General features: G+C 63.1%; 45 protein-coding genes (1 of these 45 running past the window's edge). 24 read left to right on the top strand and 21 right to left on the bottom strand.

Going from position 1 to position 57,671, the window contains the following annotated elements:
- The first annotated feature begins 63 nt into the window (after window positions 1–63).
- From pqqF to REH59_RS01780, 7 genes are all read left to right on the top strand, one after another.
- The gene (gene pqqF / locus REH59_RS01810) at window positions 64–2,364 is read left to right on the top strand and encodes a pyrroloquinoline quinone biosynthesis protein PqqF (RefSeq protein ID WP_014860208.1); all 2,301 of its coding nucleotides are present in this window, start codon (window positions 64–66) and stop codon (window positions 2,362–2,364) included.
- A 159-nt stretch (window positions 2,365–2,523) separates the two neighbouring features.
- Window positions 2,524–2,595 carry a pyrroloquinoline quinone precursor peptide PqqA gene (gene pqqA, locus REH59_RS01805; protein WP_003243383.1) on the top strand — a complete coding sequence of 24 codons (72 nt, stop codon included), beginning with the start codon at window positions 2,524–2,526 and terminating at the stop codon, window positions 2,593–2,595.
- 78 nt (window positions 2,596–2,673) lie between these two features.
- Window positions 2,674–3,585 carry a pyrroloquinoline quinone biosynthesis protein PqqB gene (gene pqqB / locus REH59_RS01800; RefSeq protein WP_003255590.1) on the top strand — a complete coding sequence of 304 codons (912 nt, stop codon included), beginning with the start codon at window positions 2,674–2,676 and terminating at the stop codon, window positions 3,583–3,585.
- A 162-nt stretch (window positions 3,586–3,747) separates the two neighbouring features.
- Entirely contained in the window at window positions 3,748–4,503 is a 756-nt protein-coding gene (pqqC, locus tag REH59_RS01795; RefSeq protein ID WP_003255592.1) for a pyrroloquinoline-quinone synthase PqqC, read from the top strand.
- The gene (gene pqqD, locus REH59_RS01790) at window positions 4,500–4,775 is read left to right on the top strand and encodes a pyrroloquinoline quinone biosynthesis peptide chaperone PqqD (RefSeq protein WP_003255595.1); all 276 of its coding nucleotides are present in this window, start codon (window positions 4,500–4,502) and stop codon (window positions 4,773–4,775) included. Before pqqC ends, pqqD begins: the two co-directional genes overlap by 4 nt.
- Window positions 4,747–5,907: a pyrroloquinoline quinone biosynthesis protein PqqE gene (gene pqqE, locus REH59_RS01785; RefSeq protein ID WP_014860209.1), complete on the top strand. Its 1,161-nt coding sequence runs from the start codon at window positions 4,747–4,749 to the stop codon at window positions 5,905–5,907. The genes pqqD and pqqE overlap by 29 nt, the downstream gene beginning before the upstream one ends.
- Window positions 5,873–7,696 (top strand): S9 family peptidase, encoded by a 1,824-nt coding sequence (locus tag REH59_RS01780; RefSeq protein WP_014860210.1) that lies wholly within the window; start codon window positions 5,873–5,875, stop codon window positions 7,694–7,696. The genes pqqE and REH59_RS01780 overlap by 35 nt, the downstream gene beginning before the upstream one ends.
- 62 nt (window positions 7,697–7,758) lie before the next feature.
- On the opposite strand, the gene REH59_RS01775 is transcribed toward REH59_RS01780, so the two are convergent.
- Window positions 7,759–7,917, bottom strand: a complete 159-nt coding sequence (locus REH59_RS01775) for a YqaE/Pmp3 family membrane protein (protein ID WP_009681539.1) — start codon at window positions 7,915–7,917, stop codon at window positions 7,759–7,761.
- Window positions 7,918–8,064: 147 nt separating this feature from the next.
- A complete protein-coding gene (locus REH59_RS01770; protein WP_014860211.1) occupies window positions 8,065–9,342 on the bottom strand; it encodes an aspartate aminotransferase family protein in 1,278 nt (425 codons plus the stop codon).
- Window positions 9,343–9,553: 211 nt separating this feature from the next.
- On the opposite strand from REH59_RS01770, the gene REH59_RS01765 reads away from it, so the two are divergent.
- On the top strand, window positions 9,554–10,477 hold the full coding sequence (locus REH59_RS01765; RefSeq protein ID WP_003255599.1) for a LysR family transcriptional regulator: 924 nt from the start codon (window positions 9,554–9,556) through the stop codon (window positions 10,475–10,477).
- Between the two features lie 363 nt (window positions 10,478–10,840).
- Here the strand turns inward: REH59_RS01765 and REH59_RS01760 are convergent, their stop codons facing one another.
- The 9 genes from REH59_RS01760 to bioB form a co-directional block, all read right to left on the bottom strand.
- Window positions 10,841–12,619 carry an acyl-CoA dehydrogenase C-terminal domain-containing protein gene (locus REH59_RS01760; RefSeq protein ID WP_003255600.1) on the bottom strand — a complete coding sequence of 593 codons (1,779 nt, stop codon included), beginning with the start codon at window positions 12,617–12,619 and terminating at the stop codon, window positions 10,841–10,843.
- A gap of 124 nt (window positions 12,620–12,743) precedes the next feature.
- Entirely contained in the window at window positions 12,744–14,027 is a 1,284-nt protein-coding gene (locus REH59_RS01755) for a GGDEF domain-containing protein (RefSeq protein WP_003255601.1), read from the bottom strand.
- A 301-nt stretch (window positions 14,028–14,328) separates the two neighbouring features.
- Entirely contained in the window at window positions 14,329–16,134 is a 1,806-nt protein-coding gene (locus REH59_RS01750) for a phenylacyl-CoA dehydrogenase (RefSeq protein WP_004577123.1), read from the bottom strand.
- 288 nt (window positions 16,135–16,422) lie between these two features.
- Entirely contained in the window at window positions 16,423–16,719 is a 297-nt protein-coding gene (locus REH59_RS01745) for a hypothetical protein (RefSeq protein ID WP_003255603.1), read from the bottom strand.
- Window positions 16,720–16,931: 212 nt separating this feature from the next.
- Complete coding sequence (gene bioD / locus REH59_RS01740) at window positions 16,932–17,612, bottom strand: dethiobiotin synthase (protein ID WP_014860213.1); 681 nt, start codon at window positions 17,610–17,612, stop codon at window positions 16,932–16,934.
- A gap of 10 nt (window positions 17,613–17,622) precedes the next feature.
- Window positions 17,623–18,441 carry a malonyl-ACP O-methyltransferase BioC gene (gene bioC, locus REH59_RS01735; protein ID WP_014860214.1) on the bottom strand — a complete coding sequence of 273 codons (819 nt, stop codon included), beginning with the start codon at window positions 18,439–18,441 and terminating at the stop codon, window positions 17,623–17,625.
- Window positions 18,434–19,165 (bottom strand): alpha/beta fold hydrolase, encoded by a 732-nt coding sequence (locus tag REH59_RS01730; RefSeq protein ID WP_003255608.1) that lies wholly within the window; start codon window positions 19,163–19,165, stop codon window positions 18,434–18,436. Before REH59_RS01730 ends, bioC begins: the two co-directional genes overlap by 8 nt.
- Window positions 19,158–20,330 (bottom strand): 8-amino-7-oxononanoate synthase, encoded by a 1,173-nt coding sequence (gene bioF / locus REH59_RS01725; protein WP_014860215.1) that lies wholly within the window; start codon window positions 20,328–20,330, stop codon window positions 19,158–19,160. The genes REH59_RS01730 and bioF overlap by 8 nt, the downstream gene beginning before the upstream one ends.
- Before the next feature lies 1 nt (window position 20,331).
- Complete coding sequence (gene bioB / locus REH59_RS01720) at window positions 20,332–21,390, bottom strand: biotin synthase BioB (protein WP_003255611.1); 1,059 nt, start codon at window positions 21,388–21,390, stop codon at window positions 20,332–20,334.
- An 89-nt stretch (window positions 21,391–21,479) separates the two neighbouring features.
- Between bioB and REH59_RS01715 the strand changes: the two genes are divergently transcribed.
- The 4 genes from REH59_RS01715 (at window position 21,480) to rarD (ending at window position 25,110) form a co-directional block, all read left to right on the top strand.
- The gene (locus REH59_RS01715; protein WP_014860216.1) at window positions 21,480–22,211 is read left to right on the top strand and encodes a ComF family protein; all 732 of its coding nucleotides are present in this window, start codon (window positions 21,480–21,482) and stop codon (window positions 22,209–22,211) included.
- Between the two features lie 49 nt (window positions 22,212–22,260).
- The gene (locus REH59_RS01710) at window positions 22,261–23,025 is read left to right on the top strand and encodes a TOBE domain-containing protein (RefSeq protein ID WP_014860217.1); all 765 of its coding nucleotides are present in this window, start codon (window positions 22,261–22,263) and stop codon (window positions 23,023–23,025) included.
- Between the two features lie 158 nt (window positions 23,026–23,183).
- Entirely contained in the window at window positions 23,184–24,158 is a 975-nt protein-coding gene (locus REH59_RS01705; protein ID WP_014860218.1) for a serine/threonine protein kinase, read from the top strand.
- Window positions 24,159–24,222: 64 nt separating this feature from the next.
- Window positions 24,223–25,110, top strand: coding sequence for an EamA family transporter RarD (rarD, locus tag REH59_RS01700; RefSeq protein ID WP_003255619.1), 888 nt, complete (start codon window positions 24,223–24,225; stop codon window positions 25,108–25,110).
- 323 nt (window positions 25,111–25,433) lie between these two features.
- Here the strand turns inward: rarD and REH59_RS01695 are convergent, their stop codons facing one another.
- Complete coding sequence (locus tag REH59_RS01695) at window positions 25,434–25,952, bottom strand: glycine cleavage system protein R (protein ID WP_003255620.1); 519 nt, start codon at window positions 25,950–25,952, stop codon at window positions 25,434–25,436.
- Window positions 25,953–26,401: 449 nt separating this feature from the next.
- Here REH59_RS01695 and REH59_RS01690 point away from each other — a divergent pair, with 449 nt between their 5' ends.
- Window positions 26,402–28,579 carry a malate synthase G gene (locus tag REH59_RS01690; protein ID WP_003255621.1) on the top strand — a complete coding sequence of 726 codons (2,178 nt, stop codon included), beginning with the start codon at window positions 26,402–26,404 and terminating at the stop codon, window positions 28,577–28,579.
- A gap of 43 nt (window positions 28,580–28,622) precedes the next feature.
- Here REH59_RS01690 and REH59_RS01685 read toward each other — a convergent pair whose 3' ends face one another.
- Complete coding sequence (locus tag REH59_RS01685) at window positions 28,623–29,168, bottom strand: response regulator (RefSeq protein WP_011953277.1); 546 nt, start codon at window positions 29,166–29,168, stop codon at window positions 28,623–28,625.
- A 116-nt stretch (window positions 29,169–29,284) separates the two neighbouring features.
- On the opposite strand from REH59_RS01685, the gene REH59_RS01680 reads away from it, so the two are divergent.
- The 8 genes from REH59_RS01680 (at window position 29,285) to REH59_RS01645 (ending at window position 40,627) form a co-directional block, all read left to right on the top strand.
- A complete protein-coding gene (locus REH59_RS01680) occupies window positions 29,285–31,222 on the top strand; it encodes a putative nucleotidyltransferase substrate binding domain-containing protein (protein WP_014755106.1) in 1,938 nt (645 codons plus the stop codon).
- Window positions 31,219–31,929 (top strand): PolC-type DNA polymerase III, encoded by a 711-nt coding sequence (locus REH59_RS01675; RefSeq protein WP_014860220.1) that lies wholly within the window; start codon window positions 31,219–31,221, stop codon window positions 31,927–31,929. The genes REH59_RS01680 and REH59_RS01675 overlap by 4 nt, the downstream gene beginning before the upstream one ends.
- A gap of 203 nt (window positions 31,930–32,132) precedes the next feature.
- Window positions 32,133–32,651: an RNA polymerase sigma factor gene (locus REH59_RS01670; RefSeq protein ID WP_003255629.1), complete on the top strand. Its 519-nt coding sequence runs from the start codon at window positions 32,133–32,135 to the stop codon at window positions 32,649–32,651.
- Window positions 32,648–33,604: a FecR domain-containing protein gene (locus tag REH59_RS01665; protein ID WP_014860221.1), complete on the top strand. Its 957-nt coding sequence runs from the start codon at window positions 32,648–32,650 to the stop codon at window positions 33,602–33,604. Before REH59_RS01670 ends, REH59_RS01665 begins: the two co-directional genes overlap by 4 nt.
- A 385-nt stretch (window positions 33,605–33,989) precedes the next feature.
- A complete protein-coding gene (locus tag REH59_RS01660; RefSeq protein WP_014860430.1) occupies window positions 33,990–36,422 on the top strand; it encodes a TonB-dependent siderophore receptor in 2,433 nt (810 codons plus the stop codon).
- Window positions 36,423–36,478: 56 nt separating this feature from the next.
- Window positions 36,479–37,591 carry a PepSY-associated TM helix domain-containing protein gene (locus tag REH59_RS01655; RefSeq protein ID WP_014860431.1) on the top strand — a complete coding sequence of 371 codons (1,113 nt, stop codon included), beginning with the start codon at window positions 36,479–36,481 and terminating at the stop codon, window positions 37,589–37,591.
- Complete coding sequence (locus tag REH59_RS01650; RefSeq protein ID WP_014860432.1) at window positions 37,588–37,773, top strand: hypothetical protein; 186 nt, start codon at window positions 37,588–37,590, stop codon at window positions 37,771–37,773. The genes REH59_RS01655 and REH59_RS01650 overlap by 4 nt, the downstream gene beginning before the upstream one ends.
- Before the next feature lie 67 nt (window positions 37,774–37,840).
- Window positions 37,841–40,627 (top strand): dermonecrotic toxin domain-containing protein, encoded by a 2,787-nt coding sequence (locus REH59_RS01645; protein WP_014860433.1) that lies wholly within the window; start codon window positions 37,841–37,843, stop codon window positions 40,625–40,627.
- 18 nt (window positions 40,628–40,645) lie between these two features.
- On the opposite strand, the gene REH59_RS01640 is transcribed toward REH59_RS01645, so the two are convergent.
- From REH59_RS01640 to glnE, 8 genes are all read right to left on the bottom strand, one after another.
- Window positions 40,646–42,088: a lipopolysaccharide kinase InaA family protein gene (locus tag REH59_RS01640; RefSeq protein WP_014860434.1), complete on the bottom strand. Its 1,443-nt coding sequence runs from the start codon at window positions 42,086–42,088 to the stop codon at window positions 40,646–40,648.
- On the bottom strand, window positions 42,088–42,840 hold the full coding sequence (locus tag REH59_RS01635; RefSeq protein ID WP_003255640.1) for a lipopolysaccharide kinase InaA family protein: 753 nt from the start codon (window positions 42,838–42,840) through the stop codon (window positions 42,088–42,090). The genes REH59_RS01640 and REH59_RS01635 overlap by 1 nt, the downstream gene beginning before the upstream one ends.
- Window positions 42,837–43,571 (bottom strand): lipopolysaccharide kinase InaA family protein, encoded by a 735-nt coding sequence (locus REH59_RS01630; RefSeq protein ID WP_003255642.1) that lies wholly within the window; start codon window positions 43,569–43,571, stop codon window positions 42,837–42,839. Before REH59_RS01630 ends, REH59_RS01635 begins: the two co-directional genes overlap by 4 nt.
- A complete protein-coding gene (rfaP, locus tag REH59_RS01625) occupies window positions 43,571–44,377 on the bottom strand; it encodes a lipopolysaccharide core heptose(I) kinase RfaP (protein ID WP_003255644.1) in 807 nt (268 codons plus the stop codon). The genes REH59_RS01630 and rfaP overlap by 1 nt, the downstream gene beginning before the upstream one ends.
- Entirely contained in the window at window positions 44,374–45,498 is a 1,125-nt protein-coding gene (locus REH59_RS01620; RefSeq protein ID WP_320450383.1) for a glycosyltransferase family 4 protein, read from the bottom strand. Before REH59_RS01620 ends, rfaP begins: the two co-directional genes overlap by 4 nt.
- Window positions 45,498–46,556, bottom strand: a complete 1,059-nt coding sequence (gene waaC / locus REH59_RS01615) for a lipopolysaccharide heptosyltransferase I (RefSeq protein ID WP_014860435.1) — start codon at window positions 46,554–46,556, stop codon at window positions 45,498–45,500. Before waaC ends, REH59_RS01620 begins: the two co-directional genes overlap by 1 nt.
- A complete protein-coding gene (gene waaF, locus REH59_RS01610; RefSeq protein ID WP_003255649.1) occupies window positions 46,557–47,606 on the bottom strand; it encodes a lipopolysaccharide heptosyltransferase II in 1,050 nt (349 codons plus the stop codon). It lies immediately after the preceding gene.
- Window positions 47,607–47,841: 235 nt separating this feature from the next.
- Entirely contained in the window at window positions 47,842–50,775 is a 2,934-nt protein-coding gene (gene glnE, locus REH59_RS01605; RefSeq protein WP_003255650.1) for a bifunctional [glutamate--ammonia ligase]-adenylyl-L-tyrosine phosphorylase/[glutamate--ammonia-ligase] adenylyltransferase, read from the bottom strand.
- Between the two features lie 383 nt (window positions 50,776–51,158).
- Between glnE and aceE the strand changes: the two genes are divergently transcribed.
- The 3 genes from aceE to REH59_RS01590 form a co-directional block, all read left to right on the top strand.
- Window positions 51,159–53,804 carry a pyruvate dehydrogenase (acetyl-transferring), homodimeric type gene (aceE, locus tag REH59_RS01600; RefSeq protein ID WP_003255651.1) on the top strand — a complete coding sequence of 882 codons (2,646 nt, stop codon included), beginning with the start codon at window positions 51,159–51,161 and terminating at the stop codon, window positions 53,802–53,804.
- Between the two features lie 13 nt (window positions 53,805–53,817).
- The gene (aceF, locus tag REH59_RS01595; RefSeq protein WP_003255652.1) at window positions 53,818–55,458 is read left to right on the top strand and encodes a dihydrolipoyllysine-residue acetyltransferase; all 1,641 of its coding nucleotides are present in this window, start codon (window positions 53,818–53,820) and stop codon (window positions 55,456–55,458) included.
- Between the two features lie 360 nt (window positions 55,459–55,818).
- A protein-coding gene (locus REH59_RS01590) for a putative bifunctional diguanylate cyclase/phosphodiesterase (RefSeq protein WP_014860927.1) crosses the window boundary here: on the top strand, window positions 55,819–57,671 show its 5' portion. The gene runs 838 nt beyond the window's last position; only the first 1,853 of its 2,691 coding nucleotides appear in the window; its start codon is at window positions 55,819–55,821; the stop codon falls past the right edge of the window.

Here is a 57,671-nt window from a genome sequence, read left to right as displayed (position 1 = left end):
CCCGCGAAAAGGCCGGGCCTACGAACAAATCGGTTAGCATGGAAAGCAGCCACCGGAGCCCCCATGCTTGACGCCATCCGCCAACTTACCCTCGCCAACGGCTTGCAACTGACCCTGCGCCACGCCCCGCGCCTCAAGCGCTCGGCCGCCGCACTGCGGGTGCACGCGGGCAGCCACGACGCGCCTGCCAAATGGCCCGGTCTGGCGCACTTCCTCGAACACCTGTTCTTCCTCGGTACCCCGCGCTTCCCGCTGGAAGACGGCCTGATGCGCTACGTGCAAGCCCTGGGCGGCCAGGTCAACGCCAGCACCCGGGAACGCGCCACCGACTTTTTCTTCGAGGTGCCCCCCAACACGCTCGGTGGCGGTCTCGAGCGCCTGTGCCAAATGCTGGCAGAACCGGATCTGGGCATCGAACGCCAACGCCGTGAACGCGAAGTGATCCATGCCGAATTCATCGCCTGGTCGCGCAATCCATCGGCCCAACAGCAGTTCGCCTTGCTGCAGTCAGTGTCAGCCAAGCATCCACTGGGCGCTTTTCATGCTGGCAATCGATACACCCTGGCCTTGCACGATGCGGCCTTCCAGCAAGCGCTTGCGGGCTTTCATCAGCGCTTCTACCAAGGCGGCCAGATCTGCCTGAGCCTTTGCGGTCCGCAGCCGCTGGATGAACTTGAACGCCTTGCCCGGCAGCATGCCGAACTGTTCGCCGCAGGTGAGCGCGTGCCGCAAATGCTGCCGCCGCCACTGCCAGCAATGGCTAGCGCTTTGACCTTCACGCACCAAAGCCTCCCCAGCGGTGCCGAGCACGCCCTGGAACTGCTGATCGCTTACCTGGAGGACAGCCGCCCAGGTACCTGGCTGGGCGCGCTTCGCGAGCGTGACTGGCTACAACGTTTCACGGCCGAAAGGTTGTATGCGTTCGCCGGTCAGCTGCTGTGGCACCTTGACCTGAAGCTCAGTGCCGACGCTTGCCCGGACGAAGCCAGCGCCCTGCTGCAAGGTTGGTTCAGGTTCATCCGCCAGGCCGACCGCGAACAGTTGAACCACCAATTCGGCCTGTTGCAGCACAGCCGTGCGCACAGTGCCAGCGCGCTCGAGCTGGCACGCCGGGACAGCACAGGCCAGCCGTTCGCCAAGCTGGATGCCCAAGGGTTGCAGGCGCTTGGCGCCCTGCTGGAAAGCCTGCCAGGTGGCGACCATGGCGATTGGCAGCTTTTACCAGTCGACCCATTGCTGAAGGCTGACCTGCCCCATGCCAAGGCGCAGCCGCTGCCGGCAGCGCTGAAGATCAGTGACCAGCTCCCGCCGGCGCGCCAATACGCTGCGCTGTACCTGCGCTGGTATGTACCTTCGCCTTTGCGCCAGCAGCTACAGCGTGTGCTGGAACTGGCCCTGGCACCACTGCAGGAACGCTGTGACCGCGCCTCCGTGCAACTGCAGTACAGCAGCGCCGGAGAATACTGGCAGTTGCGCTGCGCCGGCCTGCCAGCAGCAGTGCTGCGGGCAGTGGAACAAGCCTTGGCCTTGATGCTCAAGCCACCTGCCAGTTGCTGGCTGCCCGACACGGCGCAGCCCCCGGCCCTGATCCCCATCAGGGCACTGCTCAAGCAACTGCCAGACGCGGTACGGGGTAGCCTGCCCGCAGCGGTGCCTGCCTGCACGCTGACCCAGCAGCAACTTGACAGCCTGTGGCTGCACACCGAGTGGCATGGCATGGCTGCAGGTTTCGAGAATACCGCGCTAAACGCCTTGGGCGCCGCGCTGTTGCAGTGCCCTGGGCAAGGCTCGCGGCCGGGGCCCCTGCCATCATGGGCCAACCACCGCTGGCAGCATGCCCAAGTGCCAGGCAGCGAACATGCCCTGCTGCTGTTCTGCCCGTTGCCGGCAGCAAAAGAGGCCGCAGGCCGCCTGTTAGCCCAATTGCTGCAAGGGCCGGTTTACCAGCGCCTGCGGGTAGACTTGCAACTCGGCTACGCGGTGTTCAGCGCCTTTCGTCAGGTCGAGGGGGTCGGTGGGCTGCTGTTCGGTGTGCAGTCCCCCAACACCGGTCAGGCACAGGTGCTCGACCACCTGCTCAGCCTGCTGCGCCATGGCGTCACCCTTGACCCGGCCGCTCGCCAGGCGTTGGCCGGGCAATTCGACGAACCCGCCATGGCCAATGCCGATGTCGCCGAATGGGCGTGGCAGACACACTTGGGCACACAAGCCGATAGGCTGGATGTACTGCGCAGGTCTATCCTGACTACGCGGCAGACGGATCTGGACCACCTGCTGAGCGACCTGCTCGACCCAGGTTCCGCTTGGCTATGTTTGGCCAACGCTGCCGCGCCAGATACTTCCTGGCAGGGTGAAGATCGATGATTATTACGCGAACTGCAACGGCGCTTCTCGAATAATTAACCTTCCGGTTCAAATTTTTCTTGTAAGATAGCGCAATCCCGTTTTCACGGAACTGCCAACGCATGGCGGTACCCAAGTAGTAGCTGAACAACCCAACCCTCATTCGGAAGGAGTAATTCCATGTGGACCAAACCTGCATACACTGACCTGCGTATCGGCTTCGAAGTCACCATGTACTTCGCTAACCGCTAAGCCGGGCTTAGGGTTTCACGCCTCGGCCTGCCGGGGCGTTTTCGTTTTTCAGATCCGGTTTCTGCATAGAGAGTGGCCATGTACATCCAGGTTCTCGGCTCCGCCGCCGGTGGCGGGTTCCCGCAGTGGAACTGCAACTGCGTCAACTGCAAGGGCTACCGTGATGGCACCCTGAAAGCCACGGCGCGCACCCAGTCATCCATCGCCCTGTCCGACGACGGTGTGCACTGGATATTGTGCAATGCCTCGCCCGACATCCGCGCCCAACTGCAGGCCTTTGCGCCGATGCAGCCGGCCCGGGCACTGCGCGACACTGGTATCAACGCCATCGTCCTGCTGGACAGCCAGATCGACCACACCACCGGCCTGCTCAGCCTGCGCGAAGGCTGCCCGCATCAGGTGTGGTGCACGGACATGGTCCACCAGGACCTGACCACCGGTTTCCCGCTGTTCAACATGCTCAGCCACTGGAACGGTGGCTTGCAGTGGAACCGTATCGAGCTGGAAGGCAGCTTCGTGATCGACGCCTGCCCCAACCTCAAGTTCACCCCCTTCCCCCTGCGCAGCGCCGCGCCGCCCTACTCCCCGCACCGCTTCGACCCGCACCCGGGCGATAACCTGGGTTTGATGGTCGAAGACACCCGCACCGGCGGCAAGCTGTTCTACGCCCCAGGCCTGGGCCAGGTAGACGAAAAGCTGCTGGCGATGATGCACGGTGCCGACTGCCTGCTGGTCGACGGCACCCTGTGGGAAGACGACGAAATGCAGCGCCGTGGCGTGGGCACCCGCACCGGCCGCGAGATGGGTCACCTGGCCCAGAACGGCCCTGGCGGCATGCTGGAAGTGCTCGACGGCTTCCCGCGCCAGCGCAAGGTACTTATCCACATCAACAACACCAACCCGATTCTCGACGAAGACTCACCCGAGCGCGCCGAAGTCCTGCGCCGAGGTGTCGAAGTTGCCTTCGATGGCATGAGCATCGCGTTGTAAAACAGTCTGTGAGGCGACACCAGACCCTGTGGGAGCGGGCATGCCCGCGAAAAAGCCAACACGGTCCATGGCACCAGCTTCGCCGGTGTTCGCGGGCACGCCCGCTCCCACAAGGGAGAGGGATGTGCCAGGCCAGATAATCGTTCTACAGGAGCCAGCCGAATGAGCGACGCACTGCCAATGTCCCCTGCCGAATTCGAGCAGGCCCTGCGCGCCAAGGGCGCCTATTACCACATCCATCACCCGTACCACGTGGCGATGTACCAGGGGCGCGCCACCCGCGAGCAGATCCAGGGATGGGTAGCCAACCGCTTCTACTACCAGGTCAACATCCCGATGAAGGATGCCGCGATCCTGGCCAACTGCCCGGACCGCGAAGTGCGCCGCGAGTGGATCCAGCGCCTGCTCGACCACGATGGTGCGCCCGGCGAGGATGGCGGCATCGAGGCCTGGCTGCGCCTGGGCCAGGCTGTCGGGCTGGACCCGGACCAATTGCGCTCGCAAGAACTGGTATTGCCAGGCGTGCGCTTTGCCGTGGACGCCTACGTCAACTTTGCCCGCCGCGCCAGCTGGCAGGAAGCCGCCAGCAGTTCGCTGACGGAGCTGTTCGCCCCGCAAATCCACCAGTCACGCCTGGACAGCTGGCCGCAGCACTACCCGTGGATCGACCCCGCCGGCTATGAGTATTTCCGTACCCGCCTGGGCCAGGCTCGACGCGATGTGGAACACGGCCTGGCGATTACCCTGCAGCACTACACCACCCGTGCGGGCCAGGAGCGTATGCTGGAGATACTGCAGTTCAAGCTGGATATCCTCTGGAGTATGCTCGACGCCATGAGCATGGCCTACGAACTGAACCGCCCACCCTATCACTCCGTCACCCAGGAACGGGTGTGGCACAAGGGAATCACCCTATGAGTTTCGACCGTAACCAAGTGCCGAACTGGCGCCCCGGCTACCGCTTCCAGTACGAGCCGGCGCAAAAGGGCCATGTGTTGCTGTACCCCGAAGGCATGATCAAGCTCAACGACAGCGCGAGCCTGATCGGTGGCCTGATCGACGGCCAGCGTGATGTGGCAGCGATTATCAGCGAACTCGAACAGCAATTCCCCGATGTCCCGGAAGTGGCCGATGACATCGAGCAGTTCATGGAGGTGGCCCGTGCCGAACACTGGATCGTCCTCGCCTGAGTTGCCACCTACGCCCGAGGTCGGCCTGCCGCTGTGGCTGCTGGCCGAGCTCACCTACCGCTGCCCGCTGCAGTGCCCGTATTGCTCCAACCCGCTGGACTTCGCCGCCCAGGGCCAAGAGCTGAGCACCGAACAGTGGTTCAAGGTCATGGCTGAAGCGCGGGAAATGGGTGCCGCACAAATCGGCTTTTCCGGCGGTGAACCGCTGGTACGCCAGGACCTTGCCCAGCTGATCGCAGAGGCCCGCCGCCTGGGTTACTACACCAACCTGATCACCTCGGGCATCGGCCTGACCGAGGCGCGCATCGCCGACTTCAAAAAGGCTGGCCTGGACCATATCCAGATCAGCTTCCAGGCCAGCGACGAGCAGGTGAACAACCTGCTGGCCGGCTCGAAAAAGGCTTTTGCACAGAAGCTGGAAATGGCCCGCGCGGTAAAAGCCCATGGCTACCCGATGGTGCTCAACTTCGTCACCCATCGGCACAACATCGACAAGATCGACCGCATCATCGAGTTGTGCATTGCCCTGGAGGCCGACTTTGTCGAACTCGCCACGTGCCAGTTCTATGGCTGGGCGCACCTCAACCGCCTTGGGCTGCTGCCAACCCGCGCGCAGCTCGAGCGGGCAGAACGTATCACCAACGAATACCGGGACAAGCTCAAGGCCGAGGGCAACCCGTGCAAGCTGATTTTCGTTACCCCTGACTACTATGAAGAGCGCCCCAAGGCCTGCATGAACGGCTGGGGCAACCTGTTCCTCACCATCACCCCGGACGGTACCGCCTTGCCCTGCCACGGCGCCCGCCAGCTGCCCGTGCAGTTTCCGAATGTACGCGACCACGACTTGCACCATATCTGGTATGAGTCGTTCGGTTTCAACCGCTTCCGTGGCTATGAGTGGATGCGCGAACCTTGCCGCTCCTGCGACGAGAAAGAAAAGGACTTCGGCGGCTGTCGCTGCCAGGCCTTCATGCTGACCGGCGATGCCAGCAACGCAGACCCGGTGTGCGCCAAATCGACCGAGCACGGCATCATCCTCAAGGCCCGCGAGGAGGCAGAAACCGCCCAGCTCGCGATCGAACAGATGACCTTCCGCAATGATCGAAACTCCCGTGTCATCGCCCGCGGCTGAGTTCAGCGCGGCCCAGGCGGTTGCCGCCGGCACCGACTTCGCCGAACTCAAGGTCAGTGCCGACGGGCTGTTCTGGAACGAATTCCGCCCGGCCGATGGAGCGTGCCGTATCTGGCACTGGCTGCACTACCAGGCCCGTTGCCTGACCCCGGACGGCTTCAGCGTACGCAGCCGGGTTTATGAGTACGGCGGCGGCAGCTTCTGCCTGGGTGGCGACGGGCTGGTGTTCGTCAACGAAAAGGATCAGCAGGTCTACACCCAGCCGCTGGACGATTCGCTACCGCGTGCGCTGACCCAGGATGCCAGCTGCCGCTATGGCGATGTGCAGTGGCACGACGGCCAGGTACTGGCCGTCGAAGAGCGCCATGCCGAGCAGGTAGAACACCGCCTGGTCGCTCTGGGTAACAGCAGCCGCCAGGTGCTCGCCGAGGGCGCCGACTTCTATGCCTCGCCTGCTGTCAGTGCCGATGGCCAGCGCCTGGCGTGGATCGAATGGGACCGCCCGGCGCAGCCCTGGACCGTCACCCGGCTGATGTATCGCGCGCGCGATGCCAGCGGCCACTGGGGGCCGGCGCAATGTGTAGCCGCCGCAGAAGAATCGCTGCAACAACCACGCTTCGATGCCGAAGGTCGGCTCTACTGCCTGTCCGACCGCAATGGTTTCTGGCAACCCTGGGGTGAGGTCGATGGCCAATGGCAGGCGTTGCCTGCCGCACCGGCAGACCATGCTGCTGCGCCTTGGCAATTGGGCACCTGTACCTGGCTGGCACTGGGCCCGCAAAGCTACCTGGCCAGCTGGTTCGAAGACGGCTTCGGGCAATTGGGGCTGCGTGGTGAAGATGGCCGTATGGAGCGTTTCGCCAGTGCCTACACACGCTTTCGCAGCCTGGCCATGGACAGCGAACACCTGTATGCCATTGCCGCGTCGCCCATCAGCCCACCGGCAGTCATTGCCATTGACCGCGGCAACCATGAAGTACGCGTACTGGCCGGTGGTGCCGAAATACTGCCAGCAGGGCAAATCAGCCTGCCGCAGCCGGTCCATTACGACAGTGGCGGCGAGCAGGCCCATGGTTTCTTCTACCCGCCAGCGCAGCCGCAAGGCGCCGCACCGCTGGTGGTGTTCATCCACGGCGGGCCAACCTCAGCCTGTTATCCCGTGCTCGACCCGCGTATCCAGTATTGGACCCAGTGCGGCTTTGCCGTGGCCGACCTCAACTACCGGGGCAGCACCGGCTATGGTCGGGAATACCGCCAGGCACTGCACCAGCGCTGGGGCGAGAGCGATGTGGCCGATGCCTGCGCGGTAGTCGAATACCTGGCAGCTCAGGGCGTGGTCGACAAACGCAAGGCGTTCATCCGCGGCGGCAGCGCCGGGGGCTACACCACCCTGTGCGCTTTGGCGTTCCAAGACGTGTTTCGCGCCGGCGCCAGCCTGTACGGGGTCAGCGACCCGATAGCCCTGGGCCGTGCCACCCACAAGTTTGAGGGCGATTACTTGGACTGGCTGATCGGCGACCCGCAGCGCGACGCTGACCGCTATCGCCAGCGCACGCCGCTGCTGCATGCAGAGCGCATCAAGGTGCCGGTGATTTTCTTCCAGGGTGAGCTGGATGCAGTGGTGGTGCCGGAACAGACGCGGTCCATGCTGGCAGCGTTGCAGGCCAACGGGATCGACGCTGAAGGGCACTTTTATGCGGGAGAGCGGCATGGGTTCCGCAAGGCGGAGAACCTGGCGCATGCCTTGGAAGAAGAGTGGAAATTTTATTGCCGGGTGTTGGTGCAATAGTTCCAGGCGCCCCCGCAGGAGCAACCTTGTGCTGCTCCTGCAGGGGCCAATCTCTGCCTGTATCAACGCTTGGCGATGATATACACCGCATGCACGATCCCCGGAATGTACCCCAGCAGGGTCAGCAGGATATTAAGCCAGAACGCCCCACCAAACCCGACCTGCAGGAACACCCCCAGCGGCGGCAGAATGATGGCGATGATGATGCGGATAAAGTCCATGCGAGTCTCTCCTTAAGGGTTACATCAAAGACTAGCTGCCCGCCTTAGAGGTTCCACAGGCAAAAAAAAACGCCCCGGGCCGAATGAAACAGGCCAGGGGCGATGCGCAGGAACGCCAGACGGTTCGTTGAATTCTTTGCCAGGCCGCTACGCCGGCACTTCGCGACGGGCCTGCTGCTGGGCATGCAGGCGGGCGAAAGCGCGCGCCAGGCGCAGCAGCATTTCGTCGATGTTGCCTTTGCTCACAGTCAGCGCCGGTGAAAAGCGCACTACATCCGCTTGCGGCGCGTTGAGCAGCAGGCCTTCGTGGAGGGCCGCAGCCACCAGTTCGCGGGCCAGGTTTTCTTTCAGTTGCAGGGCCCATAGCAGCCCGTGACCGCGCACCTCACCCTGACCATAGCGCCCGGTCAGGCGGCTCAGGCCTTCACGCAGGTGACGACCGTTGTCCTGTACCTGGGCTAAAAAGCCAGGTTCCAGCACGCTGTCCAGCACCGCCAGGCCGGCGGCGCACATCAGCGCGTTGCCGTGATGGCTGCCTTCCAGCTCACCAGGCTCGGCGCAGCATGCCTTGCCCCTTGCCAACAAGGCGGCCAGCGGCACGCCGCCCCCCAGGCCCTTGCCCAAGGTGATGATGTCGGCGCGCACGCCATAGAGCTCCTCGGCCAGCAGCGCACCACAGCGACCAATACCGGTCTGCACCTCATCAAGGATCAGCAGGATGCCCAGTTCGCGGCAGAGCGTTTCCACGCCCTTGAGGTATTCCTGAGTAGCGGGAATAACGCCCGCCTCACCCTGTATCGGCTCGAGCATGATTGCCACGGTGCGTGAATCCACCTCAGCGTGCAGCGCCGCGAGGTCATTGAACGGCACCTTGCTGAAACCCGGCAGGCCAGGTTCGCAGCGATTGCACGGCAACGGGTCGGACGCGGACAGCGCGCCGAGGCTACGGCCATGGCAGGCTTGGCTGGCAGTAATGATGTGATAGGCGCCGTTGCGGTGCAGTTGGCCCCACTTACGCGCCAGCTTGATCGCCCCTTCACAGGCCTCGGCACCGCTGTTAAGCAGGTAGGCCTGGTCACTGCCGGTACTCTGACACAGCCGGTTGACCAGCCCCAGCAGGCCACGGTTGTGGAAGCCCGAGCCCGGGTTGATCAACGCCTGAGCCTGGTTGCCCAACGCTTTGACCAGCACGCTGGGGCTGTGGCCCAAACTGTTGACCGCACCGCCCTGAGTGAAGTCCAGGTAGGCATGCCCTTCGTTGTCCCACAACCACGAGCCCTGGCCACGCACGAATACCTGCGCTGCACGTTCGGCGCCGGGCATCAGGCGCTCAGGCGACAGCTCAGACGCGTGCGGCACGATCACCGGCGCACGCTTGGGCTCGGCGGCGGCAGGAGCCGAGCGGCGCAGGTTGAACAGGTTCATCAAGGGCTCCAACCAATCACGGTAAAGGGCAGCCACGGTGCGGTCTTGGTGCCGGCACTCGATATTTTGCCTTTCCTATCAAAAGTGTTTTTCATCCGGGGTAACAATCGACCGAATCATCGCTGTAACCCTTTGGAATACGGCGATAGACTAGGCTTCAGCAGGGTTTTCGACCATTTCGTTTTTCCAGCATTTTCGATAAGTGTTGCTTATGGATTTCCGCCAACTGCGTTATTTCGTCGCGGTGTACGAAGAAGGCCACGTAGGCCGTGCCGCCGAACGCCTGTCGCTGTCACAGCCGGCGCTTTCCCAGCAGATTCGCCAATTGGAGCACAGCCTCGACCTGAGCCTGTTCGAGCGCAGCAACAAACGCTTGCTGCCGACCCTGGCAGCCCACACCTTGTACAACCATGCCCTGCCGTTGCTCGACGGCCTGCAGCGCGCCCACGAGGCTATGCGCAACTTCAAGGGCCAGTCGCTGCGCACCTTGGCTATCGGTGTATTGCAGACCGTGCGGCCAAGCCTGATACCGCAGCTGCTTGAACGGCTGCGCAAGGCTCAACCTCACCTGGTCGTGCAGATTTACGAGTTGTCAGGGTTAGAGATCGAACGGCGCCTGCTCAATGGCAACCTGGACATCGGCATCAGCTACTTGCCGCCGCGCCAGCCAGGGCTGCATGGCCTGCTGTTGTACGAAGATGAGCTGCAACTGGTCATACCCGATACCCACCCGCTGAAGGACTTCAAGAAGGTGTCCATCCGTCAGGCCGCCGAGTTGCCCATGCTGATGCTGGGCGAAGAGTTCCAGATCCGCCAGATCTGGCAGGCGCAGCTGGCCAGCCAAGGCCGACGGCCGCAGGTGCAGGCAGAGATGAACAATATGGCAGGGATTCTCGATAGCCTCGCGCACACGGCGCTGGCTACCATTCTGCCGGGGCGCGCCAAGGAGGCCGCCGAAGATGATCAGGGGCTGCTGTGGAAGCCGTTGAGCGAGCCGCGCGTGCCATTGAAGGTTGGCCTGGTATTTCGCGATGCCCAGCGCCAGCAGGCCTCTGTAGAGCTGCTGCGCACATTGCTTGAGGAAGAGACGGACGCCCGCCTGCTGGGGGCATCACCGCTGGATGTGCTGGCCTAAAACACGCAAATAAAGAAAACCCCGCCGAAGCGGGGTTTTCCAGACTGTTTCCCTGTGACATCCGTATCGCCCCGCCATCCTGGCAGGTGGTCCTTCGTCGTCATCCTTGATCTGTCCTATGCGCTTCCTGCGCAACGTCCATGTGGTAAAGATTAACAGTGGATCCAATCTTAGAACAGTGGTGAAAAGTCACCGCGTCGTGTAGGAAAAAGCTTACACAGGGAGTTCATTCACTGATATGCGATGGCTGAGGCCGCTTTGCGGCCCAATCGCGACGCAAGGCCCCACCTATCCAAACTTAGGCGATACCTGTGGGAGCGGCCTTGCGTCGCGATTGGGCTGCGCAGCAGCCCCAGAAATCGATCAGAACTGCTCGGCATCCAGCAGGTACAGCGATTCACTTCCCGCCTTCACCGAAGCCACCAGCGAATCCACCCGTGGCAGCAACCGCGCGAAGTAGAACCGCGCCGTGCCCAGCTTGCCCGAATAGAACGGCGCATCCCCCTCGCCCGCCTGGGCCGCCCGCGCCATCAGTGCCCACATGTAGCCATAGGCAACATAGCCAAAGGCATGCAGGTACTCGACCGAAGCCGCGCCAATTTCATTCGGGTTGCCCTTGGCCTGCTGCAGTACCCACTCGGTCAACCCGTCGAGCTGATCGAGCGAAGCGCCCAGTGGCTTGGCGAATTCGTCCAGTTCGCTGCCTGCACCGGTAATGAACTGACGAATCTCGTCAGAGAACAGCTTGTAGTATGCCCCGCCGCTGGCCACCACTTTACGCCCCATCAGGTCGAGGGCCTGGATGCCATTGGTACCTTCGTAGATCTGGGTAATGCGCACGTCGCGCACCAACTGCTCCTGCCCCCACTCACGAATGTAACCATGCCCGCCAAATACCTGCTGGCCGTGCACTGCGCACTCCAGGCCCAGGTCGGTGAGGAAGGCCTTCGCCACCGGCGTCAGCAGTGCCACCAGCTCTTCGCTGCGTTTGCGCACGCTGGCGTCTTCGCTGTACTTGGCACTGTCCAGTTGCATGGCCACATAAGTGGAGAATGCGCGGCCACCTTCGATCAGCGCCTTCATGGTCAACAGCATGCGACGCACGTCCGGGTGGACGATGATCGGGTCGGCAGCCTTGTCCTTGGCTTGTGGGCCGGCCGGGGCACGGCTTTGCAGGCGATCGCGGGCGTACTCCACGGCGTTCTGGTAGGAGCGCTCGGCCGACGCCAGGCCTTGAATGCCAACGCCCAGGCGCTCGTAGTTCATCATGGTGAACATGGCCGCCAGGCCTTTGTTCGGCTCACCGACGATGTAGCCGACAGCTTCGTCGAAGTTCATCACACAGGTAGCCGAGGCCTGGATGCCCATTTTGTGCTCGATCGAGCCGCAAGTGGCCGGGTTCCGCGCGCCGAGGCTACCGTCTTCATTGACCAGGAATTTCGGCACCAAGAACAGCGAAATACCTTTCGGCCCCGCCGGTGCATCCGGCAACTTGGCCAGCACCAGATGGATGATGTTCTCGGTCAGGTCGTGTTCGCCACCCGTGATGAAAATCTTGGTACCGCTGACCTTGTAGCTGCCATCAGCCTGGGGCTCGGCCTTGGTGCGGATGATGCCCAGGTCAGTACCGGCATGCGGCTCGGTCAGGCACATGGAGCCGGCCCAAACGCCGGCATACATGTTCGGAAGGTATTTTTCCTTCAAGGCCTCGCTGGCGTGGGCGTTGATCGACAGACAGGCGCCGGCCGTCAGCATCGGGTACAGGCCGAAAGCCAGGCTGGACGCGTTGACCATTTCCTCGACCTGGGCCGAGATGGCCTTGGGCATGCCCATACCGCCGAACAGCGGGTCGCCGCCCACGCCCACCCAGCCGCCTTCGGCGTAGGTGTTGTAGGCTTCAATGAAACCGGCTGGGGTCCGCACCGCGCCGTTGTCCCAGTGGCAGCCCTCTTCGTCGGCGGCGCGGCTGAGCGGCGCAATGGTCTTGGCGGTGACCTTGCCGGCTTCTTCCAGCACGGCCATGGCCGTGTCGGCATCGACAACCTCGGCCAGCCCGGGCAACTGCGTCCACTGCTCGGCCACGTTGAAGACTTCATTCAGTACGAAGCGCATGTCGCGCAGGGGCGCTTTATAGTCAGCCATGACAACCTCTCGCTAGTCGGGTCGGGGCGGTCTCGGGGAACCGCGACACTGGGGTTACTGGCAGTGTAACCGAACAACTTTTGCGAGACATAGGGTCATCAACCGACTGTATAGTCTCGCCTGGTCACGCCGTGCGCACTGCCCCACGCTGTGATTGTCGCCCATGCACCATGACACAATTTCGCCCCGCGCCTTTGGCACTGTAAAGCGCCTGGTCGGCGGATTTCAGCACCGCCTCGGGGTTTCGATGATCGGCCTGGCGCTCGGCCACGCCGATACTGATGGTGACCGAGACCGTGCCGCCGGCGCTGCCCGCCCGGCGCTGGCGCCCGGCGGTATCGTCCTGCGGGCGGTTGTGCTGATCGCGCAGGTGCATCACGTAATTGGCGATCACTTCACGCACGGCTTCCACATGCGGCACGCATTCCGCGGCAGTCTTGCCGGCGAACACCAAGGCGAACTCTTCCCCGCCATAACGGTAGGCGCGGCCACCGCCGGTGACCTTGGACAAGCGGCTGGCGACCAACCGCAGCACCTGGTCACCGACATCGTGGCCGTGGGTGTCGTTGAATTTCTTGAAGTGGTCGACATCGGTCATGGCGATCACATAGTTACGCCCCAGGCGCTGCATGCGCTCGTTCAGCGCACGACGCCCCGGCAGGCCAGTCAGCTCGTCACGGAAGGCCATCTGATAAGCCTCGTGCGCCACAGCCGCGGCGATCATCAGCATTACCTGGCTGCACATGATGTTCAAGGTAAACGGCAGGATGAAGGTTTGCGGCAGCATCCAGAAAATGCCCAGCAGGCCGATCAACTGCGCAGCGTGCAGCGGCCGGGGTGCACGCAGGTACTGCACCACCAGCAGAATGAACACACCCAGGAACAGTGGGTAGACCATCTGGATCAGGCTCATCCAGTGGCCATGCAAAGCCGGCCAGCGGATCTCCGCCAACCAGGTCAGCAACGCCTCGGGGTAGCTTTGCTGGAGGGCCACCGCCACACTGCCCACGGCAAACAATACGGCACCGCGGGCGACCAGGTCCTGCAGCAGGTGCGTGCGCTCCTGCCAGGCGCCGTACAGCCCGAACAGCGCCGGCAGCAACAGGCAGACCAGGTGGAAGATCACCGCGGCGTCCTCACGCACGCGGCCATGGTCACGGTAGAAGTCGGTCTGGGTATCGAGCAGGAAGTAGGCGATGTACACCGTCAGCATCAGGAACAGCTCACGCTGGCGGCGATAAACCGCACAGTAGGCGCCGCCCAGCAGTAGAACCAAGGTAGGCAGGACATTGAACAGCGATGTGAAAAAGACGCTGAGGTCTCTCACATAGGCTGCGGCGAGCCCTGCCAGCAACAAGAACAGCGACGGCAGGAAGTGGCTTGCGCGAACAGCATTAAAACGAAACAAGGGTAATCTCCAACCCGGCAGATCAATAATGGCATTGTGCCCTCACTTCATCGGCAGTGCACTGGAACAGTTGAATTTGCGGTTGGATGAACGAACTTCCGGCCGCCACGCGAGCCTTGTAGGAGCGGGTTTACCCGCGAATACGGTGGTGCCGGCAACGGTGAACGGCTGATGGAGATTGGCCAGCAGGCCCGGCCTCTTCGCGGGTGAACCCGCTCCTACGAGGGACCACGCTGAACCTGAAGACGTAAAAAACCCGCCTGCCGGTCAGGGCAGGCGGGTTTTGGGTACAGCGCCAGTATCAGTACGACAGGCCGAAGTGCTCTTCGTCCATCGCCATCAGGTTGTTGGCGCCCGACAGCATGGTCGCCACATGGGTACGGGTACGTGGCAGGATGCGCTGGAAGTAGAAGCGGGCAGTCTGCAGCTTGGCGGTGTAGAACGCCTCCTCGCTGGTACCGGCTGCCAGTTTCTCGGCGGCCAGACGGGCGATGTCGGCCCAGAAGTAAGCCAGGCAGGCATAGCCGGAGTACATCAGGTAATCGACCGAAGCCGCACCCACTTCTTCACGGTCCTTCATGGCAGCCATGCCCACTTTCATGGTCAGCTCGCCCCACTCCTTGTTGATGGCCGCCAGCGGTTCGACGAACTCCTTGACCGCTTCGTTACCTTCCTGCGCCTGGCAGAACTTGTGCACGATCTTGGTGAAGCCCTTCAGTGCTTCGCCCTGAGTCATCAGCACTTTGCGACCGAGCAGGTCGAGGGCCTGAATACCGGTAGTGCCTTCGTACAGCATGGAGATACGGCTGTCGCGCACGTTCTGCTCCATGCCCCATTCGGCGATGAAGCCATGGCCACCGTAGATCTGTACGCCGTGGTTGGCGGCTTCGAAACCGACTTCGGTCATGAATGCCTTGGCGATCGGGGTCAGGAACGCCAGCAGGGCGTCAGCCTTCTTGCGCTCTTCTTCGTCCTGGCTGTACTTGACGATGTCCACCTGCTTGGCAGTGAAGTACACCATCGCGCGGTTGCCTTCGGCGAAGGCCTTCATGGTCAGCAGCATGCGCCGTACGTCCGGGTGGACGATGATCGGGTCAGCGGCCTTGTCCGGTGCTTTCGGGCCGGTCAGGGAACGCATCTGCAGGCGCTCACGGGCGTACTTCAGGCCACCCTGGAACGCCACCTCGGCGTGGGCCAGGCCTTGCAGCGCGGTACCCAGGCGAGCAGTGTTCATGAAGGTGAACATGCAGTTCAGGCCTTTGTTGGCTGGGCCGATCAGGTAGCCGGTGGCCGCATCGAAGTTCATGACGCAGGTGGCGTTACCGTGGATGCCCATCTTGTGTTCGATCGAGCCGCAGCTCACGCCGTTGCGCTCGCCCACACCGCCATCGGCGTTGGGCAGGAACTTCGGCACGATGAACAGTGAAATACCCTTGGTGCCGGCCGGTGCGTCCGGCAGGCGGGCCAGGACGATATGGACAATGTTGTCGGCCATGTCGTGCTCACCGGCCGAAATGAAGATCTTGGTGCCCGACACTTTGTAGCTGCCGTCGGCCTGTGGCTCGGCCTTGGTGCGCAGCATGCCCAGGTCGGTGCCGCAGTGCGGTTCGGTCAGGCACATGGTGCCGGTCCACTCGCCGGACACCAGCTTGGTCAGGTAGGTGTGCTGCTGCTCGGCAGTGCCATGCGCAGAAATAGTGTTCATCGCGCCATGCGACAGGCCTGGGTACATACCCCACGACCAGTTCGAGCCACCGACCATTTCGCTCAGGGCCAGGCCCAGCGACTCTGGCAGGCCTTGGCCGCCATGCTCGACGTCATGTGCCAGGCTCGGCCAGCCGCCTTCGACGAACTGCTGGTAGGCTTCCTTGAAGCCGGTTGGGGTTTTCACCCCCGATTCGCTCCAGGTGCAGCCTTCCTGGTCACCCACGCGGTTCAACGGCGACAACACCTGCTCACAGAACTTCGCGCCTTCTTCAAGGATCGCGTCGACCATGTCGGGCGTGGCGTCCTGGCAGCCCGGCAGGCTCTGATAGTGCGCCTCATAGCCAAGCAGCTCGTCGCGAACGAAGCGGATATCACGCAAGGGGGCTTTGTAGTCAGGCATTGCGATGAACCTCTAGGTGAGTTCTGTGGGGTGACCCGCGCTTGGCGGAAGCCGATCAAACAGTTGTTTGAAACTTACGTTTAGCTCACCTTTCTGTCAAGGATGGACTATGGTGCCATTTACGCCACGAAAAATGGCAAATCAGTCATGCCATGGCACAAACCCTTGTAGGAGCGGGCTTGCCCGCGAAGAGGCCCGACCAGACAAAATTGTTGTCTGATCGGACGCATTCGCGGGCAAGCCCGCTCCTACAAGGGCAGGCGCTGAAATAGGGGATGACGCAAGTGTTCAGGCGTAGGTGTCGATGATCCGGCCAAGCATTTCGTCGGATGCCTTGGCGACCTTCGCGCCAAGCTCGACTTCGGTCTTGCCCACCGCCTGTTGCACGACACTGGTGGCCAGGTCCATCTGCTGGCTGCGGTCGACCGCGCGCAGGCGCTCGGCCTGAAAATCGCTGGACTGGCTAGTGGCGGTACGTTCGGCAGTGGTGTTGGCGATCTGGCTGGCGGCCTGATCGACGCGGTTCTGGCCGGTCTGGATTGCGCTCAGGCCCGCGTAGTAGGCGGAGCTACCGGTGATTTCCATGTCAGGACTCCATTGACGCTGGATGACGAACAGCCCCAATTAAAACAGGCTAGGGGCGAAAAGGCCCGTTTAAATCCCTAATGGCTCAATGCCAGTTGATAGGCCTTGGGTATTCCTGCACTGGCCGCCTCGCGGGTAAACCCGCGCCCACAACGGTATGCGTCCCCTCGTAGGAGCGGGTTTACCCGCGAAGAGGCCGGGCCTGCATCACACTAATCCAGCAGATCCAACTGCAGATGCTCAGCCACCATGTCGGCACTGGCCTGCTTGAGCTTGGGCACCCGCCCCAGGCAAGGCGCCGGCAAGCGCTCTGCAAGGCTGGCCAGGTTCTCTTCCAGGCGTGAAGTGCGCGGCTCGATGATGTTTGCCACCCAACCCGCCAACTGCAGCCCATCACGCTCGATCGCTTCGGCGCTGAGCAAGGCATGGCTGATGCAACCCAACCGCACACCTACCACCAGAATCACCGGCAACCGCAGGGCAACGGCAAGATCGGACAGGTTCTCCAGGCCCGACAGCGGTACGCGCCAGCCACCGGCCCCCTCTATCAGGGTGAAGTCGGCATTTTGTTGCAGCACATTGCGCATCGTCGCGAGCAGTTCTGGCACAGCCAGCGTCACCCCTGCCTCGCGCGCCGCCACATGCGGGGCAATAGCAGGCTCGAAGGCAAACGGATTGACCTGCTCATAGGGCAGCTTGACCGTGCTTTCGTCGATCAGCGCCAGGGCATCGCTATTGCGCAAACCTTTCGGCGTCATGGTGCAGCCCGAGGCCACCGGCTTGGCACCCAGTGTGCTCATGCCCTGCAAACGCGCCGCATGCAACAGGCCAGCGGCGATGGTGGTCTTGCCGACATCGGTATCGGTACCCGCAATGAAAAAGGCCTGGCTCATCGTGCTCCCCTTACGCCAGTGGCTTGCGCAACACACCATAGACCACTTGATAGGTGGCTGGCAGCCCCGCGGGTTGGCGAAATGCCTCATAGGCCTGCAACAGGCCCTGCATTCGCGCCCGGCCGGTGAGGCCGGAAGGTCGCCCAGGGTTCAGATTGTGCGCCCCCAACGCCTTCAGTTCGTGGGTCAGGCTGCGCACATCCGGGTAGTGCAGCACATGCGGGCACCGCTCCAGCTCAAGCTGTTCAAAACCGCTGGCTGCGCACAGGCGCTGATAGTCTTCGAAACGGCGGAAGCGGTTTACATGCACCAGGCCATCCACCGCCTGCCAGCTGGCGCGCAGTTCGTCGAGGGTGCCCACGCACAGGCTGCTGAAGGCCAGTACTCCACCTGGGCGCAGCACCCGCTGCGCCTCGGCCAGCACACTGGCGAACTGATCGCACCACTGCACCGCCAGGCTGGAAAACACCAGGTCGACGCTGCCATCGCACAGCGGCAAACGCTCGGCGTCGCCAACCACGTGATACTGCGCCCCACCCTTTACATGACGGGCATGAAGCAACATGCCTTCGGCAATATCCACCGCCACGCCGCTGGCCTGGACGAAACGCTCGGCCAGCATGCGGCTGAAATGGCCGGTGCCACTGCCCAGGTCCAGCCAGTGTGACGGCTGCAGGCCTGCCGGCAACAGCTCCAGCAGGCTCAGGCCTACAGCGCGCTGAAGGGCCGCCACGCTGTCGTAACTGGCCGCGGCGCGGGAGAACGAGGCCGCCACCTGGCGCTTGTCGGGCAATGCGCCGGGCAGGGTCGGACGGGAAAGGTCAGTCATCGCCACTCTCATGCAGAAAACTCTTGATGCCCGCCGCCAGCTCCTGCGGATACTCCAGCAGGAACGCGTGGGAACTGTCTTCGACCAGGCCCACTTCTACATCGGGCAACAGCTCGCTCAACGCCTTTGCCGCCTCTGCCGGCACTAGCGCATCGCTGCCGGCGAACAGGTGCAGTTGCGGGCCACCATAGGCCTGCAAGGCTTCACGGGTGTCCAGCTTGGCCAGCACTTCAAGGCCAGTGGCCAGGTACAACGGGTCGGTATCCGGCACGCCGACACCCAGCTGACGCAACAAGGTGCGCGGCTGCAGGGCGCCGTCGCTGCACAAGGTACGGAAGCGCTTGAGGGTGACCTGGGTATGGTTGCGGCAGCCGTCGAGGAAGGTGCCGAAGGTGTCTTCGGCCATGCCATGGGGCCAATCTGGCCGGGCCAGGAAGCTGGGGTTGCTGGCCAAGGTCAGCAGTCCGCAGCAGTGGTCGCCACGCTTGTGCGCCAGCGCGCTGGCCAACATGCCACCCAGTGACCAGCCACCCAGCCAGACATTGCTGGGCAGCTTGCGGTCCAGATGGTCGATCCAGGCCTGCACATCGCTGTGGGCCAGTTCTGGCAGGGGCATCAGCTCTACCTGCAGGCGGGCGTCCTGAGCACGCAGGCTAGCGGCCAGCGGCTCCAGCGCAGCAGTTCCCAAGCCCCAGCCGGGCAATAGAACAAGTCGATTACGCATCGGCGTTCTCCAACTGTGGATAACACTCGGCCAATGCATTCAACAATAGCTGCACCTGCGCCTCGCTGTGTGCGGCGCTCAGGGTTACCCGCAGGCGTGCGCTGCCAGCCGGCACGGTGGGTGGGCGGATGGCCGTCACCAGCAAGCCGCGCTCACGCAGCAGGCGTGACAGGCGCAACGCCTGCGCACTGTCGCCGATCACGATGGGCTGGATCGGCGTCGGGCTGTCCATCAACTGCAGCCCTATCTGCTGCGCGCCTTCTCGGAACTGGCGAATCAAGGCTGCCAGGTGCTCACGACGCCAGGTTTCGCGGCGCAGCAGCTCCAGGCTCTTGAGTGTGGCGCAGGCCAGCGCCGGTGGCTGGCTGGTGGTGTAGATATAGGGGCGGGCGAACTGTACCAACGCCTCGACCAGCGCTTCGCTGCCAGCAACAAAGGCGCCCGCAGTGCCGCAAGCCTTGCCCAGCGTGCCGATCAGCACCGGTACGTCATCCAAGCCCAGGCCAAAGTGCTCGACGATGCCGCCGCCCTGTGCGCCCAAGGTGCCCAGGCCATGGGCATCGTCAACCATCAGCCAGGCTCCGCGGGCACGGGCGACATCGGCCAGCGCCGGCAGGTCGGCCAGGTCACCGTCCATGCTGAACACGCCATCGGTCACCACCAGGGTATTGCCGACCGCCTTGTCCAGGCGGCTGGCCAGGCTGGCCGGGTCGTTATGCAGGTAGCGGTTGAAGCGGGCGCCACTGAGCAGCCCGCCATCCAGCAGCGAGGCATGGTTGAGGCGGTCTTGCAGCACCGTGTCGCCCTGCCCCACCAGCGCGGTGATGGCGCCCAGATTGGCCATATAGCCGGTGGAGAACAACAGGGCGCGCGGGCGGCCGGTAAGTTCAGCCAGTGCCTCTTCAACCTGATGGTGCGGAGTGCTGTGGCCAACCACCAGGTGCGAGGCACCACCCCCCACACCCCAGCGCTCGGCGCCGGCCTGCCAGGCGGCGATCACCTCGGGGTGGTTGGCCAGGCCCAGGTAGTCATTGCTGCAGAAGGCCAGCAACCGCTGGCCGTCGACCACGACTTCCGGCCCTTGCGGGCTTTCCAGCAATGGCCGGTGCCGATACAGGTCTGCGGCGCGCCGTTCGGCCAGGCGCGCTGCCAGGTCGAAAGCCATATCAGGCTGTCGCGGCGTCGTAGAACATCTCGCTGCTGCGCTGCTCGACCAGCGCTTGCTCGATGGCTGCCTGGTGCACTTCGTCGGCGTGCTCTTCACGCGCTTCGGGCTTGATGCCCAGGCGTGCGAACAGCTGCATGTCCTTGTCGGCCTGGGGGTTGGCAGTGGTCAGCAGCTTTTCGCCGTAGAAGATCGAGTTGGCGCCCGCCATGAAGGCCAGGGCCTGCATCTGCTCGTTCATCTGCTCGCGGCCGGCGGACAGGCGCACGTGAGACTTGGGCATGAGGATCCGGGCCACGGCCAGCATACGGATAAAGTCGAACGGGTCGACGTCCTCTTCCTCAGCCAGCGGCGTGCCGGCCACCTTGACCAGCATGTTGATCGGCACCGACTCCGGGTGTTCGGGCAGGTTGGCCAGCTGGATCAGCAGGCCGGCGCGGTCATCCAGCGATTCACCCATGCCCAGAATGCCACCAGAGCAGATTTTCATCCCGGCATCGCGCACGTAGGCCAGGGTCTGCAGGCGCTCGCTGTAGGTACGTGTGGTGATGATGCTGCCGTAGAACTCCGGTGAGGTGTCGAGGTTGTGGTTGTAGTAGTCCAGACCCGCGTGGGCCAGGGCCTTGGTTTGCTCCTGATCGAGTTTGCCGAGGGTCATGCAGGTTTCCAGGCCCATGGCCTTGACGCCTTTGACCATCTCCAGCACGTAGGGCATGTCTTTGGCCGACGGGTGCTTCCACGCCGCCCCCATGCAGAAACGGGTAGAACCGATGGCTTTGGCGCGGGCAGCTTCTTCCAGCACCTTCTGCACTTCCATCAGCTTCTGTTTCTCCAGCCCGGTGTTGTAGTGGCCGGACTGCGGACAATATTTGCAATCTTCCGGGCAGGCGCCGGTCTTGATCGACAGCAAGGTCGAAACCTGCACGCGGTTGGGGTCGAAATGCGCGCGGTGCACGGTCTGCGCCTGGAACAGCAAATCATTGAACGGTTGCTGGAACAGCGCCTTGACCTCGGCCAGGGCCCAATCGTGACGTGTTGTTGCAGTTGTGCTGGCGCTCATCGGCGTTTCCTTGTTTAGGCTGTAGCTGGCGCCGGGACAGGAAAGCCCGCCAGCGCATCACGGATAGCTCGCATAGTCATGGAAGGCCTATGAACTGTCAACTGCACTGGAAGCGACTGATTTACAAGTGGTCACTTATTAATCAGAAATGCTTGTTATGCGATGAGCCTGCCGAGCAGCCTTACCCGTTGTGCGTCACCTGCGAACAGGCGCTGCCCTGGCTGGGTGATCAGTGCCGGCATTGCGCCCTGCCCTTGCCCATGGCCGGCTTGACCTGCGCCCCGTGTGGCCGCTGCTTGCCGGCCTTCGATCAGGTCATTGCCCTGTGGCATTTCGGTTTTCCGGTGGACACGTTGATCAGCCGTTTCAAGCACAATCGCCAATGGCCTTTGGGGCGCCTGATGGCTGAGCTGCTGGGGCAGGGGCTGCTGTATCGCTATGCCGAAGGGTTGCCTCGCCCTGACCTGCTGTTGCCTGTGCCTTTGGCCAGGCGTCGACTACGCGAGCGGGGGTTCAATCAGGCGGGGATGCTTGGGCGGTGGTTGTCGTCGCACGTCGGGGTAACCTGCAACGAGCGTTTGCTGGTCCGCACACGCGAGACACCGGCACAGCAACATCTGGGCGCCAAGGCACGGCAGCGCAATTTGCGCCAGGCGTTCGCGGTCATGGGCAAACTGGAAGGCAAGCATGTCGCCATCGTCGATGATGTGTTGACCACCGGTGCCACTGCGCAGGCTATCGCCCAGGCACTGCGCAAGGCAGGTGCGCGGCGGGTGGATGTGTATTGCCTGGCACGTACGCCCAAACCGGGGTATGTATGACCAGGCGCGACCTGCCCCTTTGTAAAGCACCCTTGTATACGGAATACCCATGTCCCTACCCCCCGTTCTCACCCAGCACATCGCCCGCCGCCCACAGCGCATCGCGCTGCTGCAGCACATTGCCGAACAAGGCTCAATCACCCGCGCCGCCAAGGCCGCAGGTATCAGCTACAAGGCGGCCTGGGATGCCATCGACGAGCTCAACAACCTGGCCAGCCAGCCCTTGGTCAAGCGCAGCACCGGTGGCCGTGGCGGTGGCGGTGCGCACTTGTCGCCGGAAGGCGAGCGGGTGTTGCGCCTGTACCAACGGCTGCAGGCCCTGCAGGCACAAATCCTTGAAGCCGCCGAAGAATCCAGCGACCTCGACCTGCTCGGGCGCCTGATGCTGCGCACCAGTGCGCGCAACCAGTTGCAGGGCCAGGTCAGCGCCCTGCGCCCTGAAGGCCGGTATGACCGCGTCAGCCTGGCATTGAGCGGCGGGTTGGAGATCGATGCGCTGATCACCCACGACAGCACTGCACGCCTGGAGCTGACCCTGGGAACGATGGTGGTGGCGCTGCTAAAGGCCGGGTGGGTGCGGTTGCTGGCGGAGGGGGAAGAGGCCGAAGCGGGGAGCAATTGCCTTTGCACGAAGGTGGAGGAAGTGCTGGCAGAGGTCGATGGGCCCAGTGAAGTCAGGCTGGCGTTAGGCAACGGGCAGACCCTGTGTGCAATGGTTGATGCGCACTGGTTGGCTGCCCAGCAGGTCGTGGATGGCAGTGTGGTGCGGGTGCAGTTTCACCCGTCTTATGTGTTGATCGGGGTTCCCGCATAGTCTGGCCGCGCGGTGCGCGGTTCGCGGGCTTGCCCGCTCCCACAGGGACCGCACCACCCGATGCATCTGGGCCGTAATGTGCGGGCACGCCCGCGAAGGGGCCGGCACCGGTATAAAGCGGTACCATGTCCCCACGCCGCTTACCCTCCGGAGCCACCATGTCCCACCCCTTCGACACCCTCACCCCCGACCTGGTCCTGGACGCAGTGGAAAGCCTGGGCTTTCTCAGCGATGCGCGGGTGCTGGCGCTGAACAGCTACGAGAACCGCGTGTACCAGGTGGGCATCGAAGACGCGCAGCCGCTGATTGCCAAGTTCTACCGCCCAGGCCGCTGGAGCGATGCAGCCATCCTTGAAGAACACGCCTTCACGGCCGAACTCGCCGACTGTGAAGTCCCGGTGGTTGCGCCCATGCAGCACGATGACCGCACCTTGTTCGAACACAAGGGCTTCCGCTTCACGCTGTTCCCCCGTCGCGGCGGCCACGCCCCCGAGCCTGGCAACCTCGACCAGTTGTATCGCCTGGGTCAGTTACTTGGCCGCCTGCATGCCGTGGGCGCCAGCAAGCCGTTCAAGCACCGTGAGGCACTGGCTGTAGACAACTTTGGCCACGCCTCGCTGAACACCTTGCTTGAGGGTAATTTTGTCCCGCGTGAACTGCTGCCGGCGTTCGAGTCCGTGGCCCGCGATCTGCTCAAGCGGGTGGAGGACATCTACGCTCGCACACCACACCAGCTCATCCGCCTGCACGGCGACCTGCACCCCGGCAACCTGATGCACCGTGACGACGTGTACCACGTGGTCGACCTCGACGATTGCCGCATGGGCCCAGCGGTGCAAGACCTGTGGATGATGCTGGCCGGCAACCGCGAGGAGCGCCTGGGGCAACTGGCCGAGCTGATCGACGGCTACAACGAGTTCCACGACTTCGACCCGCGCGAACTGGCCCTGATCGAGCCCCTGCGCGCCCTGCGGCAACTGCACTATAGCGCCTGGCTGGCAAGGCGCTGGGACGACCCCGCGTTCCCGCCCAGCTTCCCTTGGTTTGGCCAGCCACGCTACTGGGGCGATCAGATTCTCGCCTTGCGCGAACAGATGGCGGCGCTGGATGAAGCACCGCTGAAATTGTTCTAGAAGCACGCCCGCCTCTGTCTACAATAGGCGTCGCTTTATTTAGCAACCTAAGCAAGGATTCTGCATGCACGCCGCAAACCCGCGTCGCGGGTACATACTGGGCTTGAGCGCCTACATCATCTGGGGCCTTTTCCCCCTCTACTTCAAGGCAATCCAGAGCGTCCCGGCGGTGGAAATCATTGTCCACCGGGTGCTCTGGTCAGCACTGTTCGGCTCGCTGCTGCTACTGGTGTGGAAACACCCCGGCTGGTGGCGTGAACTGCGCAACAACCCGCGCCGGCTGGGCATCCTGGCACTGAGCGGCGCACTGATCGCCGGTAACTGGCTGACCTACGTGTGGTCGGTGAACAACGGCCGTATGCTCGAGGCCAGCCTGGGCTATTACATCAACCCGCTGATCAACGTACTACTGGGCATGCTGATTCTTGGCGAGCGCCTGCGCCGCCTGCAATGGCTGGCGGTGGGCATGGCTGCCGTGGGTGTGGCGCAGCAGGTGTGGCAAGTGGGCAGCCTGCCGTGGGTGTCACTGGTGCTGGCGTTGAGCTTCGGCTTCTATGGGCTGATCCGTAAGCAGGCGCCGGTGGCGGCACTGCCCGGCCTGGTGGTGGAAACCTGGATGCTGGTGCCGCTGGCCCTTGGCTGGCTGCTGCTGCACCCGGCCGCGATGAGTGCCCAGGGCGCGTTCTATACCAGCAGCGAGGCGCTGTGGCTGATGGCGGCCGGGCCGGTGACGCTGGTGCCGCTGGTATGCTTCAACGCCGCCGCACGGCACCTGCCGTACACCACGCTGGGCTTCCTGCAGTACCTGGCACCGACCTTGGTGCTGTTGCAGGCTGTAGTGCTGTTCGATGAGCATTTGTCGTCGAGCACCCTGGCGGCCTTCATGTTCATCTGGGCAGGTTTGGCGATTTACAGCGTCGATGCATGGCTGAACTTGCGCAAACGTAGCTGATCAGAAAACGATCAAAACTCTGCAGGCCATGTAGCGCCTGGCCTGCAGAGACATCTCCATAGGTTATCCACACCCTCGTCCCCGCGCTTTGTGCACAAGCTGCTGATAATTGGGCATTTTTTGAGCAAAACAGTACAAGGCACGTGATACCTGGGCTGGAGAGGTGCACCCCCAGGTTATCCACAGGGCCTTCCCCGTGATATCGGGATAACCGCAGATGGCCGCTTCGCAACACAAGGCCGCCCCACATTTGTCCGGTGTACGCAGGACCATGTGGGCCTTGTGTCGCGATAGGGCCGCAAAGTGGTCCCGGCAATCGCTGATCAATCCTCTGCCCGCAGCTTCAACTCCACCATCAAGTCATCCGCCAGGCTCTCCAGCCGCTGCTGCAGTTCTTCCAGCGGCAAGGTCAACGGCAACGCCAGCAATGCGTCGGCGTGGAACAACGGCTCACTGCTCATCGGCGCCGGCTGCACGTCTGTGGAAAACCGCTCGACGTTTACCTGCAACTCGGCCAGCAAGCGGGTAATGTCCCGCACGATCCCCGGCCGGTCGTTACCCACCAGCTCCATGGCAATTGGCTTCCAGGTGCACGACGGCTCGATCCCACTCTCGGCAATCAGCACGCGAATGTCATACCTGGCCAGCCCCTGCAGCGAGGCCACAAGCTCGGCGTAATTCTCTGCCGGCACCGCCACCCGCAGAATGCCAGCAAACTGCCCGGCCATACGCGACATGCGGCTTTCCAGCCAGTTACCACTGTGGTCGGCGATGCACTGGGCAATACGTTCGACCTGGCCGGCCTTGTCAGGGGCAATTACAGTCAGTACAAGATGATCCACAAGCCCTTCCTCGTGTCGGACCGCGCCGGGCGGCAGAAAATCGGGGGATCGAGTCAGTATAGGCAAGGCGCGGCAACCTGCCGCAGGGCAATCTGCACAGCCAATCGTGTACTGTTTCAAGATTTATCTGGAACAATCCACCTGTTTTTTGCGAACATACCCTCTCCCAGCGTGACCATACGCGACCAACGGGTCGCATAACGGCGCTTTTAGTCTGATTTTGCCCCGCCTACTGCTTCATGTAGTATCCCGTGGCGCGGACTACAAAACGTCGTTTGGATGTCTGCCAAGGCGCCTGTGAAAATACGCACACTGCCCGCCAGCCTGTCTGGCAGGCCGCACCCAGCCGCCCCCGAGCAAAACCGGGAGCATGCACTGGTGCCGTGTTTAGAGAAGCGCTACAGGCTTAATACAGAAGAGCGAAATAGCTGAGCAGAGTGAGGCAAGCAATGACTGGATACGTTCAAGTCGGTGGCCTTCAGGTCGCCAAGGTCCTGTACGACTTCGTGAACAACGAAGCCATCCCCGGGACCGGCATCGTCGCCGAGCAGTTCTGGGCGGGTGCAGAGAAGATCATCAATGACCTCGCTCCAAAGAACAAAGCCCTGCTCGCCAAGCGCGACGAGCTGCAAGCCAAGATCGACGCCTGGCACCAGGCACGCAAAGGCCAGGCCCACGACGCCGCAGCCTACAAAGCATTCCTCCAGGAAATCGGCTACCTGCTGCCACAAGCCGACGATTTCCAGGCCACCACCCAGAACGTGGACGAAGAAATCGCCCACATGGCCGGCCCACAACTGGTCGTGCCGGTGATGAACGCCCGCTTCGCCCTGAACGCCGCCAACGCTCGCTGGGGTTCGCTGTACGACGCCCTGTACGGCACCGACGCCATCAGCGATGAAGGCGGCGCCGAAAAAGGCCAGGGTTACAACAAGGTACGCGGCGACAAGGTCATCGCCTTCGCCCGCGCCTTCCTCGACGAAGCCGCGCCACTGGCCGCCGGCTCGCACGTTGACTCCACGGGCTACCGCATCGAAGGCGGCAAGCTGGTCGTTGCCTTGAAAGGCGGCAGCAACAGCGGCCTGCGCGACGATGCGCAACTGATCGGCTTCCACGGCGACGCCGCCGCGCCGACTGCCGTGCTGCTCAAGCACAACGGCCTGCACTTCGAAATCCAGGTCGATGCCAGCACCCCCGTCGGCAGCACCGACGCCGCTGGCGTCAAAGACATCCTGATGGAGTCGGCACTGACCACCATCATGGACTGCGAAGACTCGGTTGCAGCCGTAGACGCTGACGACAAAGTCATCGTCTACCGCAACTGGCTGGGCTTGATGAAAGGCGACCTGGCCGAAAGCGTGAGCAAGGGTGGCAAAACCTTCACCCGCACCATGAACCCGGACCGCGAGTACGCGGCGCCTAACGGCGGCAGCGTGACCCTGCACGGTCGTTCGTTGCTGTTCGTGCGCAACGTTGGCCACCTGATGACCAACCCGGCGATCCTCGATGCCCAAGGCAACGAAATCCCCGAAGGTATCCAGGACGGGCTGTTCACCAACCTGATCGCCCTGCACAACCTCAACGGCAACACCAGCCGCAAGAATACCCGCAGCGGCAGCGTGTACATCGTCAAGCCGAAGATGCACGGCCCTGAGGAAGTGGCCTTCGCCGCTGAGATCTTCAGCCAGGTCGAAGACCTGCTGGGCATGCCGCGCAACACCGTCAAGGTCGGCATCATGGACGAGGAACGCCGTACCACGGTCAACCTCAAATCCTGCATCAAGGCAGCCGCCGAGCGCGTGGCGTTCATCAACACCGGCTTCCTTGACCGCACTGGCGATGAAATCCACACCTCGATGGAAGCCGGCGCCGTGGTGCGCAAAGGTGCCATGAAGAACGAGAAGTGGATCGGCGCCTACGAAAACAACAACGTCGACGTTGGCCTGGCCACCGGCCTGCAAGGCCGTGCGCAGATCGGCAAAGGCATGTGGGCCATGCCTGACCTGATGGCCGCCATGCTCGAGCAGAAGATCGCCCACCCGCTGGCCGGTGCCAACACCGCTTGGGTACCGTCGCCAACTGCCGCCACCCTGCACGCCCTGCACTACCACAAGGTGGACGTACAGGCGCGCCAGCGTGAACTGGCTTCACGTACCCCGGCGTCGGTGGACGACATTCTGGCCATTCCGCTGGCTGCCGACACCAACTGGTCGGCCGAAGAGATCCGCAACGAGCTGGACAACAACGCCCAGGGCATTCTCGGCTACGTGGTGCGTTGGATCGACCAGGGCGTGGGTTGCTCGAAGGTGCCGGACATCAACAACGTCGGCCTGATGGAAGACCGTGCCACCCTGCGCATCTCTGCCCAGCTGCTGGCCAACTGGCTGCGCCACGGCGTGGTCAGCCAGGAGCAGGTGCTGGAAAGCCTCAAGCGCATGGCCGTGGTGGTCGATCAGCAGAACGCTGGCGACGCCCTGTACCGCCCGATGGCGCCGAACTTCGACGACAACGTGGCGTTCCAGGCGGCTGTGGAACTGGTGGTGGAAGGTGGCAAGCAACCGAACGGTTATACCGAACCGGTACTGCACCGCCGTCGCCGCGAGTTCAAGGCGCGTAACGGGTTGTAAGTAACATCTGTGCCAGGGGGCCGTTTTGCGGCCCCCTGGCGCATCAACCCATTTTCAGTTCTTTCCTCACCAGCTCCAACAGCTTGCCCAAATCCACCGGTTTGAGCAGGAAGTCCACCACCCCCAGGTGCATCACATCCACTGCTTCTTCCACATCGGTGTCACCCGACACCACAATGATCGACAACGCCGCCCGCTCCGACGCGCGAATTGTCCTGATCAAGTCCAGTCCACTTTCAGGCTGCATGCGCAAATCGGTAATCATCAACCCGATACGCTTCTGGTAGTGCAGGTACAACCTGGCTTCCTCGGCCCCATCCGCCCCCACCGCATCAATGCCCCGGCTTTTCAGGTACAGGATCAGCGCCTCGCGGTTCACCGCGTTGTCATCCACCACCAGCACCAACGGTCTGGCTTCCACAGGCGCACTTTGGTTTATCACGGCCAAGGCCTCGCGCTCGGCGTCGCTCAGGATGTCGGTGTGCTCGGGCATGCTTGTCTCGTCAAAATAATTCCGCTTCAGCATTAGGACCGCATTACTTGCGTAACCCGTTTCGCCTTTCGTCGGGTCTTTGACAAGGGCGCTCATAGACTTACGTCCAATGGGCACCACCCCGCCGCAAGCCGACCATGGAGGCAGAGAACAACATGGCCGGTACCTATATATAGATATATATAGTTCGGCATAGCGATACGGTCAGTTTCATGAGCAAAAAGGACGCCTACAGCCAGGCGGGCAAGACAGCGGTACTGCAAAACATCCAAGGCACATTGCAGTTCCTGCAGCGCTTTCCGCCGTTCAATCAGATGGAGCACAGCCACCTGGCCTTCTTGGTCGAGCAGTGCCAGCTGCGCTTCTACGCCTGCGGTGAAAGCATCGTCAAACCTGCCGACGGGCCGGTCGAGCACTTCTACATCGTCAAGCAGGGCCGCGTGGTTGGCGAGCGCCAGCACCTGGCCAAACCGGGTGTCGAAACCACGTTCGAGATCACCAGCGGCGAGTGCTTCCCGCTGGCAGCCCTGCTGGGTGAGCGGGCAACCCGCACCGAGCACCTGGCCGGGGAAGACACCTTCTGCCTGCAACTGAACAAGGCCGCATTCATCCGCGTGTTCTCGATGTCTGAAGTGTTTCGGGATTTTGCCCTGCGCGGTGTCAGCAGCCTGCTTGATCAGGTCAATCAGCAAGTACGCCAGCGCGCTGTGGAAACCCTCGGCACCCAATACTCGCTGAACACCCCCCTGGGTGAACTGGCCATGCGTCACCCGGTGGTGTGCAGCGCCCATACGCCCCTGCGCGAAGCCGTGCGGCTGATGCACGAGCAACAGGTGGGCAGCATCGTGGTGGTCGACCCGCAGCGCTACCCCATCGGTATCTTCACCTTGCGCGACCTGCGCCAGGTGGTGGCGACAGTAGATGCCGACCTGGGCGCCGCCATCGACCGGCACATGACCGCCAAACCGTTCTACCTCCCACCCCAGGCCAGCGCCTTCGATGCCGCCATGGCCATGACCGAGCGGCATATTGCCCATGTCTGCCTGGTGGAAAACGGACGCCTGTGCGGTGTGGTTTCCGAGCGCGACCTGTTCTCCCTGCAACGGGTCGATCTGGTTCACCTGGCGCGCACCATACGCCATGCGCCACGCCTGGATACGCTGGTTTCGCTGCGCGGCGAAATCAGCCAGCTTGTAGAACGCATGCTGGCCCATGGCGCATCGTCGACGCAGATCACCCAGATCATTACCTTGCTCAACGACCATACCGTGTGCCGGGTCATCGAACTGGCCCTGGCCGAACGTGGCGACCCGGGCGTGCCGTTCAGCTGGCTGTGCTTTGGCAGCGAAGGGCGACGTGAGCAAACCCTGCACACCGACCAGGACAACGGCATCCTCTTCGAAGCAGTCGACAGCGCCGAGGCCGACGCCATCCGCGCTCGCCTGCTGCCGCTGGCGCAATACATCAACCAATGCCTGGCCCAGTGCGGTTTCACCCTGTGCACGGGTAACGTCATGGCCGGCAACCCCGAACTGTGCCTGTCGCGCAGCGAGTGGGCGCGGCGCTTTGCCGGGTTTGTCCGCGAAGCCAGCCCGGAGAACCTGCTGGGCTCGAGCATCTACTTCGACCTGCGTGTGGTGTGGGGCGACGAGCAAGGCTGCGAGCAACTGCGCCAGGGCCTGCTGGCACAGGTAGCCGACAACCGCATCTTCCAGCGCATGATGGCTGACAACGCCCTGCGCCAACGCCCGCCGGTGGGCCGGTTGCGCGAGTTCGTGCTGACACGCCAGGGCAACGACAAGGCGGCGACCCTCGACCTCAAGGTCCAGGGCCTGACGCCCTTCGTGGATGGTGCCCGTTTGCTGGCCCTGGCCAATGGCATAGCAGCCTGCAATACCCTGGAGCGCCTACGCCAACTGGTGGCCAAGGGCGTGATCGAGCCGTTGGACGGCGCCGCCTATGAAGAGGCCTACCACTTCATCCAGCAAACCCGCATGCAGCAGCACCAACGCCAGATTCGCGACAACCTGCCTTACTCCAACCGGCTCGACCCGGACAGCCTCAACCACCTGGACCGGCGCATCCTGCGCGAGTCGCTGCGCCAGGCTCAGCGCCTGCAAAGCAGCCTGGCCTTGCGGTATCAGCTATGAGCCTGTTCGCCTGGCTGCGCCCCAGCGCGCCCGAGCTGGACCACGCCAAGCGCCAGCGCCTGGCCCGGTTGCCCAAGCCCGTGCCGCTGGGGGTATGTACCCTGCGTGAGCAGCGCTGGGTGGTGCTGGACCTGGAAACCAGCGGGCTCAACCCCAACCGTGATCAGGTACTGTCGATTGGGGCGGTGGCCATCGAAGACGGAGCCATCGACTTTGCCCAGCAGTTCGAACGCACACTGCACCGGCCTTTGCAGAAGACCAACGCCAGCGTACTGATCCACGGCTTGGGCCCCAGCGCATTGGCTGCCGGTTGCGACCCGGCCGAGGCCTTGCTGGATTTACTCGATTTCATTGGCAACAGCCCGGTGCTGGCGTTTCACGCGCCATTCGACCAGCGCATGCTGGCCCGTGCGCTGAAAGAGACCCTTGGGCATCGCTTGCAGTCAATGTTCCTCGACGTTGCCGAACTGGCACCGATGCTCAACCCAGACACGGTACTGCGCGAGGCCGGGCTGGATGACTGGGTGGCACGGTTTGGCTTGCAGGTTGAAGAACGCCATCATGCCAGTGCCGATGCCCAGGTGACTGCAGAACTGGCGCTGATCCTGTTCAGCCAGGCCCGGCGCCAGCAGCTGGACAGCCCGCTGCAGCTTGAGCAACGGTTGCGCGGGTGGCGACGGCGCAAGATGCAGAGTCATTGTTTGTAAGGCGTGGGATTTGCAGCGCCGGTGAGATTGAGCGCCGCCCGTGCGGCGCATCGCGAGCAAGCTCGATCCCACCGGCGCCACATAACTCAAACCAAGCCCCATGATGGCAATCCGATAAGCGTCCATTGCACCCACCCCCTCCCCTCTGCAACAATCGAGAATAATTATCGTTAGTTAATGCATTCGTTCCGGGGGGACGCTGCTTGTCTTCTGCACAAAGCCCACACGCCGATCTGGTCGGTGCGCTGTACCGCGACCACCGCGGCTGGCTGCTCGCCTGGCTGCAACGCAGCATGGCCTGCCGCCAACGTGCCGAAGACCTGAGCCAGGACACCTTCGTGCGCCTGCTTGGTCGTGAGCAACTGGAGACACCCCGCGAACCCCGCGCGTTTCTGGCCGCCGTGGCCAAGGGGCTGATGTTCGACCACTTCCGTCGCACCGCGCTGGAACAAGCCTACCTGGCCGAACTGGCATTGATCCCTGAAGCCGAACAGCCCTCGCCAGAAATGCAGCACCTGATCCTTGAAGACCTCAAAGCCATCGACCGCCTGCTCGGCAAGCTGTCGAGCAAGGCTCGCGCGGCGTTTCTGCACAGCCGCCTGGACGGCATGGGCCATGCCGAGATTGCCGAGCGCCTTGGCGTTTCGGTGTCGCGGGTGCGCCAGTACATCGCCCAAGGGATGCGCCAGTGCTATGTAGCCCTGTATGGGGAGCCGACGTGAGCAACGTCCCGGTTTCGTCCCGGGTCCTGGAAGCCGCGATTGCCTGGAAACTCAGCCTCGGCGACAGCAGCAGCACGCCTGATGAGCGCAATGAATTCATGCGCTGGCATGCCGCCAGCGAAGAGCACGCACGTGCCTGGCGCCAGCTCGGCGCCATGGACCAACGCGTTAGCGCGGCGGCTGGCCCGGCACGCCAGGCGCTGCTGCAATCACGCGCCAGCCTGCGGCGACGCATTGGCAAGGTTGGCGGCGGGCTGGCTGGCACGTTTCTTCTCGGCGCGCTGCTGGCATGGGGCGGCGCCCCGTCGCTGGCACCCAGCTACTGGCTGGCCGACCAGCGCACCGCCACGGGAGAGTTGCGTACCTTGCGCCTGGAAGACGGCACACTGCTGAGCCTGAACACCCACACCGCCGTGGACATCGACTACGCCGGCGCGCAACGGGTGATCGTGCTGCACCAAGGCGAAATCTCGGTCGAAACCGGCCACCAGGACTCGCGCCCGCTGCTGATACGCACTGAGGACGGTCGTTTGCGACCACTGGGCACACGCTTCCTGGTGCGCCGCGAAGCCGGCGGTACGCGCCTGGAAGTGCTGCAAGCCTCGGTCGCCGCCATGCCGCATAACAGCGGCGACGAACAGGTGCTGCGCGAAGGCCAGCAGGTGTTGATGAACGCCAACGGCCTCGGCGAGGTTGGCACGGTGCCTGCCGGTGCCGATGCCTGGACCCGCGGCATGCTGGTGGTCGACAACGTACGCCTGGGCGACCTGCTCGCCACACTGGGCCAGTACCGCAGCGGCTACCTCGGGGTGGATGCCAAGGTCGCCGACCTGCGTGTGACCGGCAGCTTCCCGCTGACCAACACCGACCTGGCGCTGGCCTCGCTGGTGCCGGCGTTGCCGGTGAAGATCGAGCGGCATACGCAGTGGTGGGTGAACGTCACGTCCAAATAGGCCGGGCCTGCTGACCAAATTCCACCCGCCGTTCACCGTTGCCGCCACCACCGTATTCGCGGGTAAACCCGCTCCTACCACGGTGGTGGGCACACATCACGGTCGGCGTAGGAGCGGGTTCACCCGCGAAGAGGCCGGGCCTGCTGGCCAATTTCCACCCGCCGTTCACTGTTGCCGCCACCACCGTATTCGCGGGTAAACCCGCTCCTACCACGGTGGTGGACACACATCACGGTCGTCGTAGGAGCGGGTTCACCCGCGAAGAGGCCGGTGCTGGCAAACCCCCTTTTAAATAATTCTCAATATTTTTCAGATTCACCCTGTCACTTTTCAGATCTCGCTCGGCAAGGAAGCAGCAAGCACTTACCCGTCGAGGAACCGCCGCATGTCCCGTGCCGTTGATCATATTCTGCGCCCCAGCCTGATGGCCCTGGCCATCGGCCTGGCTGCCCCGCTGACCAGCCCTGCCTTGTTCGCCGCCGAGCAATCCATGTCGCGCGCCTACAACCTGCCCAGCGCGCCACTGGCCACCACCCTCAACCAGATCGCCAGCCAGGCCGGCATTGCCTTGGCCATCGACCCGGCACTGGTCAGCGGACGCACCTCGACCCCGGTAAGTGGCCAATACGACGGCCTGGGCGCCCTGCAAGCCGCCCTGAGCGGTACCGGCCTGCAGTTGCAGCAGAGCAGTGCGGGCAGCTACAGCCTGGTGGCCGTGCCGGATGGCACACTGGCCTTGCCGGAAACCACCGTGAATGCCACCAGCGCCAGCGAAAGCGCCTGGGGCCCGGTTGAAGGCTACGTGGCCAAGCGCACTGCTGCTGGCACCAAGACTGACACGGCACTTGTGGAGGTCCCCCGCTCCATCTCTGTGGCCACCCGCGAGCAAATGAAAGACCGCGGTGTACACAGCCTGGATGATGCAGTGCGCTATATGCCAGGTATCGTCTCCGCCAGCTTCGGCAGCGATACGCGGTATGACTGGATGCGCGTGCGCGGCTTCGAGCCAACGCAATTTCTGGATGGGCTGCCGCTGCCACGCGGGGTGTATGCCAACCCGAAAGCCGAAACCTGGAACCTCGACCGCCTCGCCCTGCTGCGCGGCCCGGCCTCTTCGATCTACGGCCAGACCCCACCTGGCGGCCTGCTGGACATGGTCAGCCGCCGTCCGCAAGCGGAAAGCGCTCACGAAATCGAGCTTCAATACGGCAGCGACAACCATCGCCAGATCAACTTCGCCAGCACCGGCAAGATCGACGATGAAGGTCGCTTTCTCTATGGCGTCAGTGGCGTTATCCGTGACAGTGGCACCCAGATCGACCACATCGACAACAAGCGCTACAACATTGCCCCAAGCCTGACCTGGAACATTGACGAAGACACGACGCTGACCTTCCTGACCCAGTTCACCCGTGACGATACCGGTGCCACCAGCCAATTCCGGCCCATCCAGGGCACCAAGATCGACATGCCGTTCGGCAAGATCTCGCACCACAAGAACCTGGGTGACCCGGATTACGAGTTCTACGACCGTACTTACTACGCGCTGGGTTACGCCTTCGAACACCGCATCAACGACGTCTGGCAGTTCCGCCAGAACCTGCGCTACACCAAGTCAGACCTGTCGTTCCAGACCATCACCCCTGGCAGTTACTACGAGCCCGGCGGCCCGGTCAAAGACGATGGCACTGTCAGCCGCATGTCCACCAACACCGATGAAGACATCAGCCAGTTCGCGGTGGACAACAACTTCCAGGCGGACTTCGCTACCGGGGACATCAACCACACGCTGTTGATCGGCCTGGACCACCAGCGCATCAACACCAACTACCTGTCGATCTTCGACTTCACCGTGCCGGACAGCAACGTCAACAACCCGGTCTACGGGCTGCCGATCACTCGCCCGGATCGCTCGACCGCGTTTTACGACTACAACCAGAAAACCCGTCAGACCGGCCTGTATGTGCAGGACCAGATGGCGCTTGGTAACTGGCGCCTGACCCTGGGCGGTCGTGAAGACTGGGTGCACACCGGTACCAAGTTCTTCAACCAGGGCGATGCCACCAATACCCAGCGGGACAAGAAGTTCAGCGGCAACGCAGCCATCAGCTACGTGTTCGACTCGGGCTTCGTGCCGTACCTGTCCTATGCCGAGTCGTTCCAGCCGTCCAGCAATGCCAGTGTGTCGGCCTCGGACTCGTTCAAGCCCACCGAAGGCAAACAGTGGGAGCTGGGCGTGAAGTATCAGCCGCCGGGGTCCAACACCCTGTTGTCGGCAGCCGTGTACGACCTGACTCAGAAAAACGTCTCGGTCACCAACACGGTCGGTGGTGTGACCATCACCAGCCAGACCGGTGAAGTGAAAGTCCGCGGCCTTGAGCTGGAAGCGGTTTCCGATGTGACCGACAACCTGAAGGTGATTGCCGCCTACACCCTGGCCAAGTCCGAGGTGCAGGATGGCGATTTCAAAGGTAACCGCCTGCAACTGATGCCTAACCAGCAAGCGTCCATCTGGGGCGACTACACCTGGCACTCAGGCGTACTCGACGGATTCGGCATCGGGCTGGGCGCGCGTTATACCGGTAATACCTACGGCGACCAAGGCAATACCTACCTGGGCAAGGCCAAGGCCTACACCGTCTTCGACGGGTCGGTGCATTACGACCTGGGTCGCCTGAACGGCAGCCTGAAGGGCGCGTCGGTCGCGGTCACCGCCACCAACCTGCTGAACAAGGACTACCTCTCTACTTGTGACGCGTACTACTGCTACTACGGCGATGAGCGCAGCGTTGTCGCCAGCGCCACTTACAAGTTCTGAGTGAGCTGGGGCCGCCTTGCGGCCCCGGGTTCCAACCGACAACAATCGGTACCGTGATGAAGAGCCCCACCATCCGCCGCTGGTCCTTGATCCACACCTGGAGCAGCCTGGTCTGTACCCTGTTTCTGCTGTTGCTGGCAGTCACCGGCCTGCCGCTGATCTTCCACCACGAACTCGAACACCTGCTAGGCGACGCCCCTGAACTGCGTGAAATGCCGGCAGGCACCCCGCACCTCGACCTGCAGCAACTGGTGCTCAAGGCCGAACAACATCGCCCCGGCGAGGTCATGCAGTACTTCGGCTACGATGAAGACGAGCCCAACGGCGTGGTCGCCATTACCGCCGCCACCGCCGGCACCGACCCCAACCTGTCGCACACCTTCATGCTCGATGCACGCACCGGCGAGGCGGTGGCCATGCCGGCCGCCAACGGCGGTTTCATGATGGTGATGCTGCGCCTGCATGTGGACATGTTCGCAGGCCTGCCGGGCAAGCTGCTGCTGGCCTTCATGGGCGTATTGTTCATTGTCGCGATTGTCTCCGGCACCGTGCTCTATGCGCCGTTCATGCGCCGCCTGGAATTCGGCACCGTACGCCACAAGAAGTCCCGCCGCCTGCGCTGGCTCGACCTGCACAACCTGATCGGCGTGGTCACCCTGGCCTGGGCATTGACAGTGAGCGTGACCGGGGTAATCAGTGCCCTGTCCGACCTGGTCATCGCGGCCTGGCGCAACGACAGCCTGGCTGCGATGGTTGCCCCCTACCGCGACGCCCCGCCGCTCGTCGAGCGCGCCCCAGCCACTCGCCTGCTGGACATTGCCGAGCGGGCCGCACCCGGCATGCGCCCGGACTTCATCGCGTTTCCTGGCACGCGTTTCTCCAGCGAGCACCACTATGCGGTGTTCATGAACGGTGCCACCCACCTGAGTTCGCACCTGTTCACGCCAGTACTGATCGATGCTCGCACCCTTGAAGTGACTGCCGTCGGCAACCGTCCCTGGTACATGGATGCCATGGGCCTGTCGCAGCCACTGCATTTCGGCGATTACGGCGGGCGACCGATGCAGATCCTTTGGGCGTTACTGGACGTGCTGACAATCATCGTGCTCGGCAGCGGCCTCTACCTGTGGTGGGGCAAGCAGCGCAAACCCAGGGAGGCACGCGCATGAGCCACAGGTCGCAACCCACTGCGCGCCTCTTCGCCTGGCCAGCGTTGATTGCCCTGCTTGGCTTTCTGGGCCTGTTCGCCGCACTGCTCGGCGACGGTGGCTGGGACGTTCTGGCATGGGCCGGCCTGGGCCTGCCGGCCCTGCTGAGCCTGCGCGGGCTGCTCTGGCGTCGGGGGCGCTAGCCCGCTACCACCCCGCAACCGCAGGTATTGCCAAGCATGGGGTTTTCCTCAACCAAGGAACCGCCCCATGCGCCCCCTCGAACAACTGGAACAGATCGACCGACAAATCGGTGACTTGCTCGACGGCCTTCCGACCCTCGACCTTCAACACCCCATCAACCCCGACACGCGCACCTGGCTGCACGGCGAACTGGCCAGCTTCTGGACCACGGCCGATGAGCAAGGCGAAACCCCCAGACAAAAGCTGCTGGCACTGCGCAAGGCGCTGATGCTGGCCGAGGTTGAACTGCGCCTGGGCGACGAGACCTTGGGCTACCGCTCAGCCGATCAACTATGGGCCTGCCTGCAACAGCCACTACCCTCCCAGCGCAGGCATATGCCCCTGGCCAAAAGGCCACAGGTCTACCGCGTTCTGCTGGAAGGCCTACGGCCCAACTGGCGAAGCTACCTGCCAGGCACACTGATCATCGTTGCCGGTACCGCCGAAGGCCCTATGCTCACGCCTCAGGATGCCGCAGGCGCTGCTTTGCTGTGCAGCCTGTCACAAGGCGTCGAGGCTTTCGACTCCCTGGGCGCACTGCACCAGGAGCTTTGCGAACGCCTGGAAGACCCACTCCAGAGCAGACCGCTGCTGCATCTGTACACTGACACGCAGGCGGACCGCGCTCGCCGGTCACAGCGCCTGCGCTATGACTGGTACGCCGACAGCCTGCTGGAGGCCCAGATCGACAGTGTGATAGAAGCCCAACGCCAACGCCTGAGTGACACCGGCTTGTGGAGCAACGGCTCACCCGACCAGCACACCCGAATACATAAAGCCCTGGCGCTATGGCCCGAAGTCGGCGCCAAACCCATCCTGCAAACACGCTACTCTCAATTGCTTGAGAAGAATCTGCCCAACTGGCTGCGCAATACATCTGCGCAAGGCCTGAGCCATATGATGCAGGCCATGCAAACGCTGGTGGCAATCGCCGAGCAGGCTGCAGCCCCGGGAGTGCTGAGCCTTGACGACTTCAAGCAACGCAATAGCCTGCTGGCCTGGGCCAACGCACGCCTTCGCGAGCGCCTGGGCCATGACCTGGGGTACGACACAGATCCTCGCGAGATCAAGATCGTGGTCGTACGCGCCCGCCGCACGGGCGCCATCATGCATCCCTTCGCCCTCTCATCCTATGTCACCTATGTAGGCATGCGACGCGTGGGCCACGAGATGGTGGAGATGGTCGAGGAAATCAACACCCTCGAAGAGATCGCCCTCAAGAACTTGCCGTGGTTCGATACCGACTACTGGCTGACTGCCCGGGTGATCCATGCCCACGGCAAAGCCATGCCCGCCGGGCTCACGCCGCAGTATGTCAAGCACATGGTCCGGGAACTGAACGTGGGTGACAGCTACGCAAAGTACCTGCACACCCAACTGATCAGTTCCAGAGCGGGCAAATGGCGCCTGACTGCGCACAGCAGGGTCAACCGTGCACGCATGCACGCTGAAGCAGTCAAGGCGCGCTACGCCGGACACTTTGGCGAAGACCCTTTCGAACATGGCTACAACTGGGTGCGCGCAGTGCTGGACCAACCACACAATGCCTTGCGTGCACCGGTAGCCGGCTACCCGGTCACTGTTCGACAGTTGAACATCATGGGCCATACCCTGCAGGGCGTGCTTCTGCTCAACAGCCTCCCCTACAAATCTCCGGCATGCGTGCTGTACACCCCGGATGCCCCAGACCGCAGGGCCTGGCGCCGTTTTCGCACGACCCGCGAACTGCTTCGCACATTGCGCCAACAGCCCACGTTGAGAGCATACGTAGCCCAGCGCCTGCCATTGCTGCCTGCCGCCACGGTGCAGCGGTTGCTGGACAAGGGGCGCCTGAGCACACATTTGACCACGCCCGAGGTCAAAGACGACCTTTTCTTCGACTACTACATGGCCGAGGCCCGGGCGCTGATCGCCCAGGCCGATGCCGACAGCATGACGACCAGCGAAGTGAATGCGGAGTCGGTCATGGCGTTGAGCTGGCGTTTGCTGGATTTCATAAGCCTGCTGCTGCCGAACCGTGCGCTGCTGGTGCTGTCGATCGGCCGCATGGCAATCGATATCTGGGACGGCGCCGAGGCCTTCAAGCAAGAGGATGTCGAAGGGGTGATACGGCATGCCTATCAGGCGCTTAGCCACATCAACGATGCGGGAACCAGTTTTCTGGGTTCCAGAGTGCTGCGCCGATCCCTGCGCGGGATCCCCAAACAACCGCCACTGCCGCTGCCCGCACGCCTCCAGGTACAACCGGGCAGCAGCAGCCTGCGCTATCGCATAGACGGTATCTACGGTGAAGGTGTCTACGAGCAAAGCTCGGCGTTTGGTGGGCAATCGCTGTACTTCGTCAAGGACAACGACAACCGCTATTACCGGGTCAGCTTCGACGGCTACCGCTGGCGAGCCATCGACCCTGACCAGCCAGATGCCTATCTGCAGCAACCGCTCAAGCGCAAAGCCGACGGGCAGTGGGTCATCGACTCACCGGTGCTCTGGTACGACGGGCTGCCCGACCTGACACAATTACTGCAGGACTGCTATCTGCAAACGCCTGTGGACGGCCTGCCGGTAAACATCGAACAAGGGCTTTTTCAAGCTGACGATCAGCTGTACCTGGCGCTCAAGGACGGGCAGTTGCCTGTGCGCCGCCACTTGCTGCCGGATCATTACCACTTGCAGCTTGCCATCGCCAGCAACGCCGGCGTGGTGCCGTGGGCGGTGCTGCGCCACGAAAACGGCCAGTGGCTGATACGCGTTCGTCAGGCAGGGCGCAGCAGTGACTGGCTGACGTTGCCAGATCAACCACCGCCGGCCCACTGACAGCCGGAACCGGCGGCCTCAGTCGACCAGTTTTGGCAACAGCCGGTCCAGCCGCTGATGCAAGGCACTGCCATTGGGCCAGTTGCGCAGCAGCCGCGCCCGGTCACGGGCATAGGCCGGGGCGAAGCTGAGCTGGGTGGTGTGCTGGCACATGGCATCGAGGTCGATCAGCGACCACTGGCCGTTGTGCCAGAACAGGTTATGGCCTTTGAAGTCGCCGTGGCTGATGCGCTCGCGAATCAGCTGCTGCATCACGTGCACCAAAGCATCCACCTGCTCCTCGGGCGCATCGCCGCTTTCAACGTAGGGCGCGAAGCATGCCGTCAGGTCCGGGCCGTCGACATACTCGGTGACCAGGTAAGCACGGCTGCGCAGGCCCAGCACCCGCTGCTCCAGCACCGCGAGAGGGCGTGGCGTGGCGATGTCGAGGAATTCCAGGCGGTGACCTTCAATCCAGGAGTGCCAGGCCCGGCTCGGGCGCCAGAAGCGCTTGAACCAATGTGCGGTGTTCTTGATGTTGTAGCGCTTGATCACCAACGGGCGACCATTGACCTCGATGCGCGCCACGCTGGCAGCGCCACCGGTCTTGTACAAATGGCCCTTGTCGATCAGCGCATCGGCCTGCTCCAGTACAGGCTGCATGGCCTGGACCTCACTGCGGCGGATCGCCTGCAAGCCCGAGAGGGTGCGCTGGACGCTGAACAGGCTGCACTCGCGGCCAGCCTTGTCCAGATAGTCCTTCTGCCGCCAGTGGCGCACCTTGTCCACCTGTTTCTGCAGGGCTTCCAGCGGCAACGCATGCTCGGCATTGGCCAGCAGGTAATGCACCAGCAGCTCTTCGATGAACGGCTCCAGGCGCTTGGGCAACTGGGCGAAAAACACCCCGAGGTTTTCCAGCACCCGTGGTCGCGACAACTGCTGACCGGGTGTTTCCGCCCTGATGCCCGCACCGTCGATCAGGTACAGCTTGCCGGCATGGCGCAGCAGGTTGTCCAGGTGCAGGTCTTCCTGCCAAAGGCCTTGGGCGTGCATGTGCGCCACAGCCGTGAGCGCTTCGCCCAGTACCAGGTGCTGCTCGTCCGCCAGCACTGGCAGGTTTGCCACTGCGGCCCAGGCATCGGCCAGGCTTTGGGCACCGTCAAGGAACTCGAACAGCAGCCAGCCGCCCTCGCCTTCCTTGAGGCCGTCGGCCAGTAGCGTCGGTGTGGTCAGGCCTTGTTCGGCCAGCAACTTCACACCCTGCAGTTCGCGCTGGAAATGCCGCGCGGCGTTACCACCGACCAGCAGCTTCGCCAGCACCGGTGTGCCACGCCAGACACCAGCGCCCACATAACGCTGGCCCGGCAGCACACGCAGCAGGGTGAGCAGTTGCAAGTCGGCACTGCCGGCGGCATCAACCAACGTGATACTCAGGGGCAGCGTCGGGCTGCGCCCGGCATCCTTCAGTTCAGACAAACGCATCAGCGAGCCTCTTTTTCACGACGGCGTTGCGTCAGCCGTTGCAGCCAGGTGTCGACCAGCGCGCCGTCAGCCGGCTGCCCCAGGTAGGTCGCCAGCAAAGTACGTACATCCTGCACGCGCCAGGCCTGCGCGCGGCGCAGCAGCGGCTCCAGGTCCTTGAGGCGGTCACGCATGCCGAACAGCAGCGGCCGGGTCTTTTCCAGGTCGATCAATTGCGCGTCCCAACCCTCGCGGCGTTGACGCAGGAAAATGTGCTTGGGGTAGAAGCAGCCATGCACCTGGCCGGCGCTGTGCAGGGTGCGCGCCAGCTGACCGCAGGCCTGCAGGATGCCAGTGCGCTCGGCTTCACCCAACCGCGGCCACTGCGCCAGCAGGCTGTCGAGGTCGGCCCACTCGTCCAGAGCGCGGGTCATCAGGATAGCCCGGTGCTTGCCGCCCTGCTTGCGCTCGCCGTAGAACACCGCCTGCAATGCCGGAATGCGCAGCTTCTGGTAGCGACTGATGTTGCGGAATTCGCGGGCGAAGGTGGGCTCGCCGAACGGCCGGTGCAAGGTACGGGTCAAGTAGTCGCTCTGGCGCTTGAGGTAGTAGCCCTTGCCTTCGAGTTCCAGACGGAAGACGCTGCTCCAGCCACCACGGCCGGTGTTGGGTTCGTCCACAGCATCAAGTTGCAGCGCCCACAGCGCCTCGAAGTTGTCCAGGCCATGGCGCTTGAGCAGCGCGAGGTCCGCGCTGGCCAGGTAATCGGTCATTCCCTTCCCTCGAAAAAGCCCAGTACCCGATGAATGCGCTTTTTGTCACGCACATTCAGCCGGTCGCGGCCACGGTATTGCAGGTAGAAGCGCAGGCGCTGGGTAGCTGACAGGTGGTATTTGGCCACTTTGTCCAGGCATGCCAGGTCCTTGATCATCCGGTGGCGCCACATGAAACCGCGCCAGAAGTCGCCGGTGGGGCAGTCGATGAAGAATAGCGTGCCTTGGTCATCGACCAGCAGGTTGCGCCACTTCAGGTCGTTATGGGCAAAGCGGTGTTGGTGCATGACCCGGGTATGGCGCGCCAGTTGACGGCTGACATGGTCGACCCAGCTGCGGTCGGCCAAGCGCGCATCGTTGTTATCGGCCAGGGCCGACAGGTCTTCGGTGTGCGGCAGCTCACGGGTGATCATAGCGCCACGGCCAAAGGCCAGGCCGTTGCGCTCCAGGCCCCAGGCCACGACTTCGGCAGTGGGAATACCCCATTTGGCGAACTGCTTGAGGTTTTGCCATTCGGCCTTGATGCGTGGCCGCCCCAGGTACCGGCGCATGTGCTTGCCGGCCCCGGTGTAGCGCTTGACGTAGTAGTTGATCCCGTCACGCTCGATGCGTACCACCTCACTGAGCGGGTCGCGGGTCAGCCGTTCGCCCTGGAGGGCGAACACCGCGTCGAGGCTGCCGAAGTCCGCCGCCAGGTGTTCGTACCCCGGCGCCAGTGTCCAACTCGCCATCAGAGTGCGTCCCCATAGCGTTGCTTGCGATCGTAGAGTTTCTGGGCCTTGCGCTCCAACCAGGCGAGCAGCGCGGCTTCGTCCTTCAGCACCTGCCGCAGCGGACGCTGGAAGTAACCGCGCAGGAAGCGCAGCTTGTCGCGTTGGGTCAGGCCAATGTCCAGGGCCGAAAAGTACAGCGCAGCCAGGTCTTTGTCGCGCCAGCGGCGGCTGATTCTGGCACGGGTTTGCGCGCGGTGCAGGTCGATCACCGACAGTTTGAAGTCATCCGCCGTCACCGGTCGGTCGGTGTGCAGCAGGAAATGGCAGATGTAGCAATCGCGGTGGTTGACCCCGGCGCGGTGCATCCCGCCAGTCATCTTCGCCACCTCGGCGATAAGTGCACGCTTCAGGCGCGGCTCAGGCGGCTGTTTGACCCAGTCGATGCTGAAGTCTTCCAGGCTGATGGTCGGCGCCAGCTCTTCAGTGATGATGAACGAGTGCTGCGCGGCCGGGTTGCTGCCACGCTCGCCATAGGCGACTGCGGTCATGGTGGGCACACCCACCTCATGCAGGCGCTGGATGGCCTTCCACTCCTGGCCGGCACCGAGCACCGGCAGCTTGGCGGTGAACAGGTTCTTGAAGATCTCGCCCCAGCCGATGCCACGGTGGATCTTGACGAAAAAGCCCTCGCCAGCCACTTCGGTGCGCAGCGTGCGGCGCCCTTCCAGCTCGCGATAGACCTCGCCTTGCAGCGCCTCCACGGCGTCGAAGGCATCACGCCCGGCCCACAGGCGTTTGAAGGGTTCGGCCAATATCAGCTTCATGCGGTTTTTTGCCCCAGGATCACGTCGGCAGCATGCTGCGGCATGCTGTACAGATCGGCGCTATCAGCAAATGCCAGGCCATTGCGCGACCAGCTGGCACGCGCCTGCGGGTCTTCGAGCATGCGCTGCAGATAGCCGTTGAGCTGATCTTGTTCGAACGGCTCGTCCAGCACCAGGCCGCTGTCGGCCTCGGCAATGTAGTGGGCATAACCGCACACCTTGGACACCAGCACCGGCAAGCCGGCGACCAACGCTTCGAGCAGCACCGTACCGGTATTCTCGTTGTACGCCGGGTGAATCAGCAGGTCGGCGCCCAGCAGGAAGCGCGGGATATCGCTGCGGCCCTTGAGGAACTGCACCTGGTCGCCCAGGCCCAGGGTAGCGCTTTGCAGCTGGAATACCTTGGGGTCGTCCTGGCCGATCACCATCAGCCTGGTGCGTTTGCGCAGGGCCGACGGCAGCGCGGCCAGTGCCTTGAGGCTGCGGTCCACGCCTTTGGTCTTGAAGCCTGAGCCAATCTGCACCAGCAGCAGGTCGTCATCCCCAAGATTGAATTCCTTGCGGAACTCGGCGCGGATCTCGGCGGCATTGGCCGGCGCACGGCGATCCTGGGAAATACCTGGCGGCAGCAGGTGGAAGCGTTCTACCGGGGTGCCGTAATGCTTGATGAACAGCGGCTGCTGCACTTCGGAAATCATCAGCACTTCGGTATGGGCGTCCTTGGCAAACACCGCACGCTCGTACTCGGCAAAGTGCCGGTAGCGGCCCCAGCGGCGGTACAGGCCACCGCGCAGGGTCTGCGCCTTGTCCTCGAAGCAGCCGTCGGCGGCGTAGTACACGTCCAGCCCCGGCATCTTGTTGAAGCCGATCAGGCGGTCGACCGGGCGCTTGGCCAGGTCGGCGGCCATCCAGGCGCTGAGCTTCTCGTTGCGGCGGTGGTTGAAGATCGCCTTCACCGGCGCCACCAGCACTTCGAAGCCCGGCGGAATGTCACCCTCCCAGATCAGCGTATACATACGGATCTGGTGGCCCCGCTTCTGGCATTCCAGGGCAATGCGCATGAAATCGCGCTGCAGCCCGCCGAAGGGGAAATATTTGTAAAGCACGAAAGCCAGTTGCATCAACGGACATCCTCAGCCAGCAGCAACGCGCTCAAGCGGCTCGCCACATGCTCGGGATTCAGGCGAGTGAAGCACAGTGGCCACTCGCGTTTCAGATCGAACCGGGCCAGGTCATCGGCGCTCGGTTTGTAGGTGCACTTCTTCTGCAGGCAGGGAGCGCAAGGCCAGTCACTGGCCTGGTGAATCTGGGTCCGTCCGTAGGCGCCAGTCAGGCCCGGGTTGGTTGGGCCAAACAGCGAAAGGGTGGGCACATCGAGTGCCGCCGCCAGGTGGCCAAGGCCGGTATCGACCGCCACGCAGGCCTTTGCCGCCGCCAGAACACGAGCGACGCCGGCAAGGTTCAATTTGGGGAGCACCTGGCAGTTGTTCAAGCCTTGGGCAATTCGCTCGGCCCGCGCCTTCTCAGCCGGATTACCCCAAGGCAGGCGCACTTCCAGCTTGCGCCGGCCCATGCGCTCGGCCAGTTCGCGCCAGTAGGCTTCGGGCCAATGCTTGGTCGCCCAGGTGGTGCCATGCAGGAACACCACATAGGGCGCAGCCGGGGGCAGTTGCAGGCGGTCGAGGTCCAGGCCGTAGTTGCCGATGCCTTCTGGCAGGTCATAGGCCAGGGCCATGGCAAACAGTTGGCGTACCCGCTCCACCGCGTGCTGGCCGGTAGCGACCGACAGAGGCCGGTCGTAGAAGCGGCTGGCCCAGCCTTCGCGCGCCGAGTAGCGGTCCAGGCCGGCTACGGGTGCCTTCACGTAACGGGTCAACCAGGCCGACTTGACCAGGCCCTGGGCGTCGATCACAAGGTCGTACCTGCGCTCGCGCACGCGCTGCTTGAACGCCTTCCACTCGCCACTCTTGATGGTTTGCCAAAGGTTCTTGCGCCAGCGACGGATCGCCACCGGGATGACCTGGTCGACCGCGGGGTGCCAACTGGGGATTTCGGCGAAGCCTTCTTCCACCACCCAATCGAAACGGATGCCGGGAATGGCATGGGCGGCATCGGTAAGCGCCGGCAGGGTGTGGATGACATCCCCCAGCGACGAGGTCTTGATGATCAGTACCCGCACTTAGTCGACCTCGGCCACGGTATCGATCAGGTCCGGTCCGCTGAGGCTGTGCAGGGCGGCAATCACTTTGCCCGGTTCCAGCAGACGCAGGCAATTGTAATGGCCGAAGCGACAGGTGCGGTCAAAGCACGGGCTGCACTCGATACCGGTGCGCACCACTTCCACCTGTTCGGCCAGCGGTGGGGTGAAGCCGGGTGAAGTCGAGCCGTACACCGCCACCAACGGACGGTTCAGCGCAGCGGCCACGTGCATCAGGCCGGAATCGTTGGACACCACGGCATGGGCGCAGGACATCAGGTCGATGGCCTCGGCCAGCGAGGTCTCACCGGCCAGGTTGGACGACTCTTCACGGAACCCCGGAATCAGCCGGTCGCGGATCTGCTCACCGACCGGGTGATCGTTCTTCGAGCCGAACAGCCACACTTGCCAGCCTTGGCGAATCATCGCATCGGCCACAGCGGCATAGTGCTCTGCCGGCCAGCGCTTGGCTTCGCCAAACTCGGCGCCAGGGCACAGCGCCAGTACCGGACGGTCCAGTTCCAGGCCGAACTTGGCCAGGGCGGCGTCACGGCTTTGCGCTTCGATCTGCAGGTTGGGGCGCGGGTATGGCTGCGGCAGCTCGGCGCCGGGTGCGTAAGCCAGGGCCATGAAGCGCTCGATCATCAGCGGATAGCGGGCCTTGTCCAGCTTGCGCACATCGTTCAGCAGGCCGAAGCGCATTTCACCGCGCCAGCCGGTGCGTTTGGGAATGCCGGCAAAAAAGGGCACCAGCGCCGACTTGAGCGAGTTGGGCAGCAGGATAGCCTGGTCGTACTGGCCGGCCAGGGACTTGCCGATGCGCCGACGTGTGGCCAGCTCCAGCGCGCCGTGACCGAGCGGGAAGCTCAAGGCCTGACGCACTTCAGGCATGCGTTCGAGGATCGGCCGGCTCCATTCAGGGGCCAGCACGTCGATCACGCAGTCGGGGTGCTGCTGTTTCAGGCACTGGAACAGGGTCTGCGCCATCACCATGTCGCCGACCCAGCTGGGGCCAATGATCAGTATTCTCATGCTTAGTCCAGAAACGCTCGGGGAGGCTACAGACTGCGGTACAGCCTGGCCTCCCCTCTTTATATTCAGGCTATGTGGCCGACAGTGTAACACCGGTGGTGAGGCATGAGCCTTTGGGGCTGCTTTGCAGCCCTTTCGCGACACAAGGCCGCTCCCACAAAAGGTACTGCATACGCCGGCCAATGGTGTGAGCGGCCTTGTGTCGCGAAAGGGCCGCACAGCGGCCCCAACAATCTCAAGTCAGCCCCAGTTCACCCCAGATCCGCCGCACTTCACGGCGTTCATCGGCAAACTGTGCCGCATCGATCACCCCGGCCTGCTTCTGCAGGGCCTGGCGGTGGGAGGCCGAGCGGAACGCCTTGTACACTTCACGCAACAGCACCGCGTCACTGGCCGGCATCAAGTTCGCCTGCTCCAGCTCTTCCAGAATGCGGATGTTATCGGTCCATCGAAGTATGGCCGGATGGTCATGGGACCAGGCCAAAGCGGCGTATTGCACCATAAATTCGATATCGACGATACCGCCGGCATCCTGCTTGATATCGAAGGGTACACCGGCGTCGAAGGCGTTCGCCGCGGTACCGGCTGCCGTAGCCTTGGTACCGAGATTGTCACGCATCTTGGCGCGCATTTCACTCACCTCACCGCGCAGCTTTTCCAGGTCGCGGGCCTGGCCCAGTACCTTGGCGCGCACACCTTCGAATGCCGCACCCACCTGCTTGCAACCCACCAGCACACGGGCCCGCACCAGCGCCTGGTGCTCCCAGGTCCAGGCTTCGTTCTGCTGGTAGCGCTCGAAGGCGCCCAGCGAGCTGACCAGCAGGCCCGAGGCGCCGGACGGGCGCAGGCGCATATCCACGTCGTACAGTTGGCCCGAGTTGGTCTGGGTGGTCAGCAAGTGGATGATGCGCTGCCCCAGACGCGTGAAGAACTGCGCGCTGTCGATAGGCTTCGCACCGTCGGTTTCCGCCTGCGGATCGCCATCATGGATGAAGACCAGGTCCAGGTCCGAACCGTGGCCGAGCTCCAGGCCGCCCATCTTGCCGTAACCGATGATGATGAAACCCGGGTCGCACAGGCTGCCGTCGCTGCGCTTGGGTTGGCCGTGGCGGGCCACGGTCTGGCGCCAGGCCAAGGCCAACACCTGGTCGAGGATGGCTTCCGCCAGCCAGGTCAGGTAGTCGCTGACTTTCATCAACGGCAGGTTGCCGCTGATTTCCGAGGCGGCCACGCGCAGGCTGTGGGCCAGCTTGAAATGGCGCAGCGCCTCCATCTGCTGCTCCAGGTCGTCCTCGGGGATGCGCGTCAGGCGCTCGCGCAGCTCGCTGGCCAGTTCTGGCGCCAAGGGCGGGCTGAACAAGCGGCCCTCATTGAGCAGTTCGTCGAGCAGCAGCGGGTAAAGGGCAATCTGCTCGGCAATCCACGGGCTGGCGGCGCACAGCGTCAGCAAACGGCGCAAGGCACCGGGGTTTTCGGTCAGCAGTACCAGGTAGGCAGAACGCCTTGCCACAGCCTCGACCAATGGCAACACCCGCTCAAGCACCAGGTCGGGGTTGTCATGCTCCACCGCCTGGGCAAGCAGCCGTGGGATGAATGCGTCAAGTCGCTCACGGCCGATGCGCTGCATCGAGCGCAACTGCGGGCTGGAGCGCAGCCCGGCCAGGCGCCTCAAGGCTTCGGCGGGTTGCTTGAAGCCAGCCTCTTGCAATTGCCGGCCAGCGGCTTCTTCATCCTGCGCCTGCTCCCACAACGGCGACCACTCACCACCCACCACCAGTTCGCCTTCGCCGTCTTCATCATCCGGGTCGGCAATGACCTGGCGGAAATGCCAGTCGATACGGCCTCGCCAGTACATCAGCTGGTCGTGGAAGCTCTGCCAATCGGCAAAACCGAGCACATAGGCCACGCGAGCCTGATCGGTCTCACCTTCCGGCAACATTTGCGTCTGGCGGTCGGCAATGGCCTGGATGGCGTGCTCGGTGTAGCGCAGGAACTCATAGCCCTCGCGCAACTCGGCCACCACTGCTGGCGGCAGGTAGCCTTGGCCTTCCAGGGTGGCCAGCACCTTGAGCAACGGCCGCTGCTGCAGGCTGAGGTCACGCCCGCCGTGGATCAGCTGGAAAGCCTGGGCAATGAACTCCACTTCGCGAATACCACCGGCACCCAGCTTGATGTTCTCGGCCATGCCCTTGCGCCGCACTTCCTGCTGGATCAGCTGCTTCATGGTGCGCAGCGCTTCGATTGCGGAAAAGTCCAGGTAGCGGCGGTACACGAACGGGCGCAGCATCTCCTGCAGCTGCGCGCCGGCCGCCTGGTCGCCGGCCACCACCCGCGCCTTGATCATCGCGTAACGTTCCCAGTCACGGCCCTGGTCCTGGTAGTACTGCTCCAGTGCATTGAAGCTGAGCACCAGGGCACCCGCCGAACCATAGGGACGCAGGCGCATGTCAACGCGGAATACAAAGCCGTCGACGGTAACCGGGTCCAGCGCCTTGATCAGCCTTTGGCCCAGGCGCGTGAAGAACTCCTGGTTATCCAGCGAGCGCTTCACCCCTTCGGTTTCACCGCCCTCGGGGAAACCGAAGATCAGGTCGATGTCCGACGACAGGTTAAGCTCTACCGCTCCCAGCTTGCCCATGCCCAGCACCACCATGTGCTGCGGCTGGCCGCTGCGGTTGCCGATGGGCGTCCCGAATTGCTGGCAATGGCGCGGGTACAGCCATTGGTAGGCTTCGTCGATGGCCGCATCGGCAAGGTCCGACAGGTCGCGGCAGGTTTCGCCAAGTTCCGCCTGACGGGTAATGTCGCGCCAGATAATGCGCAACTGCTGGCGGTTGCGCGCGCGGCGCAGATTGCGCGCCAGCTCGTCCTCGCTCTGTGCCGCCTGGGCAGTTGCGGCGATTTGCCCGCGCAGCTCACCCGGGGCGTAACGCCGCTCCAGCTCGCCGCTGGCCAGCAGGGCGAACAGCATGGCGGGCTCCCGCTGGGCCAGGCTGAGCACGAACTCGCTGGCAGCAGCCACCTGGTCGAACTGCTGCCGGTGCAGCGGGCTCCAGGCCTGCAGGTCGAGTTCGGGGTGGCCGGCCACGGCATCGCTGATGAACTGCTGGTTGCGAGTGACCAGCGGCTGCAAGGTGGCAGGCAGATCGGAGGGCAAAGGTAGGCGCATGGTCTATCCTTGATCGGCGTGAAATAGAGGGGAAAAAGCGGCCAAGGGGAAGCCGGACCACGGTTGGACTGTCGTACAAAAGTTGGAAATAGCTGAAAAAAACGAAAACTTGGCAACAAACATCAAGAACCACCCGTTCGCGACACAATGCCAACCAACATGAACGTTTTTCCTCACAAGCCAAGGTGCGACCAAACGTCGCACAAATGTAGTTTTACTACTACTCGTGTCGTGTAAAAGCATGAAATGCGAAAGCAAATGTAGTAAAACTACAACGCGCCGGAAGACACCCCGGTAATCCAAGAATTCACGACGTCTGCCCATAAGGCCAGTCGCAATCTCAGGCAATCGATTCTGGTTGCCTTTCCGCCCTGGAGCAAGCCATGCAAGACCTCGATCCAATCGAAACCCAGGAATGGCTGGATGCCCTGGAGTCGGTCCTCGACAAAGAAGGCGAAGACCGCGCTCATTACCTGATGACCCGTATGGGCGAGCTGGCCACCCGTAGTGGCTCCCAGCTGCCGTATGCGATCACCACGCCATACCGCAACACCATCCCTGTCACCCACGAAGCACGCATGCCTGGCGACCTGTTCATGGAACGCCGCATTCGCTCGATGGTGCGTTGGAACGCGCTGGCCATGGTCATGCGTACCAACCTGAAAGACTCGGACCTGGGCGGACACATCTCTAGCTTCGCCTCCAGTGCCACCCTGTACGACATCGGCTTCAACTACTTCTTCCAGGCCCCTACCGAAGAACACGGCGGCGACCTGGTCTTCTTCCAGGGCCACGCTTCGCCTGGCGTCTACGCCCGTGCCTTCATGGAAGGCCGTATCAGCGAAGACCAGATGAACAACTTCCGTCAGGAAGTGGACGGCAACGGCCTGTCTTCGTACCCGCACCCATGGTTGATGCCTGACTTCTGGCAGTTCCCGACCGTTTCGATGGGTCTGGGCCCAATCCAGGCGATCTACCAGGCACGCTTCATGAAGTACCTGGAAGCCCGTGGCTTCATCCCGGCCGGCAAGCAGAAGGTCTGGTGCTTCATGGGCGACGGTGAGTGCGACGAGCCGGAATCCCTGGGTGCAATCGCCCTGGCCGGCCGCGAGAAGCTGGACAACCTGATCTTCGTCATCAACTGCAACCTGCAGCGCCTCGACGGCCCGGTTCGCGGCAACGGCAAGATCATCCAGGAACTCGAAGGCGTGTTCCGTGGCGGTGGCTGGAACGTCAACAAAGTCGTCTGGGGCCGTTTCTGGGACCCACTGCTGGCCAAGGACACCAACGGTGCCCTGCAGCGCCGCATGGACGAAGTCATCGACGGCGAATACCAGAACTACAAAGCCAAAGACGGCGCGTACGTTCGCGAGCACTTCTTCAACACCCCGGAACTCAAGGCCATGGTCGAAGACCTGTCCGACGAAGAGATCTGGAAGCTCAACCGTGGCGGTCACGACCCGTACAAGGTCTACGCGGCGTATCACCAGGCTGTGAACCACAAAGAGCAGCCGACCGTCATCCTGGCCAAGACCATCAAGGGTTACGGCACCGGTGCTGGCGAAGCCAAGAACACCGCGCACAACACCAAGAAGGTCGACGTCGACAGCCTGCGTCACTTCCGTGACCGCTTCGACATCCCGGTCAAGGATGCCGACCTGGAGAACCTGCCGTTCTTCAAGCCGGAAGAAGGTTCTGCCGAAGCCAAGTACCTGGCCGAGCGCCGCGCAGCCCTGGGTGGCTTCGTACCGCAGCGCCGTGCCAAGAGCTTCAGCGTGCCGACCCCGCCACTGGAAACGCTGAAAGCGATCCTGGACGGCTCGGGCGACCGCGAAATCTCCACCACCATGGCCTTCGTGCGTATTCTGGCGCAGCTGGTCAAGGACAAGGACATCGGCCAGCGCATCGTCCCGATCATCCCGGACGAAGCCCGTACCTTCGGTATGGAAGGCATGTTCCGCCAGTTGGGCATCTACTCGTCGGTCGGCCAGCTCTACGAGCCAGTCGATAAAGACCAGGTGATGTTCTACCGCGAAGACAAGAAGGGCCAGATCCTCGAGGAAGGCATCAACGAAGCCGGCGCCATGTCGTCGTTCATCGCTGCCGGTACCTCGTACAGCTGCCACAACCAGCCGATGCTGCCGTTCTACATCTTCTACTCGATGTTCGGTTTCCAGCGTATTGGCGACCTGGCCTGGGCCGCTGGCGACAGCCGCACCCGTGGCTTCCTGATCGGCGGTACCGCCGGCCGTACCACCCTCAACGGTGAAGGCCTGCAGCACGAAGACGGTCACAGCCACATGATGGCGGGCACCATCCCGAACTGCCGCACCTACGATCCGACCTACGGCTACGAGCTGGCGGTGATCATCCAGGACGGCATGAAGAAGATGACCGAAGAGCAACAGGACATCTTCTACTACATCACCGTGATGAACGAATCCTACCAGCAGCCAGCCATGCCGGCCGGTGTCGAGGAAGGCATCATCAAGGGCATGTACCTGCTGGAAGAGGACACCCGCGAAGCCGCACACCACGTACAGCTGATGGGCTCCGGCACCATCCTGCGCGAAGTCCGCGAAGCCGCGAAGATCCTGCGTGAAGAGTTCAACGTCGGTGCCGACGTGTGGAGCGTCACCAGCTTCAACGAACTGCGCCGTGACGGCCTGGCCGTGGAACGCGCCAACCGCCTGAAGCCTGGCCAGAAGCCACAGCAGACCTACGTCGAGCAGTGCCTGAACGGTCGCAAAGGCCCGGTTATCGCCTCTACCGACTACATGAAGCTGTTCGCCGAGCAGATTCGCCAGTGGGTACCGAGCAAAGAGTTCAAAGTCCTGGGTACCGACGGTTACGGTCGCAGCGACAGCCGCAAGAAGCTGCGTCACTTCTTCGAAGTCGACCGCCACTTCGTGGTGCTGGCTGCCCTGGAAGCCCTGGCTGACCGTGGCGAGATCGAACCCAAGGTTGTTGCAGACGCTATCGTCAAGTTCGGTATCGACCCGGACAAGCGCAACCCACTGGACTGCTGAGGAGTATTTTTAAGTGAGCGAACTCATTCGCGTACCTGACATCGGCAGCGGTGAAGGTGAAATCATCGAGCTGTTCGTCAAGGTCGGTGATCGTATCGAGGCTGACCAGAGCCTGCTGACCCTGGAGTCCGACAAGGCCTCCATGGAAATTCCGGCGCCCAAGGCCGGCGTCATCAAGGAACTGAAGGTCAAGCTGGGCGACCGCCTGAAAGAAGGCGACGAGCTGCTGGTCCTGGAAGCCGAGGGCGCCGCTGCTGCGGCCCCTGAGGCACCGGCCGCTGCCGCTGCTCCGGCTGCGGCGCCAGCGCCAGCCGCTGAAGCCGCTCCTGCTGCTCCGGCCGCAGCCCCGGCTGCTGCCAGCGTGCAGGACATCCACGTACCGGACATCGGTTCGTCGGGCAAGGCCAAGATCATCGAAGTGCTGGTCAAGGTCGGCGACACCGTCGAAGCCGACCAGTCGCTGATTACCCTGGAGTCCGACAAGGCTTCCATGGAAATCCCGTCGCCGGCCGCCGGCGTGGTCGAAGAAGTGCTGTGCAAGCTGGAAGACGAAGTCGGCACTGGCGACCTGATCTTCAAGCTGAAAGTGGCGGGTGCCGCCCCGGCTGCCGCGCCGGCACCGGCTGCTGCTCCTGCACCAGCCAAGGCTGAGGCTGCTCCGGCTGCCGCACCTGCCGCTGCCGCCCCGGCTGCTGCCCCTGCACCGGCTGCTACCGCACCGGCCGCTGGCAGCAATGCCAAGGTTCACGCAGGCCCTGCTGTTCGTCAGCTGGCCCGTGAATTCGGTGTCGAGCTGGGTGCAGTTGCTGCCACCGGCCCGCACGGTCGCATCCTGAAAGAAGACGTGCAGGTCTACGTCAAGGCCATGATGCAGAAGGCCAAGGAAGCGCCGGCAGCCGCCGGTGCGACCGGTGGTGCTGGCATCCCGCCAATCCCTGCCGTGGACTTCAGCAAGTTCGGTGAAGTGGAAGAAGTGGCCCTGACCCGCCTGATGCAGGTCGGTGCTGCCAACCTGCACCGCAGCTGGCTCAACGTGCCGCACGTGACCCAGTTCGACTCTGCAGACATCACCGAGCTGGAAGCCTTCCGCGTTGCGCAGAAGGCCGTGGCCGAGAAAGCTGGCGTGAAGCTGACCGTGCTGCCTCTGCTGCTCAAGGCCTGCGCCTTCCTGCTCAAGGAACTGCCGGACTTCAACAGCTCGCTGGCGCCAAGCGGCAAGGCCATCATCCGCAAGAAGTACGTGCACATCGGCTTCGCCGTGGACACCCCGGACGGCCTGCTGGTCCCTGTGATCAAGAACGTCGACCAGAAGAGCCTGCTGCAACTGGCTGCCGAAGCCGCTGCACTGGCCGAGAAGGCGCGCACCAAGAAGCTGTCGGCCGACGAGATGCAAGGCGCTTGCTTCACCATCTCCAGCCTCGGCCACATTGGCGGCACCGGCTTCACGCCGATCGTCAACGCGCCGGAAGTGGCTATCCTGGGCGTCTCCAAGGCGACCATGCAGCCTGTCTGGGATGGCAAGGCCTTCCAGCCTAAGCTGATGCTGCCGCTGTCGCTGTCCTACGATCACCGTGTGATCAACGGCGCTGCCGCCGCGCGCTTCACCAAGCGCCTGGGCGACGTGCTGGGCGATATCCGCACCATGCTGCTGTAAGCCAGCACACTGCCCCTCCTTGCGAGGGGCAGTACCCTTTTCGAGCTGCCACGCTCGTACCTCAACCCCGTCGATTGGCGGGGCTTTTTTTTGCCTGGAAAAAGCTGGGAGGGCTTCGCCCTCCTTTCGCGACACAAGGCCGCTCCCACAGGCAATCGCAGTCCACATTGTGGGGCCTTGTGTCGCGATGGGCCGCAAAGCGGCCCCAAAGTCTCCAGCCAAACTGCAGAATCGGCCACGTCAGCCGATAACCTGTCCACAGCATCAAGCATGGCCGCTTGCCAGCCCTCGGGACATGATGCAACCTTGCCAAATCCGCCGCAGCCACAAGGCAGCGTTCCCTCTTCAAGCGAGTCTTCGATGAAAAGCCAACCCGATGCCGCCAGCCGTGTGGCGGCCGAGGTCGTGACACAGTTACCCGTGCCCTCGCGGCTCGGCATGCTGCGTTTCGAAAGGCTCAACGAAGCCACCTGGGCCATGCTCTACCTTGACCCAGCCTGTGAGCGCCAGTTCGGCCTGAAAACCGGCGAGTTGTGTGCCCTGATTGACGCGCCCTACGCCAGCCTGATGGAACCCGAGGCACGCTACCGGCTGCACGACGAAATCCAGTTGCAACTGGCCCAGCGCGGCTACTATCGCGTGCGCTACACCCTGCACACGCCGAGCACCTCGCTGCGCCTGCTGGAAGCGGGTGAAGCCTACAAGCAACACAACCGCCAGCTGTTGCGCGGCTACCTGAGCGTGCTCGACGACCAGCAGGAAGAGACCGGCGAACCCGGCGCCAGCGACCTGGAGTCACGCAACAACCGCCTGCAACTGGCCTTGCAGCTGAACCAGCGCACGCAGCAAGAACAACTGGAGCACCTGGAGCGGGTGCGCGGCCAGCAGGACCTTATCCTGCGCCTCGCCCGCCATCGCTACAGCGCGGGCAACTCGCTGCTCGAAGCGGCCCAGCTGATCACCCAAAGCGCCTGCGAAATCTACAAGGTCGACAGCGCCAGCATCTGGCACCTGGAAGACCAACGCCTGGAACCGATCATCGCCTGGTACCGCGACGCACAGGAGCACCGCCAGCCCGAAGCCATCGATGCCAGCCGCTTCCCCGACTACCTGGATGCACTGCACGCAAGCCGCGCCATCGACGCTCACAACGCCGGCCACGACCCGCGCACCCGCGCCCTGGCGCAAAGCATGCGCCCGGAAAACAAGGCCATGCTCGACGCCAGCATCCGTGTCGATGGCCAGGTGATTGGCGTGCTGTGCCTGGAGCAAACCGGCCAGCCACGGGCCTGGCAGTCGGACGAGATTGCCTTTGCCGGCGAGCTGGCCGACCAGTTCGCCCAAGTGATCACAAACCACAAACGACGGGCTGCGGCCAGCGCCCTGCACCTGTTCCAGCGTGCGGTCGAGCAGAGCGCCAGCGCCTTTCTGCTGGTGAACCGCGACGGCCGGGTGGAGTACGTCAACCCCAGCTTCACCGCCATCACCCAGTACAGTACCGACGAAGTGCAGGGCCGCCAGCTGGGTGAGCTACCGGCACTGGAGAACCTCAGCGAACTGCTGTTCGACTCGCCGTCGAGCCTGGCCATGGGCAACAGTTGGCAGGGCGAGTTCAAGAGCCGGCGCAAAAACCTGGAGCCGTACTGGGGCCAGTTGTCGATTTCCAAGGTGTACGGTGACAACCGTGAGCTGACCCACTACATCGGCATCTACGAAGACGTCACCCAGACCAAGCTGGCCCAGCAACGCATCGAACGCCTGGCTTACACCGACAACCTCACCAACCTGGGTAACCGCCCGGCGTTCATCCGCAGCCTGGACGAGCGCTTCGCCCGCGATGGCGAAAGCTCGATGTGCCTGCTGCTGGTGGACATCGACAACTTCAAGCGCATCAACGACAGCCTTGGCCACCAGACCGGCGACAAGCTGCTGATCAGCCTGGCCAGGCGTTTGCGCAACAGCCTGCACAGCGGTGGCATCCTGGCGCGCTTTGCCAGTAACGAGTTCGCCGTGCTGCTCGACGACACCAGCCTTGAAGATGGCCAAGGCGTTGCCCAACAGTTGTTGTGCACCCTCGACAAGCCGATGTTCGTCGACAACCAGCTGATCAACGTCACCGCCTCGGTAGGCCTGGCCTGTGCACCGTTGCACGGCGTCGACCCGGCCAGCCTGATGAAGAATGCCGGCCTTGCATTGCACAAGGCCAAGGCCAA

It is taken from the genome of Pseudomonas sp. BO3-4, from assembly GCF_034044115.1.
GTDB classification, from domain to species: domain Bacteria; phylum Pseudomonadota; class Gammaproteobacteria; order Pseudomonadales; family Pseudomonadaceae; genus Aquipseudomonas; species Aquipseudomonas alloputida.
Note: the sequence above shows the minus strand (reverse complement) of the source record. Positions and strands in the feature narration are given on the sequence as shown.

What these genes read in the sequence shown, in the direction of transcription:
- pqqF (WP_014860208.1), top strand. Translation starts at nt 64, where the DNA reads ATGCTTGACGCCATCCGCCAACTTACCCTCGCCAACGGCTTGCAACTG.
- pqqB (WP_003255590.1), top strand. Translation starts at nt 2,674, where the DNA reads ATGTACATCCAGGTTCTCGGCTCCGCCGCCGGTGGCGGGTTCCCGCAG.
- pqqC (WP_003255592.1), top strand. Translation starts at nt 3,748, where the DNA reads ATGAGCGACGCACTGCCAATGTCCCCTGCCGAATTCGAGCAGGCCCTG.
- pqqD (WP_003255595.1), top strand. Translation starts at nt 4,500, where the DNA reads ATGAGTTTCGACCGTAACCAAGTGCCGAACTGGCGCCCCGGCTACCGC.
- REH59_RS01780 (WP_014860210.1), top strand. Translation starts at nt 5,873, where the DNA reads ATGATCGAAACTCCCGTGTCATCGCCCGCGGCTGAGTTCAGCGCGGCC.
- REH59_RS01775 (WP_009681539.1), bottom strand. Translation starts at nt 7,917, where the DNA reads ATGGACTTTATCCGCATCATCATCGCCATCATTCTGCCGCCGCTGGGG.
- REH59_RS01770 (WP_014860211.1), bottom strand. Translation starts at nt 9,342, where the DNA reads ATGAACCTGTTCAACCTGCGCCGCTCGGCTCCTGCCGCCGCCGAGCCC.
- REH59_RS01765 (WP_003255599.1), top strand. Translation starts at nt 9,554, where the DNA reads ATGGATTTCCGCCAACTGCGTTATTTCGTCGCGGTGTACGAAGAAGGC.
- REH59_RS01760 (WP_003255600.1), bottom strand. Translation starts at nt 12,619, where the DNA reads ATGGCTGACTATAAAGCGCCCCTGCGCGACATGCGCTTCGTACTGAAT.
- REH59_RS01750 (WP_004577123.1), bottom strand. Translation starts at nt 16,134, where the DNA reads ATGCCTGACTACAAAGCCCCCTTGCGTGATATCCGCTTCGTTCGCGAC.
- REH59_RS01745 (WP_003255603.1), bottom strand. Translation starts at nt 16,719, where the DNA reads ATGGAAATCACCGGTAGCTCCGCCTACTACGCGGGCCTGAGCGCAATC.
- bioD (WP_014860213.1), bottom strand. Translation starts at nt 17,612, where the DNA reads ATGAGCCAGGCCTTTTTCATTGCGGGTACCGATACCGATGTCGGCAAG.
- bioC (WP_014860214.1), bottom strand. Translation starts at nt 18,441, where the DNA reads ATGACTGACCTTTCCCGTCCGACCCTGCCCGGCGCATTGCCCGACAAG.
- REH59_RS01730 (WP_003255608.1), bottom strand. Translation starts at nt 19,165, where the DNA reads ATGCGTAATCGACTTGTTCTATTGCCCGGCTGGGGCTTGGGAACTGCT.
- bioF (WP_014860215.1), bottom strand. Translation starts at nt 20,330, where the DNA reads ATGGCTTTCGACCTGGCAGCGCGCCTGGCCGAACGGCGCGCCGCAGAC.
- bioB (WP_003255611.1), bottom strand. Translation starts at nt 21,390, where the DNA reads ATGAGCGCCAGCACAACTGCAACAACACGTCACGATTGGGCCCTGGCC.
- REH59_RS01715 (WP_014860216.1), top strand. Translation starts at nt 21,480, where the DNA reads ATGAACTGTCAACTGCACTGGAAGCGACTGATTTACAAGTGGTCACTT.
- REH59_RS01710 (WP_014860217.1), top strand. Translation starts at nt 22,261, where the DNA reads ATGTCCCTACCCCCCGTTCTCACCCAGCACATCGCCCGCCGCCCACAG.
- REH59_RS01705 (WP_014860218.1), top strand. Translation starts at nt 23,184, where the DNA reads ATGTCCCACCCCTTCGACACCCTCACCCCCGACCTGGTCCTGGACGCA.
- rarD (WP_003255619.1), top strand. Translation starts at nt 24,223, where the DNA reads ATGCACGCCGCAAACCCGCGTCGCGGGTACATACTGGGCTTGAGCGCC.
- REH59_RS01690 (WP_003255621.1), top strand. Translation starts at nt 26,402, where the DNA reads ATGACTGGATACGTTCAAGTCGGTGGCCTTCAGGTCGCCAAGGTCCTG.
- REH59_RS01685 (WP_011953277.1), bottom strand. Translation starts at nt 29,168, where the DNA reads ATGAGCGCCCTTGTCAAAGACCCGACGAAAGGCGAAACGGGTTACGCA.
- REH59_RS01680 (WP_014755106.1), top strand. Translation starts at nt 29,285, where the DNA reads ATGAGCAAAAAGGACGCCTACAGCCAGGCGGGCAAGACAGCGGTACTG.
- REH59_RS01675 (WP_014860220.1), top strand. Translation starts at nt 31,219, where the DNA reads ATGAGCCTGTTCGCCTGGCTGCGCCCCAGCGCGCCCGAGCTGGACCAC.
- REH59_RS01660 (WP_014860430.1), top strand. Translation starts at nt 33,990, where the DNA reads ATGTCCCGTGCCGTTGATCATATTCTGCGCCCCAGCCTGATGGCCCTG.
- REH59_RS01655 (WP_014860431.1), top strand. Translation starts at nt 36,479, where the DNA reads ATGAAGAGCCCCACCATCCGCCGCTGGTCCTTGATCCACACCTGGAGC.
- REH59_RS01650 (WP_014860432.1), top strand. Translation starts at nt 37,588, where the DNA reads ATGAGCCACAGGTCGCAACCCACTGCGCGCCTCTTCGCCTGGCCAGCG.
- REH59_RS01645 (WP_014860433.1), top strand. Translation starts at nt 37,841, where the DNA reads ATGCGCCCCCTCGAACAACTGGAACAGATCGACCGACAAATCGGTGAC.
- REH59_RS01640 (WP_014860434.1), bottom strand. Translation starts at nt 42,088, where the DNA reads ATGCGTTTGTCTGAACTGAAGGATGCCGGGCGCAGCCCGACGCTGCCC.
- REH59_RS01635 (WP_003255640.1), bottom strand. Translation starts at nt 42,840, where the DNA reads ATGACCGATTACCTGGCCAGCGCGGACCTCGCGCTGCTCAAGCGCCAT.
- REH59_RS01630 (WP_003255642.1), bottom strand. Translation starts at nt 43,571, where the DNA reads ATGGCGAGTTGGACACTGGCGCCGGGGTACGAACACCTGGCGGCGGAC.
- rfaP (WP_003255644.1), bottom strand. Translation starts at nt 44,377, where the DNA reads ATGAAGCTGATATTGGCCGAACCCTTCAAACGCCTGTGGGCCGGGCGT.
- REH59_RS01620 (WP_320450383.1), bottom strand. Translation starts at nt 45,498, where the DNA reads ATGCAACTGGCTTTCGTGCTTTACAAATATTTCCCCTTCGGCGGGCTG.
- waaF (WP_003255649.1), bottom strand. Translation starts at nt 47,606, where the DNA reads ATGAGAATACTGATCATTGGCCCCAGCTGGGTCGGCGACATGGTGATG.
- glnE (WP_003255650.1), bottom strand. Translation starts at nt 50,775, where the DNA reads ATGCGCCTACCTTTGCCCTCCGATCTGCCTGCCACCTTGCAGCCGCTG.
- aceE (WP_003255651.1), top strand. Translation starts at nt 51,159, where the DNA reads ATGCAAGACCTCGATCCAATCGAAACCCAGGAATGGCTGGATGCCCTG.